At 73.4% G+C, this 56,164-nt stretch carries 55 protein-coding genes and 1 riboswitch; of the genes, 23 read left to right on the top strand and 32 right to left on the bottom strand.

Features of this window, described 5'->3' with window-relative positions:
- Positions 1-54 precede the first annotated feature (54 nt).
- Positions 55-702 carry a trimeric intracellular cation channel family protein gene (locus ABZS58_RS37535; protein ID WP_354788166.1) on the top strand — a complete coding sequence of 216 codons (648 nt, stop codon included), beginning with the start codon at positions 55-57 and terminating at the stop codon, positions 700-702.
- A 5-nt stretch (positions 703-707) separates the two neighbouring features.
- Here the strand turns inward: ABZS58_RS37535 and ABZS58_RS37530 are convergent, their stop codons facing one another.
- Genes ABZS58_RS37530 through ABZS58_RS37510 form a run of 5 tightly spaced genes read right to left on the bottom strand, consistent with a single transcriptional unit; the run spans position 708 to position 3,991 of the window.
- Positions 708-1,076: a VOC family protein gene (locus ABZS58_RS37530; RefSeq protein WP_354788165.1), complete on the bottom strand. Its 369-nt coding sequence runs from the start codon at positions 1,074-1,076 to the stop codon at positions 708-710.
- Positions 1,073-1,261 carry a hypothetical protein gene (locus tag ABZS58_RS37525; RefSeq protein ID WP_354788164.1) on the bottom strand — a complete coding sequence of 63 codons (189 nt, stop codon included), beginning with the start codon at positions 1,259-1,261 and terminating at the stop codon, positions 1,073-1,075. Before ABZS58_RS37525 ends, ABZS58_RS37530 begins: the two co-directional genes overlap by 4 nt.
- A 51-nt stretch (positions 1,262-1,312) precedes the next feature.
- On the bottom strand, positions 1,313-2,263 hold the full coding sequence (locus ABZS58_RS37520) for a hypothetical protein (protein ID WP_354788163.1): 951 nt from the start codon (positions 2,261-2,263) through the stop codon (positions 1,313-1,315).
- Between the two features lie 22 nt (positions 2,264-2,285).
- Complete coding sequence (locus tag ABZS58_RS37515; RefSeq protein WP_354788162.1) at positions 2,286-3,086, bottom strand: metallophosphoesterase; 801 nt, start codon at positions 3,084-3,086, stop codon at positions 2,286-2,288.
- Positions 3,087-3,091: 5 nt separating this feature from the next.
- Positions 3,092-3,991: a diacylglycerol kinase family protein gene (locus tag ABZS58_RS37510; RefSeq protein WP_354788161.1), complete on the bottom strand. Its 900-nt coding sequence runs from the start codon at positions 3,989-3,991 to the stop codon at positions 3,092-3,094.
- A 193-nt stretch (positions 3,992-4,184) separates the two neighbouring features.
- Between ABZS58_RS37510 and ABZS58_RS37505 the strand changes: the two genes are divergently transcribed.
- From ABZS58_RS37505 to ABZS58_RS37495, 3 genes are read left to right on the top strand one after another with little or no spacing between them, the layout of a single operon-like run.
- Positions 4,185-4,307: a hypothetical protein gene (locus ABZS58_RS37505; protein ID WP_354788159.1), complete on the top strand. Its 123-nt coding sequence runs from the start codon at positions 4,185-4,187 to the stop codon at positions 4,305-4,307.
- Between the two features lie 34 nt (positions 4,308-4,341).
- The gene (locus ABZS58_RS37500) at positions 4,342-6,102 is read left to right on the top strand and encodes a glycoside hydrolase family 76 protein (RefSeq protein ID WP_354788157.1); all 1,761 of its coding nucleotides are present in this window, start codon (positions 4,342-4,344) and stop codon (positions 6,100-6,102) included.
- The gene (locus ABZS58_RS37495) at positions 6,099-6,230 is read left to right on the top strand and encodes a hypothetical protein (protein WP_354788156.1); all 132 of its coding nucleotides are present in this window, start codon (positions 6,099-6,101) and stop codon (positions 6,228-6,230) included. Before ABZS58_RS37500 ends, ABZS58_RS37495 begins: the two co-directional genes overlap by 4 nt.
- Here ABZS58_RS37495 and ABZS58_RS37490 read toward each other — a convergent pair.
- Positions 6,227-6,745, bottom strand: a complete 519-nt coding sequence (locus ABZS58_RS37490; RefSeq protein ID WP_354788155.1) for a hypothetical protein — start codon at positions 6,743-6,745, stop codon at positions 6,227-6,229. The two genes, ABZS58_RS37495 and ABZS58_RS37490, sit on opposite strands and share 4 nt — an antisense overlap.
- A gap of 23 nt (positions 6,746-6,768) precedes the next feature.
- Between ABZS58_RS37490 and ABZS58_RS37485 the strand changes: the two genes are divergently transcribed.
- A complete protein-coding gene (locus ABZS58_RS37485) occupies positions 6,769-7,278 on the top strand; it encodes a diadenosine tetraphosphate hydrolase (protein ID WP_354788153.1) in 510 nt (169 codons plus the stop codon).
- Between the two features lie 45 nt (positions 7,279-7,323).
- On the opposite strand, the gene ABZS58_RS37480 is transcribed toward ABZS58_RS37485, so the two are convergent.
- A complete protein-coding gene (locus ABZS58_RS37480; RefSeq protein WP_354788151.1) occupies positions 7,324-7,701 on the bottom strand; it encodes an SgcJ/EcaC family oxidoreductase in 378 nt (125 codons plus the stop codon).
- 150 nt (positions 7,702-7,851) lie between these two features.
- Here ABZS58_RS37480 and ABZS58_RS37475 point away from each other — a divergent pair, with 150 nt between their 5' ends.
- Positions 7,852-9,408, top strand: a complete 1,557-nt coding sequence (locus tag ABZS58_RS37475; protein ID WP_354788150.1) for a diguanylate cyclase — start codon at positions 7,852-7,854, stop codon at positions 9,406-9,408.
- Entirely contained in the window at positions 9,389-9,604 is a 216-nt protein-coding gene (locus ABZS58_RS37470) for a hypothetical protein (protein ID WP_354788149.1), read from the top strand. Before ABZS58_RS37475 ends, ABZS58_RS37470 begins: the two co-directional genes overlap by 20 nt.
- 32 nt (positions 9,605-9,636) lie before the next feature.
- Here ABZS58_RS37470 and ABZS58_RS37465 read toward each other — a convergent pair whose 3' ends face one another.
- Positions 9,637-10,347, bottom strand: a complete 711-nt coding sequence (locus ABZS58_RS37465) for an HD domain-containing protein (protein WP_354788148.1) — start codon at positions 10,345-10,347, stop codon at positions 9,637-9,639.
- A gap of 86 nt (positions 10,348-10,433) precedes the next feature.
- Between ABZS58_RS37465 and ABZS58_RS37460 the strand changes: the two genes are divergently transcribed.
- Both ABZS58_RS37460 and ABZS58_RS37455 read left to right on the top strand, forming a co-directional pair.
- The gene (locus tag ABZS58_RS37460) at positions 10,434-11,375 is read left to right on the top strand and encodes a zinc-binding dehydrogenase (protein WP_354788222.1); all 942 of its coding nucleotides are present in this window, start codon (positions 10,434-10,436) and stop codon (positions 11,373-11,375) included.
- A 237-nt stretch (positions 11,376-11,612) separates the two neighbouring features.
- Entirely contained in the window at positions 11,613-13,859 is a 2,247-nt protein-coding gene (locus ABZS58_RS37455) for an Hsp70 family protein (RefSeq protein ID WP_354788147.1), read from the top strand.
- Positions 13,860-14,075: 216 nt separating this feature from the next.
- Here ABZS58_RS37455 and ABZS58_RS37450 read toward each other — a convergent pair whose 3' ends face one another.
- From ABZS58_RS37450 to ABZS58_RS37440, 3 genes are all read right to left on the bottom strand, one after another.
- Complete coding sequence (locus tag ABZS58_RS37450; protein ID WP_354788146.1) at positions 14,076-14,978, bottom strand: hypothetical protein; 903 nt, start codon at positions 14,976-14,978, stop codon at positions 14,076-14,078.
- 207 nt (positions 14,979-15,185) lie between these two features.
- Positions 15,186-15,563 carry a VOC family protein gene (locus ABZS58_RS37445; RefSeq protein WP_354788145.1) on the bottom strand — a complete coding sequence of 126 codons (378 nt, stop codon included), beginning with the start codon at positions 15,561-15,563 and terminating at the stop codon, positions 15,186-15,188.
- Between the two features lie 4 nt (positions 15,564-15,567).
- Positions 15,568-16,476, bottom strand: coding sequence for a hypothetical protein (locus ABZS58_RS37440; RefSeq protein WP_354788144.1), 909 nt, complete (start codon positions 16,474-16,476; stop codon positions 15,568-15,570).
- Between the two features lie 213 nt (positions 16,477-16,689).
- Between ABZS58_RS37440 and ABZS58_RS37435 the strand changes: the two genes are divergently transcribed.
- A complete protein-coding gene (locus ABZS58_RS37435) occupies positions 16,690-18,879 on the top strand; it encodes a discoidin domain-containing protein (protein WP_354788142.1) in 2,190 nt (729 codons plus the stop codon).
- 212 nt (positions 18,880-19,091) lie between these two features.
- The gene (locus tag ABZS58_RS37430; protein WP_354788141.1) at positions 19,092-19,244 is read left to right on the top strand and encodes a hypothetical protein; all 153 of its coding nucleotides are present in this window, start codon (positions 19,092-19,094) and stop codon (positions 19,242-19,244) included.
- Between the two features lie 42 nt (positions 19,245-19,286).
- Here the strand turns inward: ABZS58_RS37430 and ABZS58_RS37425 are convergent, their stop codons facing one another.
- The 5 genes from ABZS58_RS37425 to ABZS58_RS37405 all read right to left on the bottom strand — a co-directional run bounded on the left by ABZS58_RS37425 (position 19,287) and on the right by ABZS58_RS37405 (position 27,319).
- Positions 19,287-20,069, bottom strand: coding sequence for a hypothetical protein (locus ABZS58_RS37425; RefSeq protein WP_354788139.1), 783 nt, complete (start codon positions 20,067-20,069; stop codon positions 19,287-19,289).
- Positions 20,070-20,168: 99 nt separating this feature from the next.
- The gene (locus tag ABZS58_RS37420; RefSeq protein ID WP_354788137.1) at positions 20,169-22,172 is read right to left on the bottom strand and encodes an MMPL family transporter; all 2,004 of its coding nucleotides are present in this window, start codon (positions 22,170-22,172) and stop codon (positions 20,169-20,171) included.
- A gap of 83 nt (positions 22,173-22,255) precedes the next feature.
- Complete coding sequence (locus tag ABZS58_RS37415; protein ID WP_354788135.1) at positions 22,256-23,020, bottom strand: aminotransferase class IV; 765 nt, start codon at positions 23,018-23,020, stop codon at positions 22,256-22,258.
- Positions 22,971-24,494, bottom strand: coding sequence for a chemotaxis protein CheW (locus ABZS58_RS37410; RefSeq protein WP_354788134.1), 1,524 nt, complete (start codon positions 24,492-24,494; stop codon positions 22,971-22,973). Before ABZS58_RS37410 ends, ABZS58_RS37415 begins: the two co-directional genes overlap by 50 nt.
- A complete protein-coding gene (locus ABZS58_RS37405) occupies positions 24,491-27,319 on the bottom strand; it encodes a PAS domain-containing methyl-accepting chemotaxis protein (RefSeq protein WP_354788132.1) in 2,829 nt (942 codons plus the stop codon). The genes ABZS58_RS37410 and ABZS58_RS37405 overlap by 4 nt, the downstream gene beginning before the upstream one ends.
- Positions 27,320-27,451: 132 nt before the next feature.
- On the opposite strand from ABZS58_RS37405, the gene ABZS58_RS37400 reads away from it, so the two are divergent.
- The 7 genes from ABZS58_RS37400 (at position 27,452) to ABZS58_RS37370 (ending at position 35,811) form a co-directional block, all read left to right on the top strand.
- Positions 27,452-28,525 (top strand): histidine kinase, encoded by a 1,074-nt coding sequence (locus tag ABZS58_RS37400; protein WP_354788130.1) that lies wholly within the window; start codon positions 27,452-27,454, stop codon positions 28,523-28,525.
- 9 nt (positions 28,526-28,534) lie between these two features.
- A complete protein-coding gene (locus ABZS58_RS37395; protein WP_354788129.1) occupies positions 28,535-29,191 on the top strand; it encodes a response regulator transcription factor in 657 nt (218 codons plus the stop codon).
- A gap of 55 nt (positions 29,192-29,246) precedes the next feature.
- Entirely contained in the window at positions 29,247-30,035 is a 789-nt protein-coding gene (locus ABZS58_RS37390) for a HEAT repeat domain-containing protein (RefSeq protein WP_354788127.1), read from the top strand.
- 57 nt (positions 30,036-30,092) lie between these two features.
- On the top strand, positions 30,093-31,304 hold the full coding sequence (locus ABZS58_RS37385; RefSeq protein ID WP_354788125.1) for an MFS transporter: 1,212 nt from the start codon (positions 30,093-30,095) through the stop codon (positions 31,302-31,304).
- A 32-nt stretch (positions 31,305-31,336) separates the two neighbouring features.
- On the top strand, positions 31,337-32,011 hold the full coding sequence (locus ABZS58_RS37380; protein ID WP_354788123.1) for a hypothetical protein: 675 nt from the start codon (positions 31,337-31,339) through the stop codon (positions 32,009-32,011).
- Between the two features lie 96 nt (positions 32,012-32,107).
- On the top strand, positions 32,108-34,051 hold the full coding sequence (locus ABZS58_RS37375) for a tetratricopeptide repeat protein (protein ID WP_354788121.1): 1,944 nt from the start codon (positions 32,108-32,110) through the stop codon (positions 34,049-34,051).
- Positions 34,052-34,263: 212 nt separating this feature from the next.
- Entirely contained in the window at positions 34,264-35,811 is a 1,548-nt protein-coding gene (locus ABZS58_RS37370) for a hypothetical protein (RefSeq protein ID WP_354788120.1), read from the top strand.
- A gap of 90 nt (positions 35,812-35,901) precedes the next feature.
- Here ABZS58_RS37370 and ABZS58_RS37365 read toward each other — a convergent pair whose 3' ends face one another.
- Both ABZS58_RS37365 and ABZS58_RS37360 read right to left on the bottom strand, forming a co-directional pair.
- Positions 35,902-37,125, bottom strand: a complete 1,224-nt coding sequence (locus ABZS58_RS37365; protein ID WP_354788119.1) for a hypothetical protein — start codon at positions 37,123-37,125, stop codon at positions 35,902-35,904.
- 281 nt (positions 37,126-37,406) lie between these two features.
- Positions 37,407-38,588 (bottom strand): hypothetical protein, encoded by a 1,182-nt coding sequence (locus ABZS58_RS37360; protein WP_354788117.1) that lies wholly within the window; start codon positions 38,586-38,588, stop codon positions 37,407-37,409.
- 175 nt (positions 38,589-38,763) lie between these two features.
- Here ABZS58_RS37360 and ABZS58_RS37355 point away from each other — a divergent pair, with 175 nt between their 5' ends.
- Complete coding sequence (locus ABZS58_RS37355) at positions 38,764-39,738, top strand: aminoglycoside phosphotransferase (RefSeq protein WP_354788115.1); 975 nt, start codon at positions 38,764-38,766, stop codon at positions 39,736-39,738.
- A gap of 10 nt (positions 39,739-39,748) precedes the next feature.
- A complete protein-coding gene (locus tag ABZS58_RS37350) occupies positions 39,749-40,612 on the top strand; it encodes a hypothetical protein (protein ID WP_354788114.1) in 864 nt (287 codons plus the stop codon).
- On the opposite strand, the gene ABZS58_RS37345 is transcribed toward ABZS58_RS37350, so the two are convergent.
- The gene (locus tag ABZS58_RS37345) at positions 40,603-41,229 is read right to left on the bottom strand and encodes a hypothetical protein (RefSeq protein WP_354788113.1); all 627 of its coding nucleotides are present in this window, start codon (positions 41,227-41,229) and stop codon (positions 40,603-40,605) included. The two genes, ABZS58_RS37350 and ABZS58_RS37345, sit on opposite strands and share 10 nt — an antisense overlap.
- Positions 41,226-41,714 carry a VOC family protein gene (locus ABZS58_RS37340; RefSeq protein ID WP_354788111.1) on the bottom strand — a complete coding sequence of 163 codons (489 nt, stop codon included), beginning with the start codon at positions 41,712-41,714 and terminating at the stop codon, positions 41,226-41,228. Before ABZS58_RS37340 ends, ABZS58_RS37345 begins: the two co-directional genes overlap by 4 nt.
- 71 nt (positions 41,715-41,785) lie before the next feature.
- Between ABZS58_RS37340 and ABZS58_RS37335 the strand changes: the two genes are divergently transcribed.
- Positions 41,786-42,277, top strand: a complete 492-nt coding sequence (locus ABZS58_RS37335) for a MarR family transcriptional regulator (RefSeq protein WP_354788110.1) — start codon at positions 41,786-41,788, stop codon at positions 42,275-42,277.
- Between the two features lie 36 nt (positions 42,278-42,313).
- Here the strand turns inward: ABZS58_RS37335 and ABZS58_RS37330 are convergent, their stop codons facing one another.
- Entirely contained in the window at positions 42,314-43,285 is a 972-nt protein-coding gene (locus tag ABZS58_RS37330; RefSeq protein WP_354788109.1) for an aminoglycoside phosphotransferase family protein, read from the bottom strand.
- Between the two features lie 97 nt (positions 43,286-43,382).
- On the opposite strand from ABZS58_RS37330, the gene ABZS58_RS37325 reads away from it, so the two are divergent.
- Positions 43,383-43,640, top strand: coding sequence for a hypothetical protein (locus ABZS58_RS37325; RefSeq protein WP_354788107.1), 258 nt, complete (start codon positions 43,383-43,385; stop codon positions 43,638-43,640).
- Here ABZS58_RS37325 and ABZS58_RS37320 read toward each other — a convergent pair.
- The 11 genes from ABZS58_RS37320 to ABZS58_RS37270 form a co-directional block, all read right to left on the bottom strand.
- A complete protein-coding gene (locus ABZS58_RS37320; RefSeq protein WP_354788106.1) occupies positions 43,598-44,605 on the bottom strand; it encodes a hypothetical protein in 1,008 nt (335 codons plus the stop codon). The genes ABZS58_RS37325 and ABZS58_RS37320 overlap by 43 nt on opposite strands.
- Before the next feature lie 77 nt (positions 44,606-44,682).
- The gene (locus ABZS58_RS37315; RefSeq protein WP_354788105.1) at positions 44,683-45,486 is read right to left on the bottom strand and encodes an ECF transporter S component; all 804 of its coding nucleotides are present in this window, start codon (positions 45,484-45,486) and stop codon (positions 44,683-44,685) included.
- Entirely contained in the window at positions 45,483-47,084 is a 1,602-nt protein-coding gene (locus ABZS58_RS37310) for an ATP-binding cassette domain-containing protein (protein ID WP_354788103.1), read from the bottom strand. The genes ABZS58_RS37315 and ABZS58_RS37310 overlap by 4 nt, the downstream gene beginning before the upstream one ends.
- Positions 47,081-48,181: a CbiQ family ECF transporter T component gene (locus tag ABZS58_RS37305; protein ID WP_354788101.1), complete on the bottom strand. Its 1,101-nt coding sequence runs from the start codon at positions 48,179-48,181 to the stop codon at positions 47,081-47,083. Before ABZS58_RS37305 ends, ABZS58_RS37310 begins: the two co-directional genes overlap by 4 nt.
- 5 nt (positions 48,182-48,186) lie before the next feature.
- The gene (locus tag ABZS58_RS37300; RefSeq protein ID WP_354788099.1) at positions 48,187-49,116 is read right to left on the bottom strand and encodes a hypothetical protein; all 930 of its coding nucleotides are present in this window, start codon (positions 49,114-49,116) and stop codon (positions 48,187-48,189) included.
- Complete coding sequence (locus ABZS58_RS37295; protein WP_354788098.1) at positions 49,113-50,459, bottom strand: cell wall anchor protein; 1,347 nt, start codon at positions 50,457-50,459, stop codon at positions 49,113-49,115. Before ABZS58_RS37295 ends, ABZS58_RS37300 begins: the two co-directional genes overlap by 4 nt.
- Before the next feature lie 62 nt (positions 50,460-50,521).
- The gene (locus tag ABZS58_RS37290; protein WP_354788220.1) at positions 50,522-51,019 is read right to left on the bottom strand and encodes a hypothetical protein; all 498 of its coding nucleotides are present in this window, start codon (positions 51,017-51,019) and stop codon (positions 50,522-50,524) included.
- Positions 51,020-51,243: 224 nt separating this feature from the next.
- Entirely contained in the window at positions 51,244-52,287 is a 1,044-nt protein-coding gene (locus tag ABZS58_RS37285) for a prenyltransferase/squalene oxidase repeat-containing protein (RefSeq protein ID WP_354788097.1), read from the bottom strand.
- Positions 52,288-52,375: 88 nt separating this feature from the next.
- Positions 52,376-52,525: riboswitch (cobalamin riboswitch) on the bottom strand.
- A 119-nt stretch (positions 52,526-52,644) separates the two neighbouring features.
- On the bottom strand, positions 52,645-53,127 hold the full coding sequence (locus ABZS58_RS37280) for a hypothetical protein (RefSeq protein WP_354788095.1): 483 nt from the start codon (positions 53,125-53,127) through the stop codon (positions 52,645-52,647).
- 23 nt (positions 53,128-53,150) lie between these two features.
- Complete coding sequence (locus ABZS58_RS37275; RefSeq protein WP_354788093.1) at positions 53,151-54,662, bottom strand: GGDEF domain-containing protein; 1,512 nt, start codon at positions 54,660-54,662, stop codon at positions 53,151-53,153.
- Between the two features lie 159 nt (positions 54,663-54,821).
- Positions 54,822-55,241, bottom strand: a complete 420-nt coding sequence (locus ABZS58_RS37270; RefSeq protein ID WP_354788092.1) for an alpha/beta fold hydrolase — start codon at positions 55,239-55,241, stop codon at positions 54,822-54,824.
- Between the two features lie 285 nt (positions 55,242-55,526).
- On the opposite strand from ABZS58_RS37270, the gene ABZS58_RS37265 reads away from it, so the two are divergent.
- Positions 55,527-56,033, top strand: coding sequence for a DUF1269 domain-containing protein (locus ABZS58_RS37265; RefSeq protein WP_354788091.1), 507 nt, complete (start codon positions 55,527-55,529; stop codon positions 56,031-56,033).
- Positions 56,034-56,164 lie beyond the last annotated feature (131 nt).

Raw genomic sequence — 56,164 nt, 5'->3', positions numbered from 1 at the left:
GCCTGCTGCCGGCCCGTGCCGCGTACGACGGCCGGACCGGCGACACTGGCTGGCATGTCGGCAGGTGCGGTCGTCGGTGTCCTCGAGCTCGTCGGGCTCTACGTGTTCGCGACGTCGGGCGCGCTGATGGCCATCCACAAAGGGTTCGACGTCGTCGGCATCGTGGTCCTGGCGATGCTGACGGCGCTCGGCGGCGGCATCCTGCGGGACGTGATCATCGGCGACACGCCACCGGCGGCGTTCGCGAACGTCACCTACCTGGCGATCCCGCTGGCGGCCGCGGGCGTGACGTTCTTCGTCCACCCGCTCGCGCGGCGGCTGTCGTTCACGGTGCTCGTCTTCGACGCCGCGGGCCTCAGCCTGTTCTGCGTCACCGGCACGCTGAAGGCGTTCGAGTACGACCTGGGGCCGATCCAGGCGGTGCTGCTCGGCATCACGACCGCGGTCGGCGGCGGGGTGCTGCGCGACATCACCGCCCGGGAGACCCCGGCGCTGGTGAAGGCCGACACGCACCTGTACGCGATCCCCGCCGCGACGGGCGCCGTCATCGTCGCCGCCGCCCACGAGGCGGGCCTGCCGATGCCGGGGATCGCGGCCGGCGCCGCGGTGTTCGTCTTCGTCTTCCGCCTCGTCGCCATGCTGCGCCGGTGGACCGCACCCCGCGCCTGGCAACGCGGTCCGGCGGCGGCGGGGGAGCGGTGAGCCCCTCAGACCTCCTGGACGGACCGCGACAGGACGCAGAACTCGTTGCCCTCCGGGTCGGCGAGCACCGTCCAGGTCACGTCGTCGCCCTGACCGACGTCGGCCCGCGTGGCGCCGAGCGCGAGGAGCCGGGCGACCTCCTCCCCGGCGGTGCTGCCGTCGGCGCGCAGGTCCAGGTGCAGGCGGTTCTTCACGGTCTTGCGCTCCGGCACCGACACGATGTCGATGCACGGCCAGCCCTTGTCGGCGGGGCCGATGCTGGTGACCTCCGCGTCCTGCTCCAGGACGCTCCAGCCGAGCACCGCCGTCCAGAAGGCCGCGACCTTGTCCCGGTCCAGCGCGTCAATGGCGATCACCGCGATACGACTCGTCATGCCCGCAGTTCTACCCGCCGCGCGCCCTGACCGACACCGCGCCGGACGCTGCCGACGACGGCGACGCAGCTGACGACCCCGGCCGCCAGGGTGCCCGCCGCAGGCGGCCGCACGGGTTGCGCGAGCTGCGGCAGCGCCGCCGGGGCGATGCCGGCCAGGACCGGGCCGAAGATCCGCTGCCGCATGGTGCCGCCGCTGCCCGATCAGCGGCCCGCCCGCGACCTGAACGGGGCGCCTCAGACGACCGTGAGCGTGACGGGGAGCTCGCCGCCGCCGCCGAGCTGGGCGGCGAGGGCGCGGGCCCGCTGCTCGGTGAACTGGCCGGTGACCTGGACGTCGCCGGTGATGGCGCCGACGACCTGCGGTGCGGAGATGACGGTGTTGTCCAGGACGATGGCGAGCCGCTCCTGCGCGTCGGACAGCTGCTTCGACAGGTCGGTGAACTTCGCCTGCGCGTCGGGGCGGAACGCCGCGGTGACGACCCACTGGCCCTGGTCGGAGCGGCCCGCCGTCGCCGAGGCGATGTCGGCGCCGGTGATCGCCGCCGGGTCGAGCAGCATCTTCACCGGGCCCTCGCAGGCGACGACCGGCCCGCCCGCGACGTCCGCGGGACGGCCGGCGAGCTGCTCGCAGCGGATCTCCGGGATCAGCAGCCGCATCCGCGCCGGGAGGGTCGCGACGTCCTGCGGCGGCAGCCCGGCGAACGCGGCCCGCACGGCCGGGGGCAGCGCCTGCGCCTGCTGCTCGGTGGTGACGGCGGCCGCGGCGGTGTAGGCGTCGCCGAGCGACGCGGCGACCGCCGGGGTCGACGTCGGCGCGGGCAGCGTGGTGGTGGCGGCGCCGGACCCGTCGGCGGTGGCGGCGACCCGGCGCAGGTGCAGCCGGCCGGGCGCGGTCAGCGCCTTCAGCTGCTCGGCCGAGGTGCGGTGGGCGGTGAGCACGAGCCTGCGGTCGCCGTCGCGGGTCACCGACGGGTCGTCGAGCTTCGCGGCCTTCATCCGGGCGAGCAGCAGCGCCCGGGTGACCTCGAGGTCGCGGTCGCCGTCGCCGGCCGCGGTCACCGTCAGGGTGACCCGCGGCCCGTCGGCGGCCCGCGACACCACCAGCACGATCCCGGTGACGAGGAGGGCGAACACCGCCGCTACCGCCGCGACCAGCACGAGCACCTGCCGTCCCCGCAACGCCATGCGGACACTCTACGGGCGTCGATCAATCGGTGGGGTGCGCGACCCATTCGTGGTCGTCGCGGCGGTACGCCGTGCGATTGGCGGCGTCGAAGCGGTCGCCGTCCCAGCGCCGGATGGTGACGGTGAGCCGGTCGCCGGTGGCCTCGATGAGGTTGTAGCTGTTGGGCTCGCCCTTGAGCCGGTCGGAGAACGCGGTGCCGGACTGCGCCACGACGAGGCCGTCGACGACGCCGCTGTAGGCGAGGTGGATGTGCCCGCCGAGCAGCAGGTCCGCGCGCCGCCGCAGGTGCCGCAGCGCCGGGCCGGACCGGCCGACGAGCCCGCGGGCGCGGCCCGCCGCGGTCAGCAGGAACGGGTGGTGCGCGACGAGCACCCGCAGGTCACCGGCGGGTGCGGCGCCGAACGCGGTCGCGGCGGCGGCCAGCTGCCGGGCGTCGATCCGGCCCCGTGACCAGTCGTGGTGCGGGCCCCAGCGCCGGGCGGTGTTGACGCCGACGGCGACGAGCCCACCGGTCGTGTGGGTGACGGCGCCGCGCGGGTCGGTGCCGAGGTGCCGCCGCCACGGCCGCCACGGCCGGGTGAACCGCGACCAGAAGCGCCAGCCGGGCAGGTCATGGTTGCCGGGCACGACGACCGCCGGGGTGGGCAGCTCGTCGAGGAACGCGCGGACGGCCTGGAACTCCGCCTCGCGCGCCGTCTGCGTCAGGTCGCCGCACACCGCGACGAGCGTCGGCGCGGCGTCGCGCAGCTCGGCCAGCAGCGCCGCCGCGACCGCCGGGACGTCGCGGCCGAAGTGCAGGTCGGAGATCTGCGCGATCCGCACGGCCGTCACAGTGCCGCTCCCGGCGCGAGCACCGCGAGTGCCCGCGGCCGGATCCCGTAGCGCAGCGGCATGGTCAGCTGGGCGATCTCACCGTCACTCATCACACTCATCATTGCCAGCGAGGGCGATTCCATGCGCACGGTTTCGCCGGTGTACGTGCGGACCCGCCCGTCGCGCTGCCAGCTGCCGCGGATCAGTCCGGCGGCGACGGCCAGGAGATCCCAGACGGTCCGGTCGTGGGTGACGTACACGGCGAGGATGCCGGCGTCGAGGCGTGCCCTGCCGGGCATCGGTGCCGGGCCGGCCGAGAGAGGGTTGCACGACACCACGACCGCCCTGGTCCGCGCGTGGTGCACGGTCCCGTCGACGTCGATCGTGAGCTTCAGCCGGGGGTACCGCCGCAGCAGCCGGACGACGCGTCCCGGCAGCCGCAACGTCTCGGCCGCGGGGCGCCCCCGGGCGTGCTCGCGGAGCCGGCCGAGGTGCGGCATCATCGCCAGGGCCGAGCTGCACAGGAACGGCACGTCGTTGACCGTCGCCACGTCGATCCGCGTGACGGGCGCCGCGAGCAGCGCCGCCACGGCGGGTTCCAGACCGTCGGGCACGCCCAGGTCGCGGGCGAGGACGTTCATCGTGCCGGCGGGGATGACGCCGAGCGGCACGTCGCTGCCCAGCATGCGCTCGGCGACCGACCGGACGGTGCCGTCACCGCCGGCGACGAACAGCGCGTCCGGCCCCGCCCGCAGCAGCTCCCGCACATCGGCCGCGAGAGTGTGCGGGTCGAACGGCCGGACGTCGGCGGTGACGCCCGCCCGGCCGAACATCCCGGCGAGCCGCTCCCGCGGCGACCCGGCGTCCAGGAACACGCCGGACCGCGCGTTGTAGACGACGGCGACCCGGTCCACGCTCAGCGCACCAGGGCGAGGGACATCGATCGACGCATGGCCGGAATGGTACGAATCCGGCGCGCACGCGGGGGATACGGCGGATGGCCGTCGGCTTTCGTGAATATTTATAAGGACTGTTGACAGTTAGCGTTCGGAAATGTTTGCTGATGTCGAATCCGTCCGGCCCTTCAACCGCCATGGGGAGCCCAGCGTGACATCGATGCCACACGCGTCCCGCAGGGACGTTCTCCGTCCCGCCGCACTCGCCGGCACCGTCCGCGTCGACGGCCGGCCCTACGTGTTCATGGGCCCGCCGAGCGGCGGCTGGCGCTGACCACCACCGACGTGAGAGTGCTGAGGTGAACATCATGCGACGTGTCCTGGTTACCCTGCTGCTGCTCGGGTTCGTCGTCCTGCCCGGGCAGGCGGCGCACGCCGCGGCCGCGATCTGCGCGCTGTACTGCGACACCCGTGACCCGTCCCTCGCCCGGCAGGAGACGTTCCCCGTCCCGGCGGTGACCGTCAACGGCCGGCGGCTCGTCCTGCACGTGTCCGATGTGGACAACATGGCCTGGGGCAGCATCGACGCCGGGGTCCTCGGCGACTCGGTGTGGCTGGACCGCTCGTTCGACGGCGGCGCCACGTGGGAAGGGCTGCTGGGCAAGGCGTCCATCCCGGGAACGTGGACCGGCACCCGCACGCTCATGTACAACGTGGCCGATCCGTCGAACCACCGGCGGGGGCTGATCCGCGCCTGCGGCGACGCCCGCGGGGTCGCCTGCACCGGCTGGAGCCATCTGCCGTTGTGCTCGCCGGCGTGCGACGGGGCTGCCGGCGGTACCGACGCCGAAGCCGTCAGAACGACGAGCCTCAACGGCCGGACGTTCGCGCTGCACCTGGACGCGGCCGGCATGGCGTGGGGCACCGTGTCGGGCGGGCAGGCCGGCGACGAGGTGTGGCTGGACCGTTCCTGGGACGCCGGCGCGACCTGGCCCGGCGGCTCGTTGCTCGGGCGCACCACGACGGCGCGCACCGCCGCATACAACACCCTCGACCCCGCGTCCTATCTGTACGGTGGCGCGGTCCGGGCCTGCGGACGGGCCGGATCCGTCACCTGCACCGCGTGGGCGCGCCCGTCCGCCAACCGCGCCGCGGCCATGGCTGACGCCCTCATGTACTCCTACGACCCGAACACCGCGTGGTGGCCGTCGAGCTGGTGGAACTCCGCGGTCGCGCTGCGCACCGTCATCGACTACACCCGGCGCACCGGCGACAACCGCTACCTGTGGACGGTCCGGCGGACGTTCGACGTCAACCGGGTCGCGTTCCCGGCCGGCGCCCGCTCCTCCGACCCGATCGACGGGCACTTCATCAGCCGCTCGATCGACGACAGCGCCTGGTGGGGGCTGACGTGGATCGCCGCCTACGACCTGACCGGTGACCGCGCGTACCTCGACGAGGCGGTCACCGTCGCCGGCTACGTCAACGGGTTCTACGACACGTCCACGTGCGGCGGCGGCGTGTGGTGGGACCGGGAACGCACGTACAAGAACGCCGTCACGATCGGCCTGTTCCTGCGGCTCACCGCGGCCCTGCACAACCGCCTTGCCGGCGACGCGGCCGGCGACACGGTCTGGCTGCAGCGGGCCGTGACGGGATGGAACTGGTTCACCGCCAGCGGCATGATCAACAGCTCGGGCCTGGTCAACGACGGGCTCACCGGCGGCTGCGCCAACAACGGCCAGACGGTGTGGTCCTACAACCAGGGACTGGCGATCGGCGCGGCGATGGAGCTGTACCGCGCCACCGGCCAAACGTCCTATCTGGACCGTGCCCGGCAGCTCGGCACGGCGGCGCTCGCTTCGCCGCTGGTCCGCTCCGGTGTGCTCACCGAGTCGTGCGACGTGCCACCGTCCACATGCGACGACAACGGCAAACAGTTCAAGGGGATCTTCATCGGGTACCTGGCGGAGGCGGGCACCCAGTTCCAGTCCTTCCGCACCGCGCAGTCGAACTCGGTGTGGGCCACGCGGGACAGCCTCAACCGGGTCGGCAGCCGGTGGGCGGCGCTCTCCGCCGCCGATTGGCGGACCCAGGCGAGCGGACTGTCGGCGGTCCTGGCCGGGTGATCAACTCCTGGAGCGCCGTGCAGCGGCTCGCGTCCGGCCACGGGTACGCGGGCCCGATCGACGGCGTGATGGGCCCCAACTCCTGGCGCGGCTTCGCCCGCTTCCTCAACCAGGACGCCCGGGACTAGGGGGTGACGCGGACGGCTCCCGGCAGGTCGCCGGTGTCCGCCCAGCGGTACGCGGTCGTGAGGCCGCGCGGGTCCAGGTGCAGGGCGTTGAGGATCAGGCGGTGCTGAAACTCCGCATAGACGGGTCCGGAGCCGTCGAACTCGCCGCGCAACGCCCTGCCCAGCCGCGTCGCGTCGACCTCACCCGTGCCGAACGGGACGAGCCGGGCCGCGTCGTCCGGGGCGGGACGGTCGGAGCGGTACCGGTGCACGAACCGGCCCTCCTGATAGGCCTCCAGCTGCAGCCAGTCGGAGTCCTCGACCACATTGGCCAGGGTCGCCCAGCCGGTCCCGGCGCCGATCCGCTCGGCCAGATCGCCCGGGTCGGCGAAGTCGAGCGCGCCCTCCCGCGGGATGACCGCCGTCCGGTTCGCCGCGGCGGGCAGCGCGATCGCGTCGACGCCGGCCGCGGTCAGCGCGCCGCAGACCGGCTCGAGCGCGGCCGCCACGAGCAGCGTCTGGTAGCTCGTCCCCATGCGCTGACGGTACCGTGGCGGCCATGGACGACTGGCGCAAAGACCGTATCCGGTCGGCCCTGGAAGGCCGCAACCCGACCGTGCTGGCGCGGCTGGCGTCGGGGTTCGTGGTCATGGGCGACACCCAGTTCCTGCCGGGCTACTGTGTCCTGCTCACCGACGACCCCTCCGCGGACCGCCTCGCCGACCTGCCCCGGGGCCGGCGCCTGCAGTTCCTCGCCGACCTGGACCTCGTCGGCGAGGCGGTGCAGACCGTGTGCGAGCGCCGCGACCCGCAGTTCCGCCGGGTCAACTACATGGTGCTCGGCAACCTCGACCCGGTCCTGCACGGCCACGTCCACCCTCGCTACGAATGGGAGCCGCCGGAGCTGCAGCACGGCCCCGTCACCCACTACCCGATGGCGGAGCGGATGGCGGTGCCGCTCGGACCCGAACACGACACGCTGCGGGCCGACCTGGCCGCCGAGATCGTCCGGCTCAGCACCGAGTATGACGAGCTCGCCCGGGCGCCCGAGGACTTCCCCGGGCTGTGACCGTCGGCAGGCCCAGCCGACCGGGGCTGTGACCCGCCGGCGCCTTCAGCCGACCACCGGCGTGTTCTGGCAGGCGGTCAGCAGCCAGCGGCCGTCCTCCCGCGCCATCACGTAGACGGGGCTGCCCTCGGCGGCCCCGTCCGGCGACACCGTCGTCTGCCTGACCCGCACCGCCGCCACGTCGGGCCGGATGAAGAGCACGTCGAGCATCTCGTACGTGACCGTGGTGCCCCGCATCGCGCCCGGCAGCACCTTCCCCGTGAACGCCGCGATCTCGTCCCGGCCGGTCAACCGCTTCCCGTGCCCGGTCGTCCAGACCGCGTCGTGCCGGAACAACGCGACGAACTCGTCCACCGCCTCCCGCTGCTGCGCGTCCTGCACTTTGCCGACAACTTCCCGCAACGCTTCGATCGTCGTGTCCATGCCGCACACCTTCAGACCTCAACCGCACTGCAAGTCAACCCCCGCCGCGCCGGCGACCGACGTGCCGCGGCGTTCCGGCTCAGGTCCGCCGGACCGGATCCGATAGGAGCCCTGAGAGCTGCCTGATCCGGTGCGATCGGAGTGTCCGGGGTGACGAGATCGGCCGCAGGGAACGACTCGGCCGGCGGCCCGGTGCCGCCACGGACCCGGCGCCTGCTGATCGCGGCCTGCCTGCTCTTCGCGGCGCTGACGGCGTTCCGCCTCGCCGACCTGTTCAACACCAGGGCCGCCGGCATCTCCTTGTGCACATTGGAGGCCGTCGCCCTCGCCTACCACCTCCGCGTGGCGACCAACCGGCGGCTGCCGAGCGCGGTGCGCCGCCCGTTCCGGTTCACCAGCGCGGCGCTCGCGCTGCTCATCATCGCCGGCGTCGGGTTCTCGATCGCGTTCACCACCGGCGACAAGAGCTGGGGCCCGGCGACCGTCCTCGCCGTGGTGCCCCGCACCCTGGTCGTGCCGGTGCTGCTCATGGGGCTGCTGTCGTTCGCCACCGAACCGATGGACCGCAGGGCACGCTGGAAACTCACGATGGACGTCACCACCGTCCTCGGCGCCGGCGTGATGCTGATGTGGTACCTGGTGCTCGGCCCGGCACTGCAGAGCGGCGACCTGCTCAACCCGCTCGGGCTCGGCGCGGTGGTCTTCGCCGTCGGCGACGTCGTGCTGCTCGTCGGCGTCGGCGCGGTGCTGCTCATCGACCTCAACGGCTTCAAACAGGTCAACGACTCCTACGGGCACGAGGTCGGCGACCAGCTGCTCGTCGCGTTCGCGGACGTGCTGCGGCGGGCCTGCCGCGGCACCGACACGCCCGCCCGCCTCGGCGGGGACGAATTCGCCGTCGTCCTTCCCGGCACCCGGGACGGCACCGGCGTCGCGGAGCGGATCCTGGACGCCTGCGTGCCACGGCTCAACCTGGCCGGGCACACCCTGCAACTGCGGGCCAGCATCGGCATCGCGGTCGCCCAGCGCGGCCCGTCCGGTGCCACCGACGACCTCGACGCGAGCGAACTGCTGCACCGCGCCGATCTCGCGATGTACGCGGCCAAACGCCGCGGCACGCCGAGCTGGGTGCGCTACTCGGCCGAGGCCATGGACGCCGCACCGGCCGCGGCGCCCGCCGACGACCTGGCCGCGGCGGTGAAGGACGGGCAGCTGCGCCTGCGGTACCAGCCGATCGTCGACCCCGGCACCGGCGACCTCGTGGCCGTCGAACCGGTCGTCCAGTGGCAGCATCCGACCAGGGGGCTGCTCGGCCCGGACGACTTCGTCGCCGGCCGCGACGCCGACGTCGGCGCCTGGGTGCTGCGGGAGGCGAGCCGGCAGGTCGGCCGGTGGCAGGCGGACCTGCCCGCCGGGCGGACGCTGCACCTGAGCGTCACCCTGCCGGCGACGGAGCCGGCCCGCCCGGCACTCGCCGACGATGTGCTGCGGGAGCTCGACCGGACCGGGTTCGACCCGCGGAACCTGATCCTCGGGATCGCTCCCGCCGGCGACCCGTCCGCCGCTGCCCAGCTGGAACGGCTGCGGGCCCGCGGGGTACGCGTCGCGCCACCCGTCGCGGGGCCACTGCCCGCCGGCGACGTCGAGGCGCTGCTGCGTCGTTCCGCCACCGAGCTGCCGTCGGATCTTGCCGGGCGGCCGTCCTGAGCACGACCGCGGAACCCTGCGCGCGCTGGTCGCCGTCCGGGTCGTGGACCGGGTCGGTGACGGCCGCGACGAGCGGATCGTCACGCTGTCCTCGGGTGCCGTCACCGGAGGGTACGACACGGACTTCCGGGTGACCGGGCGCCCGGCGCGCACGTTCGCGCAGTGGGCGCACGAGCACGCCGCCGACTTCAGCTGACGACCGGCGTGTCCTGGCAGGCGGTCAGCAGGTCAGGCGGGATCGAGAATGGCGGCGAAGCGCTCCTCGGCGAGGTCGAGCTGGCGGAAGATGTGCTGCTTCACCAGGCGGGACAGCGGGGTGTCGGGGCGGGCGACGAGCTCGCGCAGGACCGGCACCAGCGGCCGGTACTTCGCGGCCGACGAGGCGACCTTCGGCCCGGTGGTGTGGATGACGCCGACCCCGTTGTCGGTGAAGTCGGAGACCTTCAGCACCCGTGCCCACGGCTCGCGTTCGAGGCTGTCGCGGACGTGCTGCCGGTACTGCGTGTGCTTGTCGACGTCCGGGTCGTAGACCGGGTTGGTGACGGCCGCGACGAGCTGCGCGGTGCGCGTACCGAAGCGGGCGGCGAGGACCGCGAGCGCCGCCTCGGCCGTGGCGCCCGGGACGCCGGCCAGCTCGTCGGGGTGGTCCTCGACGGTGTCGTGCAGGACCGCCGCGACGATCACGTCGACGTCGCTGACCTCGTAGTGGTGCATGACGCGGATCGCGACCCGCAGCAGATGGTTGACGTACGGCTCCCGCACCCGCCGGTCGTCCTTGTGCAACCGCGTGGCCAGCTCCAGCGCGTCGACGAGCCGCTGTCGTTCGGCCGGGTCGAACCGCTGGATCTCCAGCCGGTACCGCTCCCGCAGCCCGTCTTCCCCGTAGACCTCGGTGATGGCGTGCATCGGCATCGTCGCCAGATAGGCCGGATACTCCATCGTCAATTCATATCGGATCACGGCAACATCGCGGCAACGGGATCCTTGACCTCAACCGCGGTTGAGGTTGCAGGCTGATCCGCGTGATGCGAGCTGTGTGGTGGCGTGCGGTCGGTCCTCCGTCGGTGCTGGAGCTGGGGGAGGCCGACGAGCCGGTCCCCGGGCCGGACGAGGTGCTGATCCGGGTGGAGGCCGCCGGGATCACGTTCATCGAGACGCAGACCAGGGCCGGCCGGGCCCCGAGGGCGGGTGCGGTCCCGCCTGCCATTATTGGCAACGGGGTCGGCGGGACCGTGGCCGCCGTCGGGCCCGGCGGTGACCCGGAGCTGGTCGGCAGGCGGGTCGTGGCGAGCCTGAACGGCACCGGCGGGTATGCCGAGCTGGCCGTCGCCGCGGTCCGCAACGCGATCCCGATCCCGGACGGGGTGTCGACGCCGGCCGCGACGGCGCTCATCGCCGACGGGCGGACCGCGCTGGGCCTGCACGAGCTCGGCGCGCCGCAGCCCGGGGAGGCGGTGCTGGTCCTGGCCGCCGCCGGTGGGCTCGGCAGCCTCCTCGTCCAGCTCGCCCTGCACGCCGGCGCACGCGTCGTCGGGGCGGCGTCGGGAGAGCGGAAGCTCGCGCTGATCAGGGACCTCGGCGCCGAGGCCGTCGACTACACCACGCCCGGTTGGAGCAACCCGGTCAGGGGTTTCGACGTGGTGTACGACGGTGTCGGCGGCACCCCCGGCGGCGAAGCGCTCAAGGCGACCAGGCCCGGCGGCCGGTACGTCGTCCACGGCGCCGCGGGCGGCCCGCCGACGCAGACCGGCGAGGGCGTGACCGGCTTCGGCTTCCCGGAGCTGCTGCGCATCGGCCAGCGCGCACCCGAGCTGGCGGTCCGCGCCCTGCAGGCCGCCGCGGAGGGCACGCTGCGTCCGGTCATCGGCCAGACATTCCCCTTGTCCCGGGCCGCCGACGCCCACGCCGCCATCGAATCCCGCCAGACCCTCGGCAAGACGCTGCTCACTGTGGAGCAGGCGGCATGATGCCTGTGTGACGATCTGGGACGAGCTGACCTGGCTGAGCGGCCCCGATCTCGACAGTCGGACGATCATGCTCATGACCACCGACCACTGGGACCGGCTGGCCGATCGGTTCGGCACCGCCAAGTGAACCTCAGAAGGACGTGCCGGTGCGGGTGACCCTTGCGGCGCTGGGATGGGGCGTCGTGCCGGCGTACCAACCGTGAGACAAGGGGCCTGTCGGACATTTAGCCTGAAAGCGTGGGAGGCTATCAGCTGAGTGTCGACTTCGGCACCTCGAGCACCGTCGCTGTGCTCGCGGGGCCGGACGGCGAGCACCATCCGCTCGTGTTCGACGGCGAGGAGTTCCTGCCGTCCGCGGCGTGTCTGGACAACGCGCCGCACCTGCTCGTGGGCCGCGACGCGCTCGTGCTGGGTCAGACGTTCCCGGACCGGCTCGCCGCGTACCCGAAACGCTGCGTCGACAGCGGCGCCGTCGTGCTCGGCGGCGTCGAGTGCCCGGTCGGCGACCTGTACGCGGCCGTCCTCGGGCGGGTCGCCGCCGAGGCCCGGCGGGTCGCGGGTGAGCCGATGACCAGCGTGACGCTCACCCACCCGGCCTGCTGGGACCGCCGCCAGCAGGCGACGCTGACCCGCGCCGCGGCGAAGGTCGGCCTCGGCCACACGAAGCTTCTCGCCGAGCCCGTCGCGGCCGCGCTGCACGCCGTGGACTCCGGCAGTATCGATGTTCCCGGCGGTGGCTGCCTCATCGTGTACGACCTGGGCGCCGGCACCTTCGACGCCGCCGTCGTCCGCCGCTCGGGCGCGACCTTCGACGTCCTCGCGCAGCGCGAACTCCCCGATGTCGGCGGCCTGGAGCTGGACGCGGCCGTCGTCACCCACCTCGGCTCGGTCATCGCCGACGACAGCATCCGCTGGGAGCGCCTGACACTGCCGCAGACCACCGGCGACTGGCGCGCGGGCCGCCGTCTGTTCGACGAGGTCCGGGCCGCCAAGGAACTCCTCTCCGTGGCCGAGTCCACCACGGTCCAGGTGCCACTGTTCGAGGAATCGGTGCTGCTGCACCGCACCGACCTGGAGGCGATCGCCCGCCCACTCCTCGACCGCACCGTCGAGGCGACGGTCGCCACGATCGTGGAGGCGGGCGTGACGCCCGCCGACGTCGCGGGCGTGCTGCTGATCGGCGGCTCGTCGAGGATCCCCCTCGTCGCGAAGCTGTTGCGTGACCGCCTCGGCCTGGAGCCGACCCTGGTGCGCCGGCCGAAGCTCGCGGTCGCCGACGGCTGCCTGCCCGTCCGTCCCCGCGCGAACGCCCGCCGCCCCCGACAGGCCACGGCAAGCGCCCCTGCCGCGGATCCGGCCGGTGTACGGCCAGACGCAGCCCCACCCTTCCAACCCACAGCGTTCTCCGCCGCAACGGAAACCCCGCCGTCGACGGTCGCCGCCGCCGATTCCGTCGCGGCTCCGGAGCCGGCAGCCACCCCGAAAGCGGCAGCTGCCCCGCAGACGACCGGTGCCCGGCAAAAGGCAGGCACCCAGCAGACGACCGGCGCTTGGCAGACGACGGGCGCCCGGCAAGCGAACGATGCCCGGCAAGCGAACGATGCCCGGCAAGCGAACGATGCCTGGCAAACAGCGGGCGGCCCAACGGCCGCTCTGGGTCCCCAGGCGACGGCGCGTGCGGAGACCGCGGGCACTGCTCAGACTCCGAATGCCTCCCAGTCCTCGCACGCCTCCCACAACACAGCAGCCGCCCAGTACACGGGCGCCCCTCGGAACGCGGGCGGCCCGCACGCGCCGGGCAGCTCGCACCCGGCAACCGGCTCGCACCCGGCAACCGGCCCGCACCCGGCGAACGGTCCGCATCCCGCCGCCGCGCACCCGGCGAACGGTCCGCATCCGGCCACGGCGGGAACGGTGGGCGGTGCGGTGCCTCCTGGGCCATGGGCCGGGATGCCGTTCGTCGAGCCGATCGACGTCCCCATGCCGTCGCACCCGGCGTCGCTGTTGGACCGTTTCCGCCTCAGCGGGCGGCGCCGTGGCACACCGGCGGGACCCGGTGTCACCGCAGGGACCACTTCCACCGAGGGCTTCGCGGCCGAGCGGAGGGGGCGCACGGGGGCTCACGAGGCGAGACCGGCAACCAGGAGCACCAGGGCGAAGGCCGCCCGGGTCGCGAAGGTCGCCGCCGGCACGCTCACCGGGGCGGCGGTGGCCATCGCCACTGGGGTCTGGGTCGGGTTCGTGGTGGCGCCGTCGGAGTCGCTCACCACGATCCAGGTCGGCCAGTGCGTCCGCCAGGACGGTGCGCAGGCTCGCCGGGTCGACTGCGCCGAGCCCGATGCCTACACCGTCACGGCAAGGGTCTTCCCGGCCGGATCGTGCCCGGACCCGGCTCAGCCCTATGCGATGCAGGAACAGACGCAGCTGTGCCTCGCCCCCGCCGCCGGCAGACCCGCCGGGCCGGTCCGCCGCTACGGTCCCTGACCCCCGCCCTGCCGCCCCGCGGCACGCCACGACCGCGCACCGGCCCGCTTACCGGCCCGACCACCCGCGCGCGCCGAGGCGCCGGCGGAGCCGGGAGCCACTGCCGCTCGTGCACCGCCGCGAGACCGCCGGCCTCGAATCTCGATCCCCGTCATGCCCGAGACGCTACCGCCGGGGTGCGACACTTTTTCCGATGCAGCCGGGCCGAGCGGTGGGTCAGCCGCGGTGGCCGCTGAGCTCCGTGATGCGGCGCAGGAGCAGGCCTTCGCGCAGCGCCCACGGGCAGACGTCGACGTGGTCGATGTCGAGGGCCTCCATCGTCGCTGCGGCGATGACGGCGCCGGCGAGGAGCTGACGGGAGCGGCTGGCGGCGACGCCGGGCAGGGCGGCGCGCTCCTCGGGGCGCATCTCCGTCAGGCGGGGGATCCACTGGTGAAGGCTGTCGAGGGTGAGCCTGCCGTCGGCGCCGGCGACGCGGGCGAGCTGCTTGAACGTCTTCGACGTCGCGACGTTGCGGGCGCCGTCGGGCACGAGGGACGCGTGCGGCCGGACCGAGCGCAGCACATGCTTGTGCACGGCCTCGACGTCGCGGCGGCGGGCGGGGTGGCAGGGGAGCATGGTGCGGGTGATGCGGGCCGCGCCGAGCGGCAGGGAGACGGCGGTGTCGGGCAGCTCGCCGGTGCCGGCCGCGATCTCGGCGGTGGCGCCGCCGATGTCGAGCAGGAGGACCGGCCCCGCGGACCAGCCGAGCCAGCGGTGCACGGCGAGAAATGTGACGCGGGCCTCGTCCTCACCGCTGAGGGAGCGCAGCTCGATGCCGGCGGCCTCGCGGACCCGGGCGCGGATCTCCGCGACGTTGGTCGCGTCGCGGATCGTCGCCGTGGCGAGGGGGATCAGGTCGGTGACGGCGTGCCGGCGGGACGCGTCGACGGTCTCGGTGACGGCGGTCACGAGACGGTCGACCGCGTCGTCCGACAGGGCGCCGTCCGCACCGACGGAGTCGGCGAGCAGCGTGGGGGCCTTGAGCCGGAACACCGACTGCGGTGCGCCTCCCGGGCGTGCGTCCACGATGTGCAGATGTGCGGCATTGGACCCCACGTCAAGCACAGCCAGTCGCATCCGCACTCCTCCCCGCGATGATCTGCCACCCGGTGGCGTCGCGCTACCCCGACAGTCTCCCACCGAAACATCACAGGTTCGGCACCGCGAACGGTCAGATCGGCGGCACAGGACGAATGACACTAGAATTCGATCGTCCGGTGTGGACGGGTTCCGGCGCCGACCCGCCGCCGTTCACACCGGATCCCGGGCGACTGTCCATTGTGGTCAGATCGGGACGTGCCCGAGGTCGACGACGCAGAAGCGGTTGCCGTCCGGGTCGGCGAGCACCACGAAGTCAGGGTCGGCGGGGTAGCTGTCCCAGTCGACGCGTGACGCACCCAGCGACACCAGTCGATCCGTTTCCGCGTGCATCGCGGCGAGGTCGGCGACGTGCAGGTCCAGGTGGATCCGTGGGTGGTCCTGCGGTGGCGTCTCGTTGCGCTGCAGCGCGATCGGCGTGCCGGTGCCGTCGACGGGCACGAGGATCGTCGCGGCGCCGCCGAAGCCGGTCCCGTGCGTGCGGTAGCCCAGCGCCTCCTGCCAGAACCGGACGGCGCGTGGTACATCAGCGACACCCAGGACGATCGCACCGACGGTCAGCACGGGATCACTTCGGGGCCTCGAACACGAGCATGGCGTCGGCGGGCGGGTCGCCGTAGATGGAGCGGACGGTGGGCTCGTCGAAGCGGGACTCGTCGGCGACGTTGACGAAGTCGCGGATCGCGGTGCCCGAGCAGTACGTGTCGGCGAGCGGTGCGCCCCGGCCGGCGATGACGTCGGGGACGTGCACGGTGCGGAAGTCGACGCTGTAGCGGGCCAGGCCCGACGTGTTCGGGGTGGATCGGTGCAGGTGGGCGCCGGAGAACAGCAGGACCTGGCCGGGGGCGGGCAGCACGACCAGTTCGTTGGGCGGGTTGTGCGTGGAAGCGCCGGGGCGGACCTGGGCCTCCTGCTTGACGGAGGCGGCGGTGGTGAGCCGGCCGACGTTGTTGCGGTAGTAGTCGAAGTCGCCGGAGTTGTTGTCGACGGGCGCGTTGAAGCGGTCCAGGTCGAAGGACATCGCGTTGGTGTCGCGGGCCGGGAAGATCGGCAGCCACCAGTTGAGCTGCTGGTTCGGCGCTGAATACCACACGTCGCGGTGCCACGGGAAGGCGAACGCGACGCCGGTGGTCAGGTGCCCGACGGGGAACGAGGTGCGGGGCTTCGGCACGTCGAAGTGGGTCTCCTCGGCGGTGAAGCCGGCCTCCTCGATGATGTTGCGGACCAGCTTCTTGGACCGCTCGTCGTGGATGAACCGCGGCTTCCACGGGCCGAGCAGCGCGGCCATCGCGGCCGGCGCGAAGTGCTCATGGGCGTGCTCGGGGTCGTGCGGCGCGAAGAGTTCGGTCAGTTGCTGCCGGGCGTGGTCGACGAACTTCGCCACGGACGGCAGCTTCGTCATCACCAGAAGGTGACCGTCATACAGGCGTTGACGGAGCACCTCGGGCGATGCCTGCAGGTCGACGTGAACGGCCATCGCTGTTCCTCCCCGGAGACGCATTCGCAGGTCAGCGTAGGCATCCGCCATGGACCGCGACACCCGGGTCCCCATCGCGTCAGGTTTCCGACTGAAACGCCGGCCGGATGATCGAGTTTGGCAAATGGATGGCAAGCGATTGCCGCCATCGCGACGAGGTCATTACCGTCCGAGGCACATGTCCCCACCCCGCCAAATGAGGGAGATGCTCCAATGCCCCATGCCCGAAACAGGGTGACAAGAGCCCTGCTCAGCACCGTGCTCATGCTCGGCGGCACGGTCGCCGTCCTGGGCGCCACCACCGCTCCCGCGCACGCCGCCTGCGGCACGACGAACGTCGCGCTCAACAAGCCGGCCACCTCCTCGTCCAACGAGAACGGCAGCCTGACGCCCGCCAAGGCCGTCGACGGCAACGTCAACACCCGCTGGTCGAGCGCCTTCAGCGACCCGCAGTGGCTGCAGGTCGACCTCGGCGCCGCGACCGACGTCTGCCAGGTCGTCATCACCTGGCAGACGTCCTACGCCAAGGCGTTCAGCGTCGAGGTGTCGCCGACCGCCGCGGCCGGCAGCTGGACCTCGATCTACTCCACCACCACGAGCACCGGTGGCACCCAGACGCTCAACGTCAGCGGCACCGGCCGGTACCTGCGCGTGTACGGCACGCAGCGGGCGAACAACTACGGGTACTCCATCAAGGAGCTCGCCGTCTACAGCGGTGCCCCCGTCGAGCCGCCGGTGTGCACGACTCCGCCGACGTCCCAGGCGCTGCCGCCCACGTTCATCGTGTTCGACCCGTCGATGTCGGCGGCCAGCATCCAGAGCCAGGTCGACACGGTCTTCGCGTCTCAGGAGTCCAACCAGTTCGGCCTGCAGCGCTACGTGCTGGCGTTCAAGCCCGGCACGTACAGCGGCATCAACGTCAACACGGGGTTCTACACCTCGGTGATCGGCCTCGGGCGCAGCCCCGACGACGTGGTCATCAACGGTGACGTGACCGTGGACGCCGGCTGGTTCGGCGGCAACGCGACGCAGAACTTCTGGCGCTCGATCGAGAACCTGTCGATCGTGCCGAGCAACGCCAACGGCGGCGACCGGTGGGCGGTCGCCCAGGCCGCGCCGATGCGGCGGGTCCACATCCGCGGCAAGCTCAACCTGGCCCCGAACGGCTACGGCTGGGCGAGCGGCGGCTACATCGCCGACAGCAAGATCGACGGCAGCGTCGGACCGTATTCGCAGCAGCAGTGGTACACGCGGGACAGCTCCATCGGCAGCTGGGTCAACGGCGTGTGGAACATGGTGTTCTCCGGCGTGCAGGGTGCCCCGGCGAACAGCTTCCCGAGCCCGCCCTACACCGTCGTGCCCAACACGCCGGTGATCCGGGAGAAGCCTTACCTGTACCTGGACGGCAGCACCTACCGCGTGTTCGTGCCGAACCTGCGCACCAACGCGGTGGGCACCACCTGGTCCGGCGGCGCCACGCCCGGCTCGTCGATCCCGCTGTCGGACTTCTTCGTCGCCGCGCCCGGCGTCGGCGCCGGCACCATCAACGCCGCCCTCGCCTGCGGCAAGCACGTCTTCTTCTCGCCGGGTGTGTACCACCTGAACCAGACGCTCAACGTGACCAACCCCAACACCGTGATCCTGGGTGAGGGGTACCCGACGCTGATCCCGGACAACGGGGTCAACGCGATGAGCGTCGCCGACGTCGACGGCGTCAAGATCGCCGGAGTGCTCTTCGACGCCGGCACGGTCAACTCCGACGCGCTGCTCACGATCGGGCAGGCCGGGGCGTCCGCGAGCCACGCCGCCAACCCGACGACCGTGCAGGACGTGTTCTTCCGCATCGGCGGCGCAGGACCCGGCAAGGCCACCAACAGCCTGGTCGTCAACTCCAGCGACACGATCATCGACCACATCTGGGCGTGGCGCGCCGACCACGGCGCAGGCGTCGGCTGGACGGTCAACACCGCCGACACCGGGCTGATCGTCAACGGCAACAACGTCTCCGCCTACGGCCTGTTCGTCGAGCACTACCAGAAGGACGAGGTGATCTGGAACGGTCAGGGCGGCCGGACGATCTTCTTCCAGAACGAGCTGCCCTATGACCCGCCGAGCCAGGCGGCCTGGCGCACCGGCGCGCGGGGTTACGCGGCCTACAAGGTGGCGGACACGGTGACGACCCACGAGGCGTGGGGGATGGGCAGCTACTGCAACTTCACCGCGGACCCGTCGATCGTCGCCGAGCACGGCTTCGAGTCGCCGGTCACCGCGGGCGTGAAGTTCCACGACCTGCTCACCGTCTCCCTCGGCGGCAAGGGCACGATCGCGCACGTCATCAACACCACGGGCGGCCCGGCGCAGGGCACCAACACGGTTCCCGTGTATCTGGTCAGCTTCCCGTGAAAGTTTCTTGTTAACAACGTTTGACAATCGAGCTCCATCGAAGTTGAATGCTGTGAGAGCGCTCTCAGCAGGCTTGCCCGGGTCGGCCGCCACCGGCCCGGGCAGGCTCCCTGGCGGCCTCGATCAGCACCGCTGACAGGGCCCGTCCGGCATGGGAGCGCCGGACGGGCCCATGCGTGTGCATCGACAGCCGTACAGTTCCGGGCACGCTGGTGGCGGCGGTGGGCGTGCCCGCCGAACGCGAGTGCGTCGTGATGATCCGGACCCCCGCCGGCGTGACGCAGCCGGTCAGCTTCGACCGCATCCAGCTGACGCCGGGCGAGGCGGGCTGCGGCACCAGCCTCTACACCAACCCGCCCCGATAACGCCCGGCGGCCGGGACGGCCACCGGGCGGCGGGGCGGGCGCTTACCGGTCGCCGATGCGGTCGACGAGCCACTGCCCGAGTTCGTGGGTGATGGCCGTGTGCGGGGTGTTCGTGCCGGAGGTGTGGAAGTCGTCGAGGTCGGCCTCGTTCGGGTCGAGCTGGTCGACGCTGCTGTACAGGTCGGACTGCTCGTCGATGTCGCGGATCGACACGGCGCTGACGGTGGGGACGAAGCACACCGTCGGGTGCCGCAGGTCGATCGTGGCACCCTTCGCCCGCAGTGCGTCGGCGAGGATCTCGAACGAGTCGAGGGTGCCGCCGGGGGCGCTGTCCAGCTCCGGCAGGTCCTTCGTGGTGATGGTCTTCTCCGCGGCGGGGAATCTGCGCTTCAGTTCCGCCACCGTTGCGTTGCCGCCGGCCTGGGTGATGAACGTGGTGCCGGGGAAGATCTTGTCGACCGTGAGGGCGACGTCGCCCGGCGGGATCTTCAGGCCCGAGCTGTCGCCGGCGCCGTTGGCCAGGGCGAGGGTCCGGGGGCGCCGCGGCCAGCCGCCGACGCGCTCCAGCTCGGCCTTGAACGCCGTGCGTTCCGGAGCCTCGCCGATCGCGCCGGTCTTCGGGTCGTAGTGCCGCCACAGCATCTGCCGGGCCGCCGGGCTGTTCATCTGCTTCGCGAAGTCGTTGGTGAAGCCCGGCAGCGACGGGATGAATTGTGAGAACGCCTGCAGGCCCAGCGGGATGACGGCGCCGCGGTGCGGGGTGTCGTAGGAGAAGGAGCCGGGTCCGGAGATCAGGGGGATTGCAACCGACCGGACCCGGCTCAAGCATCTCGCAACCACGCCGCCCGGACACGGCACCACCGCCGCCACGACCGCGCGGGTCACCGCCACCGCGCGGCGGCGCCGACCTGCGCGCCATGACGACTATGAGACCAGCGCCGGCGCCGGCTCCGCGACGGGCTTGGCGGATGGGACGCGGCCCGGCCACCACGCGGCCCGGCCCAGCAGGGTCATCGTCGCGGGCACGAACAGCATCCGGACCACGGTGGCGTCCAGGACGATCGCGACGACCAGGCCGAGGCCGATCTCCCGGATCGGCGCGAACCCGCCGAGCAGGAACCCGGCGAACACCACCACGAGCAGCAGCGCCGCGGAGGTGACGATCCGGCCGGTCTGCTGCAGGCCGACCGCGACCGACCGGCGGGAGTCCGCGCCGGTGAGCCGGTGCTCGCGGATGCGGGCGAGCAGGAACACCTCGTAGTCGACGGACAGGCCGAACGCGATCGCCGCGACGAGGACCGGCACCGTCAGGTCGATCATGCCGAGGTCGCCGCGCTCCTGGAAGACGAGCGTGACCGCGCCCAGCGCCGCGCCGATGCTCAGGACGCTGGTGACGACGGCCTTCAGGGGCAGCAGCACCGAGCGGGTGAACGCGGCGAGCAGCGCGATCGTCGCGGCCACCACCACGAGCGCGGCGATCGGCCCGTAGTCGGCGAGCATGCCCCGGTAGTCGACGAGCCGGGCCGCGTCGCCGGTGACGAGGACCTCGAACGGCGCCGCCACGGCACGGACCGCGTTCACCGTCGCGCGCCCCTGCTCGGTCTCCGGCCGGTGGACGGGCGTCGCTCGTACCATGGCCACCGCCGCGGAAACGGGCTCGACCCGCACCGCGGACACGCCCGGAACGGCGCGGACCCGGTCGGCGAACTGCAGGGTCGCGGTGTCGGTGGCGGATGCGCGGACCACGGCGATGATGTCGTCCGGCCCGATGAGCTCCGGGAAGTGGGCGGCGAACTGGTCGTACTGCTGCCGGGTCTGCGTGGAGGCCGGCAGCGCCCGCGCGTCGCTGTTGCCGAGGCGCATGTCGAGCGCGGGGACGGCGAGGGCGAGCAGCGCCGCGCCGGTCAGGACGGTGGTGAGCAGGGGGCGGCGCTGCACCGCGGCCGCCAGCCTGCCGAAGACCCCGTCGCCGGTGCGGGCGGCGGCGGGCCTGACCCGCTTGCCGACGAGGGCGAGGACCGCCGGCAGCAGCGTGAGGACGGCGAACATGTTGACCAGGACGACGCCGGTGCCGGCGAGACCCATCGACCGCAGGAACGCGTCGGGGAAGACGGCCAGCCCGAGCAGGCTCGCCGCGACGGTGAGCCCGGTGACCGCGATCGTCCGCCCGGCCTTGTCGACGGCGGCGGCGAGCGCGGCGGCCACGTCGCCGGTGCCGGCCCGTTCGGTGCGGAAGCGGCTGATCAGCAGCAGCCCGTAGTCGACGGCGAGGCCGACGCTGAGCATGGTGGCGACCTGGATCGCGTAGACGGAGACGTCGGTGGCGAAGCTCAGCGCGTAGAGCAGGCCGAACGTGCCGCCGATCCCGGCGACCGCGACCAGCAGCGGCATCGCCCCGGCGAGGAGCCCGCCGAACACGATCACGAGCAGCACCAGCACGACCGGCAGTGTGAAGAGCTCGGCTCTTTGCACGTCGGACTGCGCCTGCGTGGCGAACTCGGCGTCGGTGAGCGGGCCGCCGGTCACGGTCACCTGCTTGCTGTCGACGGCCCGCAGCCGCGTCGCGACCTTCTCGGCGGTCGCGGCGTCCTTGACCGCGACCTGCAGCAGGACCGCGCTGCCGTCGGCGGCGGGCATCGGCTCGCCGACGTCGCTGACCCCGGCGATGCCGCGCACGTCGGTGAGTGCGGCGGTCAGGTCGACCCCGCCGGTCGCGACGACGGTCAGCTGCGCCGGCCGCGGCCCGGCGGCGTCCTTGCGCAGCTCAAGGGCCCGCTCGGTCTCCGACCCGGGCACGGTCGCGACCTGCGCGGTGAGCTTCATGAACACCCCGCCGCCGACGCCGAACCCGACGCCGACGACGGCGACCCAGAACACGATGACCATCACGGGCCGGCGCAACGCCAGCGCTGTCAACATTCGGAACATGCCGTCGATGCTTGTCGTCGCGCGCCGCCGGCACCTCCCCGCGGCGAGGGGTCTTCGGCCTCCCTCTCACGGGGGAGGGACCGTCAGAGCTCGTCCCACGGGACGGCGCCGAGCGCGCCGGTGACCGTCGACATCAGGTCGGGGTCGACGGGGAAGGTGTGCTCGTCGATGGCCGAGACGGCGACGACGCCGATGGAGTTGGTGACGAAGGCGGCGCGGAACAGCGGCAGGTCGGCGAGGGTGATCCTGGCGCGGCGGGACGGCAGGAGCGGCTCGATCAGCTGCATCGCGATGCCGGGCAGGGCGGGCGCGTCGGGCCAGACGACGTGGGCGCCGTCGTGGAAGGCGATGTTGTGCACCGCGGCCTCGGTGATCTCGCCGTCCGGGGCGGTGAGCAGCGCGTCGTCGAAGCCGTGCTCGACGGCGGCGCGGCCCCAGTAGATCTGGCCGAAGCCGCCGAGGTGCTTGATGTGCGCGAGGGGCCGCTGGTACGGCACCGACATCAGCCGCAGCGGCGTCGGCGACGGGTACACCGGCGGACGGACGGCGACGAGCACCGACAGCGGACCGTCCGGCGTGGGACGCAGGACGTTGACCCGCACGGCGGCGTCGGGCACGTCGCGGACGGCGTGCCGCAGCAGCGACCGGGCGTGCGACGGCTCCAGCGGCGTGTCGAACAGGGCCAGCGACTGCGCCGCCAGGCGGCTCAGGTGCAGGTCGAGGCCCTGCACGCGGCCCGAGCGGACCTGCATCGCGGTCAGGTGGCCGTAGTTGACCAGCGCCGGGTGGTAGAGCTCCTCAGGCGTCGGCGAATGCCCGTCGATCTCCAGCCGGATCAGACCGCTCATGATCGGTCACCATAGTCCGCACGACCTGCTCCAGGTCGATGCGGGGCAGCATCCGGCCACCGATCTTCACCAGGGGGCTGCCGGCCAGGGAGACGGGCGCGTCCGGGTCGGCGTCGGCGCGGCGCTCCTCCCACACGGACTCCTCGATCGCGCGCAGCTGCGGCACGATGAAGCCGACGCGGGTGCCGCGGACCTCGATGAGCAGGACCCGCGCGGTCGCCTCGTCGATCTCGGCGTGCCGGCCGAGCAGGCCGGTGAGGCAGATCAGCGGCACCGACGCGCGCTGGTGGGTGAAGACGCCGCGCAGCGGGCCGCCGTCCATGAGCGGGATGACGTCGGCGGGGAACGGCACGATCTCGGTGATCTGGGTCAGCGGGGTGGCGACGTCGACGCCGGCGTCGTACGTGAGGAACTTCCGCACACTGGTCTCGATGGCACGGCCGTCGAAGCGGGGGTCCGACGCGTCGGACCGTGCGGCGACACGGGTCACGGGTGGCGCGCCGCCGACGGGCGTGCCGAGCGCCGCGATCGTGCCGAGGCCCTCGTCCGCGCGCAGTGCCGCGCCGTCGAGGACCAGGTAGGAGCCGCCGGCCTGGCCGGGCAGGATCCCGACGGCGTGCCCGGAGGAGGGCAGCCCGAACTCCGGCATCGGCAGCACGTCCGCGTCCGGGACGGCGACGATGCTGACGACCTCGGTGACGGCGAACGCGAGCAGGCCACGCTCGTAGGAGAGGGAGACACCACGCTTCACGTCGACGGGGCTGAGCGCGCCGAGCCCGAGGACGGCGAGCGTGTCGACGGTCGGCACGAACCGGTCGCCGAGCACGACGACGCCGTGGATCGTGGGGCCGTCCAGCGGGGAGGACTTGAGGATCAGCTCCGGGACCACGGAGTGGATGTGCGACACGTCGACGGCGAGGCCGATCCCGCCGCAGCGCAGCAGCATCATCATGCGCCGGCCGCCGGCGGAGGTCCCGGCAGAGGTCCCTGCGTCGGCCGCCTGCGCCTGGGCGACGGCGCCGCTCGGCCCGCCGGTGTCCTCGGCGAGGACCATGCCGGGGGTGTGCTTGACGGCGGCGCAGTCCAGGACGCTGACGACGGCGCTGTCGTCGGGGCGTTCGAACGTGCGGCTGAACAGCGGCAGGTCCGTGTTGACGCTGATCTCCAGGTGCGCATCGTCCTCGATGAACACCACACCCCGCACGGCGTGCGCGAGCAGCCCGAACACCGACCCGTCGTAGGTGACGACCACGACGACCTCTGCGTCGGCGGCGTCGCGGCGGTCCAGCAGCAGCCGCAGGTCCAGCACCGGAATCACCTGGTGACGCAGGTTGACCGCACCCACGAGACCGGGCGCGACCGCGAGGAGCGGGTCGAACGCGGCCGGGCACGGGATCACCTCCCGCAGCTCCGACAGCGGCAGCGCCACCTGCACGTCGGCGACGGTGAACACCCCGTACAAGGTCCCGGTCATACTACCGGCGCACCGGACGTGGGCGTGGCGCCGATGAGGTCACCGATCAGCGTGTTGACGGTCCGCGACGCCTCCTGCTGCTGGCGGGTCGAGGTGACGATCTGGTGGATCGACTCGGCGGTCTTGCCGACGCTGCGCAGGATCTCCTCGAACGCGTCCTGCGCCCGCTGCGCCACCTGCGAGCCCTGGTTGATCCGGGTCGCCGACTCCACGATGAGCCGGCTGATCTCCCGGGCCGAGTCGGAGGAGCGTTCGGCGAGCTTGCGGACTTCACCGGCGACGACGGAGAACCCGACGCCGTGCTCACCGGCGCGGGCCGCCTCGATCGAGGCGTTGAACGCGAGCAGGTTGGTCTGCGACGCGATCTCCCCGATGACCTGCACGATCGCGGCGATCTGGTCGGAGGAGCGCTCCATCAGGTCGATGGCCTCGATCGACTTGCGCAGCTCCTCGAAGCCCCGCTGCGCGTTGGACTGGGTCTCCCCGGCGAGTTCGCTGGCGTGCCCGGCGTTGCCGACGATCTGCGCGATCGACGTCGACAGCTCGTCGATCGCGCTGCTCATCTCCTTGGTCTTCGTGGTGAGCCGGTGCTCCAGGGCGATCTGTTCGGTGATGTCCTGCGCGTACTTGACGACCTTCACCGGCTCGCCCTTGAGGTCGAAGATCGGGTTGTACGTCGCCTGCAGGTACACGTCGCGGCCGTACTTGCCGATGCGGTGGAACCGGCCGGTGAGGAACTCGCCGCGGCTCAGCCGCAGCCAGAAGTCCCGGTAGTCCTGCGAGGTGATGTAGTCCTGGGTGCAGAACATGCTGTGGTGCTGCCCGATGATCTCGCGCAGTGTGAAGCCCATGGTCCGCAGGAAGTTGTCGTTGGCGGTCAGGACGTTGCCCTCGAGGTCGAACTCGATGACGGCCTGGGCCCGGTTGATCGCGGTGACCTTGCCCTCGAACTCGGCGTTGCGCAGCCGCGTCGCCGTCACGTCCGCCGCGAACTTCACGATCTTGTACGGGCGGCCCTCCAGGTCGAGGATCGGGTTGTAGGACGCCTGGATCCAGATCTCCCGGCCGTCCTTCGAGATCCGCTTGTATGCGCCGGTGTCGTACTCGCCGCGCTGCAGCCGCGTCCAGAAGTCCTGGTAGTGGTCCGAGGTGGCGTCGACGGGGTCGACGAAGAGCCGGTGGTGCTTGCCGCGGACCTCGTCCAGGCTGTAGCCGAACAGGTCCAGGAAGTTGCGGTTGGCGTCCAGGACGTTGCCCTTGGGGTCGAACTCGATGACCGCCTGGGCCCGGTTGATCGCCGCGACCTTGCCCTCGAACTCCGCGTTGCGCAACTTCACGTCGGTGACGTCGGTGGCGTACTTGACGATCTTGTACGGGCGGCCCTCGAGGTCGAAGATCGGGTTGTACGTCGCCTGGAGCCACACCTCCTTGCCGGCCTTGCCGAGCCGCTTGTATTCGCCGGCCTCGAACTCGCCGCGGGCCAGTTTCGCCCAGAATGCCCGGTATTCCTCGCTTGCCGCGTAGATCGGGTCGACGAACATCCGGTGGTGCTTGCCGCGCAGCTCCTCGACGTTCGTGTAACCGGTCAGCTGCAGGAAGTTACGGTTCGCGTCGACGATGATCCCGTCGAGGTCGAACTCGATGACCGCCTGCGCCCGGTCGATCGCGGTGACCTTGCCCTCGTACTCGGCGTTGCGCTGCTTGGTCTCGGTGATGTCGGTGGCGTACTTGACGACCTTGTACGGGCGGCCTTCCAGGTCGAAGATCGGGTTGTACGTCGCCTGCAGCCACACCTCCCGGCCGTTCTTGCCGATCCGCTTGAACTCCCCGGCCTCGTAGTGGCCCTTGGTGAGCTTCTGCCAGAAGTTCTTGTAGGCGGTGCTGCGCGCCTCGTCCTCGGTGACCAGCTTCTTGTGGTGCTGCCCGATCAGCTCGTCGGCCTCGTAGCCGGTCGCGTCCAGGAAGTTCTTGTTCACCTGCCGGATCGTGCCGTCCAGCTCGAACTCGATGACCGCCTGCGCCCGGCTGATCGCGGCGACCTTGCCCTCGTACTCGACCGTGCGCAGCTTCTGCTCCGTCACGTCCATCGCGTACTTGACGATCTTGTACGGGCGACCCTCCAGGTCGAAGATCGGGTTGTAGCTCGCCCGCAGCCACACCTCCCGGCCGCCGCGCCCGATCCGCTTGAACTCCCCGCTGGTGGCCTCGCCCCGGCCCAGCCGGGCCCACAGGTCGGTGTACTCGGAGCTCTCCGCGTACGTCTCGTCGACGAACATCCGGTGGTGCTTGCCGACGACGTCACCGAGCGAGTAGCCGGTCAGCTGCAGGAAGTTCTCGTTCGCGCCGAGGATCTCGCCGGTGAGGTCGAACTCGATGACCGCCTGCGCCCGGTCGACCGCCGCGTACTTGCCGCGCAGCTCGGCGAGCAGGCGCCGGTCGTTGGTGATGTCGTACGCGGTGAGCAGGATCGCGTCGGGCTCCCGGCCCGCGCCGCGCACCGGACCGCAGTTGAGCCGCAGCCACCGCTGCCGCCCGCCGCTGTCGACGATCGACGTCACCTGCTCCAGGAACTGCCCGACCCGGGCGCTGTCCATGAGCTGGTCCACGATCTGCGACTGCAGGTGCCAGACCTCCTCCAGCCGTTTGCCGATCAGCTCGTCGAACGGCACGTCGATGGTGTCCAGCACCCGGTCGTTCACCGAGATGACGGTGCCGTTCTTGGCGTTGAGCACGACGATCATGCGCTCCTGCACCAGCAGGCTCAGCGATGCCTCCGCCATGGCGGGCGTGTGACTGTCGTTGACCAGGCCGATCGGCTCGGGCACGGTTGCTCCTCGGGTGCAGCTGCGGCGCAAGCATGACTCACCGTGATCTTCGGCCGTTCGGCTGATGACCTGACGAAAAAACCCGTCTTACGACCGAGGTGCCCGTTCGCCGCTGCGGCCAGAATGGCTGCCATGCGCTTCCAGCCGGTCGACATCGTGATCACGGTGGTGGTCACCGCCGCCACCGTGTATCCCGCGATGGTCTGGGGCTCGTGGGTCGACGTCGCGCTGGGAGCGCTCGCCTCCGTGCCGCTGCTGTGGCGCCGGCAGGCACCGGTCCTCGTCGCGCTGCTCTGCGGGATCGGCACCACCTGGCTGTCGGTGCAGGAGCGATTGTTCGACCAGCCGTATGGCCAGCTCGTCGCCACCTACACCTGGGCCGAGCTCGCCTCGCCCGGCTGGCGGCTCTTCGCCGCGCTCGGCACCGCCGTCGGCGTCCTCGTCTCCCTCATCGTGCCGCAGGAGAGCCCGCCGTCCATCGGCTACGTCGGCATGATGTTCGTGACCGCGTATGCGCTCGGCACCGGCGTGCGCGCCCGCCGCGACCGGATCGCCTACCTGGAGGAGCGGACCCGCCGGCTCACCGAGGAGCAGGCCGCCGCCGCGGGTGCCGAGCGGGCCAGGATCGCCCGCGACATGCACGACGTCCTCGCCCACTCCGTCGGCCTGATGGTCGTGCAGGCCGAGGGCGGCGCCTCCGTCGTGCGCTCCGACGCCGCCCGGGCCGAGGCCGCGTTCGACGCGATCGCCGACACCGGCCGGGAGGCGCTCGTGCAGCTGCGGCACGCCCTCGGCGTCCTGCGCGACCAGCGGCCGGAGCCACCCGGCCTCGACGCGGTCGCGTCGCTGGTCGAGCGCGCCCGCCGGACCGGCCTGGACGTCACCCTCACCCGTGACGCCGTCCCGCCCGTGCCCGCCGACGTCGGCGCGACCGCGTTCCGGGTGGTGCAGGAGGCGCTGACCAACGCCGTCAAGCACGCCGGTGCCCGTCATGTGGCTGTGGTACTGGCAGCGGAAGGCCCGTCCCTGCGGGTCCGGATCCGCGACGACGGGCGCGGAGGCGGTTCCGCCGTCCCCGGCCATGTCCCTGGTCATGGGCTGGCGGGGATGGCGGAGCGGGTCGCTGCCGTCGGCGGCACGCTGCGCACCGGCGCTCCGCCGCACGGGCCGGGGTTCGAGGTCTCCGCCCTGCTGCCGGCCGGGTAGGTTGCCGTCGTGCTGAACGTGGTGGTCGCCGACGACCAGGCCCTCGTCCGTGACGGCCTGTGCATGATCCTTTCCTCCCAGCCGGACATCACCGTCGTCGCCGAGGCCGCCGACGGCGTCGAGGCCGTCGCCGCTGCCCGTGCCCACCACCCCGACGTCGTCCTCATGGACGTGCGCATGCCCAACCTCGACGGCATCGGCGCCACCCGCGAGATCAGCGCCTGCTCACCCGGCACACGCGTCCTCGTCCTCACCACGTTCGACCTCGACGAGTATGTCTACGACGCGCTGCGCGCAGGCGCCTCCGGGTTCCTGCTCAAGGACATGCACCGCACGGAGCTCGTCGCGGCGGTGCGGACCGTCGCGGCGGGGGAGTCCCTGCTCGCGCCGACCGTCACCCGCAGGCTCATCGCCGACGTGCTGCGCAACCGGAGTGTCGAGACGCAGCCGGTCCAGCTGGCCGCCCTCACCCCGCGCGAGCTGGACACCCTGCGCCAGGTCGCCCGGGGGCTGTCCAACGCGGAGATCGCCGCGGCGCTGTTCGTCACCGAGCACACCGTCAAGACCCACGTGTCCAGCGTCCTGACCAAGCTCGGCCTCCGCGACCGGGTCCAGGCCGTCGTCGCCGCCTACGAGTCAGGCCTGGTCCGGCCCTCCCAGCTGTAGGGTGTCGCCGCGGCCGCGGCCGGGCGCGCGACGGGACCTGTGTACCGTTTGGCCGGTGGACCTGCGCACCGGCACCCTCGAAGACCGTGAAGAGCTGCTGTATGAGCTGCTCGACCGGGCCGCTGACGACCCCTCCGCCGCCGCCGAGGTCCGTGCCGTCGTCCGCGACTACGAGCAGCATCACCGGTCGCTGTACACCAGAGCGCTGAACCGCGCGGACGTCTTCGTCGACGGGTCGCTGCGCGGGCCGCTGCTCGCCGCGCTCCAGGACACCCGCTATAACTGCCAGGCGTGGGCGGCGATGGGGTGCTCGGCCGGCGGCTTCACCGAGGCGGTGCCGACGCTGCTGGACCTCCTCGACGACCACGACTGGAACGTGCGCGGGGAAGCGGTCCGCGCCCTCGGCCGGCTCGGCGACGCCGCCGTCGTGCCGGCGCTCGTCCCGCTGCTGGGCGACCCGCAGGAGTTCACCCGGCAGCAGGCCGCCGACGCGCTCGGCGAGATCGGCGGCCCGGCAGCGCTCGCCGCGTTGTGGCAGGAGCTGGAGCACCGGCGGTTTCCCCGGATCGGGTACGTCGCCAGCAACCTCGCCCGGTTCGCCCCCGAGGTGCTGCCGCAGCTGTCCGCCGCGGCCGGGAGCGCTGACCCCAACGTGCGGTACTGGGCGGTGGTCGCGCTGGGGTCCACCGGCGACTCGCAGGCCGTCCCGCTGCTCGAACGGCTGATGGCGACCGACCACGCCGCCACCGTCTTCGACGGCCGGGTCGACGTCGCCGCGAAGAAGGCGCTGCGCACGTTGCGCCGCATCCAGGCCGCGATCGCGGCCCGTTCCGCCGGCAGCTGATTCCGCTGCGGGTGAACCGCACTTGATCGATGGCCGGTCGCGCGGTCGGGTGGGGCGATGAGCATCGCAGCCCGATCCTCGCCGTACTGGCCCGTCGTCAGCCATCCGAGGCTCCGCCGGATCCTGCCCGGACTCGTCGTGTCCGCACTCGGGGACGGCATGTCACTCGTCGCCATCACGTGGCTCGCGCTGCAGCTCGCCCCGGCGGAGCACCGCGGCACGGGGGTCGCCGTCGCCGTCGCGGCGTACTCGCTGCCCAGCGCAGCCGGCGGGGTCCTCTTCGGCCGGTTCCTGCGGCACCGCGGCGGCGCGCAGCTCGCCGGGTGGAACGCGATCCTGCGCGCCTGCGCACTCGGCGCGGTCGCGCTCACCGCCGCGCTCGGCGGTCTCGGCCCGGGCCTGTACGTGGCGCTCCTGGCCGTCTCGTCGCTGCTGGCCGCCTGGGGGTCGGCCGGTCATTACACGCTCATCGCGGAGCTGCTGCCGCCGGTACACCACCTGCCGGCCAACGCCGTGATGAACACGATCGCCAACAGCGCCACCATCGCCGGCCCGCCGCTCGCCGGGCTGCTCATCGCCTGGACCAACCCCGCGACGGTCATCGCGATCGACGCCGCCAGCTTCGCGGTGCTCGCCCTCACCTACCGCCTCGCCGTCCCGCCGCTCCCCGCTGCCCCACCGGGCGACGAGCCGTCGGCCGGCGCCGGGTTCGCCGCGATCCGCCGCGACCGGACCCTCTTCGGGCTGCTACTCCTGTCGTTCGCGTTCTTCTTCCTGTTCGGCCCGTTCTACGTCGCGATGCCGGTCCACGTCGCGACGGACCTGCACGGCTCGGCCGCCGTCCTCGGCGCCTACTACACGGCGTTCGGCGTCGGTGCGGTCCTCGGCGGCCTCGCCACCGGCTACCTGCGGCGGCTGTCGCTGTGGCCGACGACGACCGGCATCGTCATCGCCTTCGGCGCCGCGATGGTCCCGCTCGGCCTCGACGTGCCGGTCGCGGTGGCCGTGGCCAGCTTCGCCCTCGCCGGGGCGATCTGGGCGCCGTACATGTCGACGTCGATGGCCCTGTTCCAGCGCACGACGCCCGCGGCCGACCTGCCACAGGTCCTCGCCGCGAACGGGTCGGTGCTCGTGGTGGCGGTGCCGCTCGGCACGATGCTCGGCGGTCCCCTCGTGGCCCTGGCCGGTGCGCGCTCGACACTGCTGCTGTGCGCCCTGGCGACCGTCGCCCTCGGCGTCGTCGCGGCGCTGCTCGTGCTTCGCCGCTGATTCTTGTCGTACCCATGTGGTGGTATCGGGGCATGGATGCGGTGGCGGTGCGGCACGACTCCGGCTCGCACACGGAGTTCCGGCTCGTGGAGGTGGTCGACGCGCTCGCCCCCGCCGCCGGCAGGGCGGGGTTCGTCTTCGCCGACGGCCACTGGGCGAAGCGGTTCCCGGCGGACACGCCGCACCTGGACCGCGCCTGGGAGAATTTCGTCCTGCTGATCGTGCCGCTGCTGCGCCAGACCGCCGGCCTCGACCCGGTGCCGTGGGCCGCGACCCTCGCCGAGGTCTGCCGCCGCCTCACCCCCGCCGGGGTGGACTGGTGGCTGACCGGCAGCGCCGCCCTCGCCGCCCGCGGGCTGCCCGTCACCCCGGGCGACCTGGACCTGGTCATCTCGGACGCCGACTCGCACCGCGTCGGCGACCTGTTCCTCGACGGTCTGGTCGAGCCCGTCGTGCCGGCCGACTGGTTCTGCGCCTGGTGGGGCCGCGCGATGCTGGGCGCCCGCGTGGAGTGGGTCGGCGGCGTCGGCCCCGCCGCGGACCAGCCCGAGCCGACCGACTTCGGCCTGCTCGCGGCGTCCCGCCTGGAGACCGTCCGGTGGCAGGACTGGGACCTCCGCGTGCCGCCACTCGCCCTGCAGCGGGCGGTCAGCGCCCGGCGCGGCCTGCACGACCGCGTCCACCTGATCGACGCCGCCGCAGGCTGACAGGCAGGAGCGCGACCGGGGCGGGTCCGGGAGCTCGACGCAACGGACCTTCGTCGTGCCCCCGGCCATGTGACGGGTCCGTGGGAGACTGCCGCGGTGTCCGTGGCCGACCTCACCGCCAGACTGACGGCGGCGATCGCGAGCTTCGAGCGCGGTGACCGGCAGGCCGTCCTCGACGGTGAGGTGTGGGACGCCGCCGCGGAGCTGCAGCGCCTGGCGGCGGCGGACGGTGGCCTGGTGGAGCGGCTCCGCGCGTGCCGCTACCGCTACGCCGCCGAGCTGCTGCGGGCGACGGTGGACGCCGACGACGCGGCGGGTCTGACGCTCGCCATCGACCTGCTGGAGATCGCCGTCCACGAGGCGCCCGACGCCGCCGACCTCGCGGCGCGGTGGTCGAATCTCGGCGCCGGGCTGCAGCTGCGGTTCAAGCGGGCAGGTCGCATCGAGGACCTGGACCGGGCCGTCGAGGCCGGGTTCGCCGCGGTCGCCGCGACGCCTGCCGACGATCTGCGCCTGGCGGCCCGGCGGTCCAACCTGAGCGCGGCGCTGCAGAACCGGTTCAAGCGCACCGGCGACCGGGCCGACCTCGACGACGCCGTCGACCTCGGCAGCCAGGCGGTCGGCATCACCCCGGCAGGATCCCCGCACCTGGGCTCCATGCTGGCCACCCTAGGCGCGGCACTGCAGCTGCGGCACGAGTGTGCCGGTGCCCTCGCCGACCTCGACCGGGCGATCGCCGTGGGTCACCGGGCGGTCGAGGCGTCGCCGCCGGCCGGCGCCAGGCGCGCCGGCCGGTTGTCCAGCCTCGGCGCCGCGCTGGTGACGAGGTTCCACCACCTGGGCGTGCCGGCGGACCTGGACCGGGCCGTCGACCTGGGCCGGCAGGCCGTCGACGCGACCCCCGCCGGCCATCCCGACCTCGGCGCGATGCTGTCCAACCTGGGCAACACACTGCAGACCCGGTCCGAGTCCTTCGGCTCGTCGACCGATCTGCGCCAGGCGGTCGACGCCGCCCGGCTGGCGGTGGAGCAGTGCGGGACGGGCGATCCCCGGCTGGCTGTCCGGCTGTCGAACTTCGGCGGCGTCCTGCGGGCGTGGCTGCGGCGGGTCGGTGCCGTGACCGGGCCGCCGGACGGCGCCACCGGTCTTCGCCGGCCGGTCCTGCCAGGTGCCCCCTTCGCGGTCGACCCCATCGCGGGGGTCGACGTCACCGCGAGGGTGGTGCGCATCGCGGCGCCGGAGCATCCGCAGTGGCCGATGTTCCTGTCCAGTCACAGCAACGCCCTCGCCGACCGGTTCGAGCGTGGCGGTGCCGTCGAGGACCTCCACCAGTCGGTGACGTTCGCGCGGTATGCCCTCGCCGCCACCCTGGCAGGCCATCCGCATCACCCCAGGTACCTGTCGAACCTGGGACTGCGGCTGCAGGCCCGGTTCGCGGGCACGGCCGATCCCGCCGATGTCGCGGAGGCGGTCAGGCTCGCCTGGGCCGCGGTGACCGGGACGCCGCCGGAGCATCCCGCGCGGGCCGGCCGGCTGATCGGTCTCGGCGCCGCGCTGCACGCGCGGTTCGCGGCCGCCGGCGCCGTCGCCGACCTGGACGGTGCGCTGTCGGCCTGGGAGGATGCGGTCGCGGCGGTCTCGGCGCCGGTCGACGTCCGGCTCGACGCGGCGCGACGGCTCGCGGAGGCCGCGGCCCGGGCCGGCCGGACCGAGGAGTCGGCGGACGCCGCCGCCGCGGCGGCCGGGCTGCTGCCGATGCTGGCGTGGCGGGGTATCAGCCGCGGCGACCAGTATTTCCTGCTCAGTCGCGAGGCCGCCGCGGTCGGCCGCGATGCCGGCGCGTCCGCGCTGGCCGCGGACCGGTCCGGTCGCGCGGTCGAGCTGTTGGAGCAGGGCCGGGGAGTGCTCTGGACGCAGCTGCTGGACAGCCGCACCGACCTCGGTGCGCTGCGGCGGTCGCGTCCCGCGCTGGCCGCGGCGCTGGCGGCCTGCCGGATCCGGCTGGATCGGCCCTCCGAGGACGGCGCGGCCGGCGGATGACCGGCCGGTCACGACGACGGCAGGGCGCGGCATCGCGAGGCCGCCGGTCCGTCAGAGAGACGGTGCAGGTTCCGGAGCGGTGCTGACCGCCTGGCACAAGGTGGATCGACGATGCCCGTCAGTGCAGAGCGGTTCGCCCGCGGCGTCGAGCGCCGGCCGGCGCCGGCCCGGGGCGCGTGGGTCCTGGACAGCACCATCACGGTGCCGGCGGCATGAGCGCGGCGGGGCAGCTGTATTCGCTGCGCGGGGCCGTCCGCCTGGCGCGTTTCCGCCTGCTGCACCACCGGCCCAGCCTCGACAAGGCGATCAGCCATCTCGAGCGCTCCGTCGCCCAGCTGCCCGCGGACCATCCGGACCGCCCGCTGGTCCTCGGCGCGCTCAGCAACGGGCTGTTGTGGCGCTACGAGCTCGCCGCCGACGCCGCCGACCTTGACCGGGCCGTCGCACTGCTGCGTGCGGCGGGCAGCGACCCGGTCATCCTGGGTGATCTGGCCGCAGCGCTGCGGTCGCGGTTCGTCCGGTACGGCGACGACGCCGACCTCGACGAGGCGATCGACGTCGCCACGGCGGCGATCGAGCACACTGCGGACCCTGCCGCTGACCCTGCTGCTGACCCTGCTGCGGGCCCTGCGTCGGCTGTGACGAACCGGGCGCTGGCGCTGCTGGCCCGCTACGAACGCACCGCGTCGCTCGAGGACCTGCTCGCCGCGCTGCGTGACGCCCGCAGGCCGGCGCGTGGGGTGCTCCACCGGGGGCTGCGGCTGGCGGCACTCGTGGGTGCGCTGGGTTCCCGGTATCAGTTCACCGACGACCCGGTGGACCTGGCCGACGCCATCGCCGCAGGGCGGGAGGTGCTCGCGACGCTGTCCCGGTTCGACCCGCACCGCGCGCACTACGCGGGCGAGCTCAGCATCGTCCTGCGCCTCAGCGACGACCCGGCCGTGCGCGCCGAGGCGGTCGACGCCGCCGAGGCCGCGCAGGGGGACGCCACGCACGTCGATCACGCGAACCGGCTGAGCGCCCTGTCGATGGCGTTGCTGATGCGGCATCTGGACACCGGCGCACTGCCCGACCTGGAGCGGGCCCGCGACCTGGCCGAGGAGGCGGTCGCGGCGGGCGTGGACGGCAACCGCCCGTTGCTGCTGCAGCGGGCCGGTCTGCTGGCCCGGCGGTATTTCGACGTCACCGGCGACCCGGCCGCGCTTCGGCGCGCCGAAGCGGCCTGCCGGGAGTCGCTGTCGGCACTGACCGCCGACGACCCCCGCCGGGCCGGGCTAGTCTACCACCTGGCCGAAACCCTGCGGCGTGACCCCGGCAGCGCACCGCGGTATGCCGCGTCCCGGGCGCTGCTGTCCGAACTGCTGCGCCGCCCGGGGCCTGTCGTCTCGACGCACAGCGTCCTGCGTGCGGCGGCCCGGCTCGGTGAGCTGAGCGCCGATGCCGGCGACACCGGCGACGCCATGCTGGGGTACCGCACCGCGGTCGGCCTGCTGCCGACGGCGGCGTGGCCGGGGCTGCGCCGCACGGTCCGGGAGTCCCGCCTGGCCGAAGCACCCCGGGCGACGGATGCGGCCGCCCAGGCGATCCAGGCCGGCGACCGGCGACTGGCGACGGCCCTGCTGGAGTCCGGGCGCTCGGTGCTCTGGGCGCAGCATCTTGACCTGCACACCGATCTGACGGGTCTCCGCGCCGCCGCACCTGAACTGGCCGGCCGCCTGAACGAGCTGCGGGTCTGGCTGGACCGCACCGGCCCGGAGTGATGACGGCGACGACTCCGGTGGGTCGCGCGGGCGGTGCGGGCCGTCAGGCGCCGGTCCGGTGCCGGCGTCCACCACCCGGCCGTCAGGCACTCAGGCGCCGCAGGTGCCGGGACGCGCGCCGGGACCGCACAGGAGCAACGGCTCGTGCCCGTCCGCGGCGACCTTCAGCCTGCCACCGGCGCTGTGACGCACGGAAAGGCGCGTGCCTTCGGGGTAATCGGCAGGTCTGGTGGTGGAGATGATCGTCGCCGTGACGCCGTCCGGTGTGACGTCGAGCCGGAGGGTGGCGTGGCCCTCGCACCGCATGTCGCTGCACACGCCGCCGTAGGTCCGCCAGTCGAGGGTGCCGGTCCGGTCGGCGGCGATGACCAGCAGGGCGGCGTGGGCGCTCCACTCTCCGACGTAGGTTGCGGCATCGGGCGCGGAGGGCTGCGCCGTCGCGGGCGCGTGCACCGCCGCGGGGGCCCCGGCGAACCAGGTCAGCAGTTGCGGCGAGCCGTCGACCGGCTGGGCGATCAGCACGGCCCGGCGACCGGTGACCGCGAGGTCCATGAGCGACCCGGCGGTGTCGAAGCCGTTGTCGCGGACGGGCATCCGGGTCCATGCGGCGCCGTCGGCCGAGTACCACACCATGCCGGTAGGCTCCTCGCCCTCGTCCGGGACGGTGTTGCCGATCGCGACGTAGCCGCTGCCCCAGCGCTGGACCGCCGTGATCCGGCGCTGCGCGGCCGGGACCACGCCGGCGTCGGGGAGACGGCCGGGGTCCACTGTGGCCGGACGCCAGGTGCCGTCCCGGCGGTACCACGCCCGATGTTCCCCGCTCTGCGGGTCGTAACTGAACAGGACCGTGGTCGATCCGTTGCCGTTCAGAAACCCTGCGCCGCTGAACTCGCTCAGGCCGGCCGTGATGTCCTGCCAGCGGATGCCGTCCCCGGACTCGAACAGCGTCGCGCCGCTGTCGTCGGACATGCTCAGCAGAAAGCCCGTCGAGGTTGCCTCCACGTCCCCGCTGACCGTCACGCTCCCGTCGCCATTCGCGAGCCGGGTCATGGGGTCGAACGAGCGGCCGTCGGCGGATCGCCAGATGTACAAGCCGGAATATCTCGGCGGGGTGAAGTTGTCGCGGCCGACGACGATCACGCCGCGCGGGCCGGCCGTGATGGTGGCGCCGATGTCCGAGGGGTTTCGTCCGGCCAGGTCGCCGAGCCGCAGCGGGATCGCCGTCCACCGACGTCCGTCCTCGGTGCGCCAGACCGTCAGACCTTGCGATCCCCATCCCAGGACGTAGCCGGCCGCGCCGTGCCCGGCCACCATCCGGCCACAACACGTCACGGGGCGCATTCCGGTCTCTGGCAGCGTCGCGCGCCAGTCACGGCCCTCCGTCGAGGTGAAGAGGCGCTGCTCGCGGAGAGCGGCAGCGGCGATCAGCAGCCCGCCGTCCCAGCCGGCCTCCTGCTGGTCCTGGGTCGGCCACAGTGCCTCGCCGGCCGGTCCGCGGCTCCACTTCGGAGGCTCGAACGCCGCCGTCGACGGTGCGGTGGGTGTGGCGGCCGGCTCCGGCTCGGCGGTGCAGGCGGTCGTGAGCAGCAGGCCGCTCAGCAGGACGGCCGCCAGACCGATGCGTTGATGTCGAAGCAGAACGTGCGCGCGGCCGTGGTCGCCGTGAAGCGGAAGGGCGCTTTGCCTGCCTCGGGCAGGATCAGCGTTCCCTCGTCCGCACCGGATGTCCACTGCAGCAGCAGCCGCCACTCGATGTCTCCTGTCGTGACGTCGGGCGTGATCAGGAACTGTTCCGGTTCGACCTCGTCGACCCGGTACGGGAACGTCGCCGTGCCGGCCTCCGGCGTGATCCGTGGTGCCGCGGCGTCGAGGTCGAGGCGGTACTTCCTGGGCGGGACGACACCCTGGCAGCCGAACGGCAGGTGCACGCCCGTCAACGCCGGTGACCGGTGCAGCACCTCGACGGTCATCGACTGGAGCACCACGGACCGGCCGGTCAGGCCCTGCACGGTCACCGTCACCTCGCCGCCGCCACTGAGGACCGCCTTTGCCGGGGGCCGGTGCGGGTCGAAGGGGACCGGCGTGTCGCCCGGATCGGGCACGACCCAGCCCGAGCGGCAGCCGACCGCCCTGGCCGAGGTCACCGCTGCGAGTGGCGCTCCGCCGTCCGGTGTGCCCGCGGACCGTGCCGCCGCCGGACCGGACGACCCGGTCGCGCCCGAGCTCCGGCCGGACAGCCCGATGCCGAGCGCGGCGGCAATGACGACACCGACGGCGGAGCTGACGATCACCAGGGTTCGCAGCGACCGAAGGCCGAGACCGGAGACGATGTCGATCGCCCGGCGTTCGGCCGATCCCGGAGTCAGCGCCAGCAGCTTCGGGTGCCGGCTGAGACCGGACTCCAGCTCCGTCAGGCCGATCCAGTCGATCCGGGCGGTCGTGAGCGGCGCCAGGTCGTGCTCGAACCAGCGGATCTCCGCCGGTGTCAGGTCACGGGGAACGACGAGGGTCCATCGCAGCATCCCGGCCTGATGGCGGACGGCGTTGCGCAGCGAGTCGCCGATGTTGCGCTTCTGCCCGGGCGTGAGCAGGTCGCGGAAACTCTTGATCTCAAAGACGCGGAGCCCGCCGTCGACGGGCTGCCGCACGTCGGCGCCGTCGTCGCCGCCGCTGCCGTTGACGCGCTGCGACCCTGGGTGGTCCGCGATGATCCATGCCGCGACGAGGCGCTCGATCTGGTCCGCCGAAAGCTCATGCCACGGCACCGGACTGGCCACGTGCGTCCACCGTCCCACCCATCGACGATCGTTGGCCCGCAGCATACCCAGCCGGCCGCCGGGCGAGGCCGACGGCGCCAGGTGCGCGACGACCGGCGCGGTCGATCGTCGGGTTTGCCGGTCGGGTGGTGGATCGGGCAGCATGGCGGGCCGGACAACGACGGGGGAGCGGACGATGCGGGCATTTCTGCGGCCGGACGATCTGCGCGGACTGGTGGCAGCGCACTTCGGGGGTGACCGGCGGCTCGTCGAGCTGGAGCGGGTCACCGGCGGCACGAAGAAGGGTGTCTACCGGCTCGGCCTCGACGACGGCACCACCGTCGTCCTCTACGTATGGGCGGCGGGTGAGAACTACTGGCCGCCGGCGCCGGCGGCCGTGCCGGACGACCCGTTCACCGACGCGTCGGGTGCGGAGCTCTTCGCCGCCGCGCACGCCGCCCTGACCGAGGCCGGGGTCGGGGTGCCGGAGCTGCTGGCGCTCGACCGGTCCTGCCGCCACGTCGACGCCGATGTCGCGCTCGTCGGGGACGTCGGTCCGGTGCGGCTGGAGAGGCTGCTGCAGGAGGACCCGGCCGCGGCAGCCGCGCCGCTCGCCGCGCTCGGCGACGCGTTGCAACGCATGCACACGACGCGCAACGCGGCCTACGGCAAGGTGGTCGCCGCCGGCACGGCAGCAGGACAACGACCGGCGGAGGACGTCATCGTCGCCCGCGCGCTGGGGCATCTCGGCGCCGCCGCCGCGCTCGACGGGCGGCTCGCAGACCGGCACGACCGCATCGCCGGGCACGTGCGGCAGCTCCGTGACGCGGTCCGGCCGCGGACGTCGTTCGGGCTGATCCACGGCGAACTCGGGCCGGATCACGTGGCCGTCACGCCCGGCGGCGCTGCCGTCCTCATCGACATCGAGGGTCTCACATATTTCGACGTCGAGTGGGAGCACGCGTTCCTGCAGCTGCGCTTCGGCGACTTCTACCCGGCGCTGCGGCCCGTGGAGCTGGACCAGGACCGGTTGGAGCTGTACCGCTACGCTCAGGTGCTGTCGCTCGTCGAGGGCCCGCTGCGGATCGCCGGCACCGACTTCCCCGACCGGGACTGGATGCTGGACCTGGCGGAGCGCAACATCGTCAAGGCCCTCGCCGCGGTCCAGTAGCGTGGCGCCCATGGACGACTGCCTGCGGCTGGCCCTGCTGGAGTGCGACTTCTCCTCGCCGGTGCTCGCGTTCGCGCGGCTGCGCCCGGCCGAGCGGCAGGCCCGCTACGGCGAGCTGCGGGACGTCACCGTCGCGGCCGACGTCGACGGGGCGCGCTGGACCGGAGGCGCCGTGCTGCGTGGCGCCGTCCCCGACGGCACCGACGCGACGATCCGCAGCCTGGATGGCATCGCGGCGTTTCCTGAGCTGCGCGTCCTGGATCTTCCCGAGGCGGCCGTCGAGGATCTCGTCCCGCTCACGGGCCTGCCCGCCCTGGCGTTGCTGAGCCTGGGCGTCACGGCCTCGGCGGACCTGGGACCGCTGCTGTCCTGTGCCGGGCTCACCCGCGTCGACATCAGCTGCGGCGATGGGGTGCCGGTCGCCGCGCAGCGCGACGTGCTGGTCGCGCTCGCGGACCGCGGCGTGCACGTGGACCAGCTGCTGCCGGCCGCGGACGGGGCGCCGTTCGCCGACCCGGTCCTCAAGCTCGCCGTCCTCGACCTGCTCGGCGTGCCGCTGCCGACCGCGGAGCCGTTCGACGAGTATCACCTGGACGACGGCAACCTCGCTCGCGTCCTCGGCGTCGCGCTGACCCAGGAGCAGCTCGACAGCGTCGAGCACCTGCACTGGGCGGGTGGCGGCTACACCGTCCAGCACGTCGTCTGGCCGCAGTGGGACGGCGAGACCGGCGAGTTCGACATCCGCTCGCTGCGGGGCATCGAGGCGCTGCGCAACCTGCGGCGGCTCGAGATCGCCCCGCTGGACCTGATCCCGGCGGACGAGATCGCGGCCCTGCACGCCCGGGGCGTCGAGGTCTCCGACCTCTACGGCTGAGTGTCGGTCAGGGACGGCAGCCAGTCCGACATGGCCGCCAGTGCCGGGGCGGCGATGGTGTGGCCGACCGGGTCCCGGCGGGCGACGGTGACGGCGCCGGACTCGCCGGTCAGGTAGTCCCAGGTGCGCTCCTGCAGATCGCGCGGGATCACGGTGTCGCGCTCGCCCTGTGCGACGAACACGGGCACCCCGGCGAGGCGGGCCGGGGTGGTCGGCACGCCGGCGTCGAACGGCAGGGTGCCGTAGAGGATCGCGGCGCCGGCGAAGCGCCGCGGGTCGTCGAGCAGCAGACCGCCGGCGAACGCGGCGCCGCCGCTGAAGCCGACCAGCACGACCGGCCGGCCGGGCGGTGCGACGAGGCCGAGCCAGCCGTGGATCCAGCCCATGCTCATGCGCAGCGACCCGGCGACCGGCCGGCCGATGCCGCGGTTGACGAACCAGGCGTAGCCGGGGCCCTCCGGGATCGGCGCGCGGACCGCCGCGTATTCGGGCCCGACCGGCAGGTGCTCGGCGAGCGTGAGGATCTCACCCTCGTGCGAGCCTCGGCCGTGCAGCAGCACCACCAGTGGCGACGCGGGGTCGGTGCTGCCGGCGGTGGCGACGACGGGCGAGATCACCGGGCGGTCCCGACGCCGGTCCAGCGGCGGACCTCGGCGGCCAGGTCGAGGCGGTCGACGGGGGCGGCGGTCTCGTACTCACCCCAGGCGCTCCGCGGGAGCATCCACATGATCTCGAACTCGTTGCCGTCGGGGTCGGTGCCGTAGACACTCTTCGTCGCGCCGTGGCTGGACTCGCCGGTGTAGGCGTCGGCATCGACCAGGGTCAGGCGGGCCTGCTCCAGCTCGTCGATCGTGTCGACCTGCCAGGCCAGGTGATACAGCCCGATCCCGCCGGGGCGCTTCGGGGGCGCCTGCGCGCCGACGCCGAACAGGCCCAGGTCGTGGTGGTTGCCGGAGCGCGGCAGGCGCAGGAACGCCGCGTTGGCCCGGGGCTCGCGGGCGACGACCGCCATGCCGAACACGTCCGTGTAGAAGCGCTCGGCGCGCTCGAGGTCGGCGACGAACAGCACGGCGTGGTTCAGGCGAACGGGTCCGATGCTCATGACGGCTCCTCCTGCCAGAAACTTCAACGTTGAATGAATCATACGCTTCAAGCTTGAACTACAGTGGTCATGTGACGAACCCCGCAGCGCGCTGGCTCACCGCCGGGCAACGGCAGGCCTGGCTGGGCACGGTCCGGCTGCTCACCGTGCTCCCGGCGGCCCTCGACGCCCAGCTGGACAAGGACGCCGGGCTCACCTTCTTCGAGTATCACGTGCTGTCCATGCTGTCGGAACGCCCCGACCGGTCCCTGCGCATGAGCCGGCTCGCCCAGCTCACCAGCGCCTCGCCGTCCCGGCTGTCCAACGTCGCCAAGCGCCTCGAAGCGCGGGGGCTGCTGCGGCGCGAGCCCGACCCCGGCGACGGCCGCGCCATCCGCGCCGTGCTCACCGACGAGGGCCTGCGCACTGTCGTCGAGGCCGCGCCGGCGCACGTCGGCGCCGTGCGCGACCTCGTCATCGACGCGCTCACCGACGACGAGCTCCGCGACCTGCACGCCGCGCAGGAGCGAATCCTCGCCCGGCTCGACCCGGCGGCCACCACCCGCCCCGAATGGTTCACCTGACGGCGCAGGTCACAGCCGGCCGGGCCGTCAGCGTCATCACCACCCCTTCGAATCCCGGGCTGCCGCGGTGGATCCGGTAGGAGGCGCTGCCTCGAGCGCGTCCAGCCGCGCGCTGAGGTCACGCAGGTAGGCGGCCGCGTCGTCGTACGTCGCGCGGTGCGCGAAGTGCCGGGCGTCGTTGGCCATCCAGAGGTGGTAGTGCAGCTCGTACACGCGCCGCGCCGCCTCGGGAGGGCTGCCGCCGTATCCGTCGAGGAACGCGGCGGGCGGCGCGCCGATCGCCTTCATCCGCCCGAGAAACATCCGCACGACGTCGTAGTGCGGGTCGCCGACGGCGGCGAACTCCCAGTCCAGCCACGTGGCCGTCGTCCCGTCCACGAGCACGTTCCACGGGTGCGCGTCGGCGTGCAGGACCGTCACGGGCCGCCGATCCAGCCACGGCGTCAGGCCCCGAACGACCGCGACCGCGCGGCGCAGCTGCACGGCCAGCTCCGGCCGGTGCGGTGCCAGCCGCTCGGCCTGCAGCTCGACCTGCGCGGCGATGTGGCCGCCCCACCCGCCGGCGAACGGCCGCACGCCGCCGTCGACCACGACCCCCGGGGTCCACAGTGGAGCGACTCGGGTGTCGTGGACCGCCCGCAACGCCCGCCCGGCGGCCTGCCACGCGTCGTCGCGGTCGCTCAGGTCGCCGAGCGGGCGCCCGGGCGCCCAGGTCAGCAGCAGCGCCGCGCCCTCCTCGGCCCGGACCCGCGCGAGCGGCCGCGGCACCGGTGCCCCGGCGTCCGCCAGCCGGCCCAGCAGCCACGCCTCCTTCGCGAACCGGTCGACCGGCTCCACGTCGTCGAACGGCCAGCCGAACACCCGGGCCACCACCCGGTCACCGCCCCGGGTCCGGACCAGCCAGTGCCGGTTGAGCTCGCCCGGCCCGCCCATCGGCGTCGCCGCGCCGTCGGCCTCGAGCCCCGCCTGGTCGAGCAGCCGCCCGATCAGCACCCCGTCCGTCGTCACCGTCGCCATCGTAGGCGCGCCGGGTCCTGGTCGTCGTCCGGCGATAGATTGGCCGCATGCGGCTCACCGAGGACGGCCACGCCCGCGTCGACCTTCCGTGAACGTCGACCCGGTCGTCGTGGCCGTGCTGGCCGCGTTCCAGATGCTGGACGACGCGAGCGAGGACCAGGTCGACCCGCGCTTCGCCGTCCGGGCGCAGCAGGCCATCGGCGCATATCTCGACGAGCTGTCCAGCGAGGACGTCGCCGAGTTCCGCCGGATCCTGTCGCGCATCGCCGGCGAGCGCGCCGAGACTGATCCCGTCATCGCCCGCTACGCACGGATGCTCGCCGCGGGGCTCGCGTCGGGTGGGTGACGGGCTGACAGGCGGCGCAGTTCGGTGGTGAGGACGGCGAGCAGGAGCAGGTCGAGGACGAGGCCGACGGTGGCGTCGAACTGCAGGACCGTGAACTTGAAGGCCTGGCCGGTGAGCAGGTCGACCAGCAGCGACGCGTACAGCAGCCGCAGGGCACGCAGGCGGTGGCGGCGCAGCAGGGGCAGCGCGCGGGCGGCGAGGACGGCGGCGACCACGGCCGTGGCGACCATGGCGAGGCTCGCACCGATCTCGCGGTCGCCGTGCAGGCCGCCGGTGACCCATTCGCCGATGGCGCCGGCGATCGGTGGGACCGGCAGCAGGCACACGACGAAGACCGCCGCCAGGACCACGCGGCGGGTCACGAGGGCGCGGCCGCGGGCGGCGAGGCGGCGGCGGTGCGGATGCCACGGGTCGGGGCGCTCCGGGATGGTGGCGATGAGCGTGGCGATGGCCCGGTCGACGTCGTGATCGGAGCCGGCGACGAGGTCCTCGGCCGCCGCGCGCTCGGCGCCGGTCAGGCCGCGCGGCAGGCCGTCGAGCGCCCGGCGCAGCGCGTCCGCGGACCGGTCCGCGGGGGTGGAGGGGCCGCGCAGGCGGGTCGCGAGGACGACGAGCGCGGCGAACGTCAGGTAGATGATGCCGGCGGCGGGTGCGTAGAAGTAGTTCGTGTGCTCGGTGATGAACTTGCCGACCTCGTCGATGAACAGGCCGAGGCCCGCCCCGCCGAGGACCGCCGCGCCGAGCCGGGCGTGGCGTCCCAGGTAGGCCAGGGCGACGGTGAGCCCGGCGGCGAGCAGCAGCCCGCCCCACAGGACGTGCGCGATGTGCAGCCCGCCACCGCCGAGCTTCGGGTAGCCGGTGGCCTGCAGGAACCACCGGGTGAGCAGCACGGTCACGATGCCGGACACCGCGACGACCGTCAGGTTCGCGCGGGAGCTGCCGGACCGGGACCACGCTGGTGACATGCGAGCAGCTTCCCCGGCCGGGCCCCCGGCCCGCATCGGGCGGACCCCTGAAAGCGCCCCTGATCACGCTGTCCGGCTCATGACCGGTCGGTGAAGGTCGCGGGTGCTTCGAACGCGGCGCGGCGGGACGCGCGGCGCAGGGCGGTCAGCACGGCGGTGCCGAGGACGGCGACCGCGGCGGCGTTGGTGACGGCGCGGCCGGTGTCCCAGCCCAGCGCCGACGTGGTGGCGGTGAACAGGGCGAAGCGGTGCAGGTTGTCCAGCAGTGGCGCGCCGGGCAGGTAGGACAGCTGGGTGTCGGCGGCGGGGCTGAAGGGCCAGAACCACATGTTCATGCAGAAGCCGTAGGCGTAGGCGCTGATCGCGGCGTAGCCGGCGAGCAGGGCGATCTCGGCGCGGCCGGTGACCCGGCGGGGGAGCAGGCCGGCGCCGAGGCCGACCCAGGACGCGGCCAGCATCTGGAACGGCAGCCACGGGCCGACGCCGGCGGTGAGCAGCGCGGACGCGAACAGCGACGTGGAGCCGAGCAGGAACCCGAAGCCGGGGCCGAAGACGCGGCCGGCGAGGACGAGCAGGAAGAAGACGGTCTCGATGCCGGCCGTGCCGGCGCCGAGCGGGCGGAGCGCGGCGTTGACGGCGGACAGCACGCCGAGCATCGCGACGGCCTTGGTGTCCAGGCCGCCGCCGGTGAGCTCGGCGACCATGACGCCGACGAGGACCGGCAGGAGGACGACGAAGATGAGGGGTGCCTCGGCGGTACGAGCGATCGCCTCCGGCTGGGCGGGGACGAACAGCGGCCAGAAGAACGCGGCGAGCCCGGCGGCGGAGGCGAGGACGAGGACGGCGGCGGCCCGGGGCCGGACCCGCACGGGGTGGCTCACGACAGCGCCTCGGCGACGTCGGCGGCGGTGAGCCACGGCTGCGGATGCAGGACCTTGGCGACCTGCGGGGCAAACGTGGGCGACGCGACGACGATGTCGGCGGTGGGGCCGTCGGCGACGATCTCGCCCTGGGCCATGACGACGACGCGGTCGGCGAGGGCGGCGACGAGCTCGACGTCGTGGGTGGCCACGACGATCGCGGTGCCGCGGCGGGCGAGGTCCCGCACGATGCCGGTAAAGCGGTGCTTGGCGGTGTAGTCGAGGCCGCGGGTGGGCTCGTCGAGCAGCAGCACCGGCGGCGCCGCGGTGAGCTGGACGGCGAGGACGAGCGCGAGCCGCTGCCCTTCGGACAGGTCGCGGGGGTGCCGGTCGCCGGGGATGCCGGGGGCGAGACCGTCCAGCAGGGCGCGGCAGCGACCGGCGGAAGCGGCGGCCTCGCGGTCGGCGGCGGCGCACTCCGCCTCGACGGTGTCGAGGTACAGCAGGTCGGCCGGGGTCTGCGGGACGAGACCGACACGACGCCGGGCGTCGGCCGGCTTGAGCGCCGCCGGGTCCGCACCGCCGGCGGTGACCGTGCCGCGCTGGCGGGGGCCGGCGCCCTGCAGGGCCCACAGCAGCGAGGACTTGCCGGAGCCGTTGCGGCCCATGAGCGCGACGACCGTGCCCGCGTGCAGGTCCAGGTCGACGCCGGTGACCGCCACGTGCCGCCCGTAGCGCACGACGACATCGGTGGCGCGCAGTCCGACGGTACCGTCGCCGCCGTGGTCACGGGTCGGTGGTTCGTGGCCGGCGAGACGGTCGCGCAACGGGCCGGCGCGGCGGCGGGCGTCACGGACCGAGAGCGGCGGCGGGCTCCAGCCCGCGATGCGGCCGAGCTCGACGATCGGCGGGGCGATCGCCGCCGTCGCGAGGATGTCGGCGGGCGGGCCGTCGACGACGGTGCCGTCACCGGCGAGGTACAGCAGCCGGTCGGCGGCGTGCGCGACACGTTCGAGGCGGTGCTCGGCGACGAGGACGGTGATGCCGAGGTCGTGGACGAGCCGCGTGATCGCGGCGAGGACGTCCTCGGCGGCGGTCGGGTCGAGGGCGGAGGTCGGCTCGTCGAGGACGACGACGCGGGGGTGGGCGGTCAGGACGGCGCCGATCGCGACGCGCTGCTGCTGGCCGCCGGACAGGGTGCGCAGCGGCCGGTGCCGCAGGTCGGCGATGCCGAGCAGGTCGAGGGTCTCCTCGACGCGCTTGCGCATGACGGGCGCGGGGACGGCGAGCTGCTCCAGGCCGTAGGCGAGCTCCTCCTCGACGGTGTCGGTGACGAAGCCGTGCAGTGGGTCCTGGCCGACGTACCCGACGACGTCGGCGAGCTCGCGCGGCGGGTGGGTGCGGGTGTCCCGGCCGTCGACGGTGACCCGGCCCGCGAGGGTGCCGCCGGTGAAGTGCGGCACGAGACCGTTGACGGCGCGCAGCAGCGTCGACTTGCCGGTGCCGGTGTGCCCGGCGACGAGGCAGAGCTCGCCCTCGCCGACGGTCAGGGTGACGTCGCGGATCGCCGGGGCGCCGGCGCCTGCGTAGGTGACGGACACCCGGTCGAACTCGATCATGCGGCAACCTCGGCGGGTACTGGGGCGAACGCGGGCGGCGGTGGGGTCAGCCAGCCGGGCGCGGCCGCGACGACGACGGCGAGCGCGGGCAGGACGCCGAGCTGCGGCCAGGTGAGCGGGCTCAGCGACGGGTACAGGTCGGCAGGGTCGACGGCGGCGGTGGCGAACAGCAGCGCCCCGGCGCCGGCGCCGCACAGGGCGGTGAGCGTCTCCGGCAGCCGCCACGGGTCGGGCCGGTAGCGGCTGCGCCGGACCCGCCGCCCGCCGTACAGCAGGCCCGCGGCGGCCGCGACCCCGCCGCCGGCGAGGACGGGGAGCCCGAGGGCGCGGGGCGTGGTCGCGTCGAGGAGGCCGTAGACGCCGACGCAGACACCGAGCAGCCCGCCGACGACGAGCGCGCCGCCGGCGAGGCGGACCGGTCGCGGGGTCGTGCCGGCGCGGGCGTAGCCGCGGGAGTCCATGGCGGCGGCGAGGGTGAGCGAACGGTCGAGGGCGTCGGCGAGGACGGGCAGCAGGATCGCCCGCAGCGCGTGCACGCCTTTGCCCGCACCACCGCGCAACCGGCGGGCCCGCCGCACCCGCAGGACGCTCTCGGCGAGCTGCGGGGCGACGGACAGCGCGACGATGACGGCGGTGCCGGCCTCGTACAGGGCCGCGGGGACGAGCTTGAGGAGGCGTTTCGGGTTGGCGAGGGCGTTGGCGGCGCCGAGGCAGATGAGCATCGCGGCGAGCCGGATCCCGTCGTAGAGGCCGCTGAGCAGTTCCTCGGCGGCGACCGGGCCGAACAGCCGGATGCCCGCCGCCCACGCCGGCAGCGGCACCTCCGGCAGGGTGAACAGCACGTGGACGCCGCCCCCGCCGCCGAACACGACCCGGAACAGCAGCCGGCTCGCGACGATCAGCCCGCCGAGCATCAGATACAGCCGGAACGCCAGTGCCCACGGTGCGTCGCCGCGGCGGCGGGCGACGACGGCCCCGGCCGCGGCGACGATCAGGGCGAGGACGATCGGGTTGGTGGTGCGGCTGGCGGCGGTGGCCAGCCCGAGCGCCCACAGCCACCACGCCCCCGGATGCACCGCCCGTGGCAGTGTGCCCATCGTGGTCAGGTGTCCTCGCCCGTGCGGCGGCGCCAAGCGGTGTAGCCGCCGACCGCTGCCAGCAGCGCGAGGACCGCGGCTCCGGCGATGGTACCGACGGGCACGCCGGACGCCGATCCCGTGGCTTCCACGTCAGGGGGCGCGGTGTCGCCCGCGTCCGGCTGGACCGACATCGAAGGAGGCGCTGTGCTTCCGGGCGATGCCGACGTGTCCACAGAGGACGGTGCCGGACCGGCGGAGGGCGTGCCGGTGGCGGGACCTCCGCCGGTGGTCGCCGCGGTCGTCGGCGCCGGACGGGGCTGGCCCGGCTGGGCCGGCTGGCTGGTGGCGGGCGGCGGGGGTGGGGCCGGGCGGCTCGGTGCGGCGCCGGGGACCGGCCAGTTGCCCTCGGTGCGGTTCTTGGCGAACGACCAGCCGTCGAAGCTGCCCTGCGGCGGTGTGCGGTTCTTGACGCCCATCTGGCTGTAGGCCCAGGCGCCGCCGTTCGGGGCGTGCCAGTACGACCAGTACGCGGTCGCGGGTGGCGTGTCGACGCACGGTTCCGTCGCCGGGGCCGGTTTGCCGCTGATCCGGCAGATGAACGCGAGCCCCCACCGGTTGGTGCCGGCGACCGTGAACCCTGCGTCCTGCAACGCGGTCAGCCCGCTGGCCTGTGCGCCCGGCGCGCAGCGGACGACGACACCGCCGCCGAGCTCGTGGAAGTCGACGACGACCGTGACGCCGGTGGCGTCGGGGCAGTACCCGGTGGTCCCGGCGGCCCGCGCCGGTGCGGGCAGCGCGAGCCCGGCGACCGCCGCGAGGAGCACGGCCGCCCCGGCGCGGACGACCCGGCCGGCCGCAGCACGTGCGGTCCGGCCGGCCGTGGCGTGGGCGGTTCGGCCGGCCGTGGTGTGGGCGGCCCGGTCGGCTGCGGCGTGGGCGGTCCGGCCGGTCATGGTGTGCGGCGTCGTCGCGCCGCGAGGACCAGCGCCATGCCGAGGCCGATGAGGGCGACGGCGACCGCGGCCATCTGGACGATCGGCTGCCCGGTTCTCGGCAGGTTCCCGCCGGTGGCCGTCGTCGCACCGGTCGACGCGGACGCGGACGGTGACGTGGAGGCCGACGCCGACGCACTCGCGGATGCCGACGCCGAGACGGACGGCGACGGCGGGACCGACACCGACGGCGACGCCGACGGGGACCCGGCGGGGGTCGTGCCGATCTCGCCGAGCGGGACCTGGGCGAGGGCGAGGAGCGCCTGGGCGGTGGCGCGGCGCCACTGGTCGCGCAGCATGTCGTCGATCGCGCCGGCGGCGAACGCGTCGGCCGAGTAGGCGACGGCGCCCTTGTCGGCGCCGCCGGACAGCTGCAGCTTCGCGACCCAGGCGGCGGCCCTGCCGGCCTCGGCGGTGGCGCCGGCGGCGGCGAGAGCCTGCCCGGCGAGGCCGGTGCTGTTGCTGTTGGCGACGGCGGGCAGGTTCGGGTCCGGCCGCTGCGGTCCGTTGACGAACGACCCGTCCGCGCCCTGCCTGGCCTTCAGCCACGCGGTGCCCTGCGCGGCCGCGGCCAGGGCCCCGGGTGACGAGCCGGTGGCGAGCAGTGCCTGCACGGCCATCGCGGTCGAGTCGACGTCGGGGGCGTCGTCGTCGGCGCAGGCCGCGCCGGTCGGGTCCGGGTTGAGGCGGAAGCCGCCCGCCTGGCACTGCTGCCGGATCAGGTAGGCGACGACGTCCACCGGTGCGCCACCGGTGCGGGCCAGACCGAGCACGGCCAGGGACTGGTCGAAGGTGTTGCTGGCGTCGCCGCCGTAGACCTCGGGTGTGGTGTCGCGGACCCTGCCCTTGTGCGGGCCGTCCGTCGCGATCAGGCCGCGGGTCATGGCGTCGAGGTCGAGGCCGCCGAAGTGTCTCGGGTCGCGGCCGGCGGCGGTGGCGGCGAGGAGCAGCTTCGCCGTGGAGCCGGCGTCGGTGATCCGGTCGTCGTCGCCGTCCTCGTCGTAGTCGATCTCGTAGTAGCTGAACGTCGCGGCGTTCGCGGCGACCTTGTCGGCGACGGCGGCGGCGGTGGCCGGGGCGACGCCGGTCGCCCGCAGGGCGAGGAGCGCGTCGACGGTCAGGCCGATGTCGGGCATCCCGAAGTTGGTCAGCACCCCGTCCTCGAACTGGGTGGTGAGCCACGTGGCGGCGTCCCGGCCGGCGGTCTGCTGCGCGGGGCTGGGGGCGGCGACGGCGCTCGCCGCGATCACGCCGCCGATGACGGCGGCGGCGAGGGCGACGGCGGCGCTGCGGTGCGGGCGCATGAGGGGCCTTTCGATGCTGACGGAGGCGGTGCCGTGGGGCACCGCCTCCGGGGCCGGGTGGCTCAGGGGGCGGTGATCGACGGTGCCTGACCGGAGCCGAAGCGCCAGCCCTCGACGGTGCCGATCGCCGGGTTGAACGAGGAGGCGCCGAGGCTGCTGTACGTCCAGGCGCCGCCGGGCGTGGCGTGCCAGTACGACCAGTACGCCGACGCGGGCGGGGTGTTGACGCACGGGTCGGTCGCCGCCGTCGGCTGGCCGTTGATCCGGCACACGAACGCCAGCCCCCAGCGCTGCGTGCCGGTGACGGTGAACCCGGCGCCGGTCAGCGCGGCCAGCCCGGTCGGCGGGTCACCGAGCTTGCAGCCGACCACGACCCCACCGCCGAGCGGGCCGAAGTCGACCACGACGCTCACCCCGGCGCCGGGCGCGCAGGCGGCCGCGTGCGCGGCTTGCGGCGCGGGATCGGCGAGGACGAACGTCGCGGTGACGGCGAGCGCGGCGAACACGGCGGACAGCAGCCGGCGCATGATTCCTCCACTGTGGATGGTGTTCACGGGCATGCTGGAACTGGTGTTCAGGGGCACGCCGGCGGTGTTGAGGGGCACGCGGGGAGTGGTGTTCACGGGCATGCCGGAACTGGTGTTCAGAGGCACGCCAGGAGTGTTCAGGCGCGCGCCGGATCTGGTGTTCACGGGCATGCCAGGTCTGGTGTTCACGGGCACGCCAGGAGCGGTGTTCAGGCGCACGTGGGGAGTGGCGTTCACGGGCATGCCAGGTGTGGCGTTCACGGGCATGCCAGGATCGGTGCGGCGGCGCGGGATCCGCTCGCGGTGAGCGTCGCCAGGCCGGAGCCGGTCAGTCCGGGCACCGCCTGCGCGGTCGAACGGACCGCGGTCGCCGGGTCGAACCCGCCGGGAGCGTAGGCGATGGCGCCCCGGTCCGCGCCGCAGCGGATCTGGAGGCTCAGCAGGAAGCCGCGGGCCTTCAGCCAGGCGATCGGCCGTCCCGCGACGGCCAGGGCCTGTGCCGCGAGACCGGTGCTGTTGGCGTTCGCCGTACCGGCGGAATCGGCGAACGAACCGTCGGCGGCCTGCGCCGAGACCAGCCAGGCGACCCCCGGCGCCGCGTCGGTGGGACGGCCGACGGCGAGCAGCGCCTGCACGGCGAACGCGGTCGCGTCGACGTCGCTGACGCAGGTCGGCTGGTCGTAGTAGAGCGGGTAGCCGCCGTCGGCGCAGCGGGTGCCGGCGAGGTACGCGCCGCCGGACGCGGGTGCCCCGGCCGGGGTGCGGCCCAGGGCGAGGAGCGAGAACGCCTGGGTGAGCTGGTTGCTGTAGTCGCCGAACGCCGACCGGTCGGAGAAGCGGCCCGACGGGGCCTGCAGCCCGCGCAGCCGGGCGATCAGGTCGACGCCGCCGAACGCGGCAGGGTTGCCACCGCGGACCTGCACGGCGAGGGCGAGCTTGGCGGTCGCGCCCGCGTACGCCTCGGTGCCGTCGCCGATGTAGCCGGTGAGGATCTCCGGCCGGGCCAGCCATCCGGTCGCCTTGGCGGCGTTCGTGCCGGCGACCTTCGCGGCGGCGGACGCCAGGATCGCGTCGATGGTCAGGCCCTGGTCGGGGTAGGCGACGCCGTCGAAGACGACCTCGAAGCGTTCGCCGTCGACGAGCTGGCGGGCCAGCCACCCCGCGGCGGCGTCGGGCCGGTTGACGGTGGGCGGTGCCGCATTGGCCGGCGTGACGGCCGTGGCGGTCAGGACGCTGGACAGGGCGAGCGCGGTGAGCACCCTTGTGAGGAGGGTGCGGGCGCGGTGCCGGGGGACTGCCATCGGGCGATGCCTCTCCGGCCCTGGCAGTCGGGAGAAACCGGGCATGCCCGGTGGCTCCGACCCGTGGGCCACGACGGGTAGGGAGGTGCTGGAGACGACGCGTGTCGGACAGGTATTCGGACTCGCGGCGAGCAGACATCGCTCACCGCCTACCGTTGCGGGCCAGCGCCGGACTTCGACCGGACTTCCCCCATCAACACACGGCTATGTACTTGTGACCGACAGTCTGTCCCGGCGGAGCGGTGCCGTCAATCCCAGCCGCCGCGCTGTGGCGATGCCGACAGCACGCTGACGGCGGGTGGGACGACGTGTCCGCGCGCTGTCAGCCCGCTGTCAGTGGCGGAGGCGAACGTGCTCTCACCAGTCGAACGGACAGAGGAGCGCACGATGCAGACCTTCAACACCCCCACCCCGATCTCCGCGGTCCTCGACATCCCCGCGGGCCGCGTCCAGTTCATCGCCGGTGACCGGGCCGACACGACCGTTCAGGTCCGGCCCGCCGACGCCGCGAAGAGCCGCGACGTCAAGGTGGCGGAGCAGACCACGGTCGAATACGGCGACGGCGTCCTGCGGATCGCGGTCGGCGCCGGGGTGCGGCACCAGCTGCTCGGCAGCTCGGGCTCCGTCGACGTGACCGTGCAGCTGCCCGCCGGCTCCCAGCTGGACGTGAAGGCGGCCAGCGCCGAGTTCCGGGCCGTCGGCCGCTTCGGTGCCATCGTCTTCGACGGGGCGCACGGCGCGGTCAAGGTCGACGAGGCCGACAGCGTCCGCCTCACCGTCCTCGCCGCCGACGTCGTCGTCGGCCGGGTCAACGGCTCGTCGGAGATTCGCACGGGCCACAGCTTCGCAGACGGCCCGTCACGTCACTGCGTCAAGGTCAGGTGGGGTGCTTTGTCCGGTTCGCTGAGGCGCCAGTTGTTCTTGCCGGCGGACTTGACGGCGTACATGGCGGCGTCCGCCCGGCGCAGCAGGTCGGCGATGCCGGTCGGGGCGTGGCTGACGAACGTGACGCCGATGCTCGCGCCGACCCTCGTGGTGTGCGCGCCGATGACCGCCGGCGCCGAGATGGCCCGGACCAGCCGTTCGGCGAGGTCCTGGTCGTCCAGCGGGGCGAGCACGACGAACTCGTCGCCGCCGAGCCGGCAGACGATGCCGTCGTGCGCGACGCTGCCGAGACGGTCGGCGACCTCGCACAGCAACCGGTCGCCGACCTCGTGGCCGAGCGTGTCGTTGACGCCCTTGAAGCCGTCGAGGTCGATGAGCAGCAGCGCCGTGTCGGTGCCCGTCGTGGTGTACCGCTCGATCGCCTCCTCCACGTGCCGGCCGAGGTACGCGCGGTTCGCCAGCCCGGTGAGCTCGTCGTGCCACGCCTGATGCTGGAGCCGCTCGGTCAGCAGCCGGTTCTGCGCGAGCAGCTGCCCGTTCTCCCGCAGCGCGGTGAGCTGCCGCGTCGTGACCATTGCCAGCAGGATGCCGGTGCCGGCCAGGACGCCCCAGCGGCGCCAGTCCAGCCCGGGCCCGACCACGGTCACGAGGAGCCCGAACGCGGCCGCCGAAGCCCCGTAGGGCACGACGCTGAACGGCCGCCGGGCGGCGCCCTGTGGCGGGGTCGTCCCGCTGAGACTCGAGTGGTACTGCAGCAGCGCGCCGGCGAGCGAGCTGAGCTGTGCGAGGAGCAGCAGCGTCGTCGACCCCAGCGACACCGCGCCGGGACGGCCGGGCAGGGTCGTGGCGAACCCGGTCAGCGCGATACAGGCGGCGTAGCACGCCAGGGTCGGCCTGGTGAGCAGGCGCGTGCCGAAGAACGCGACCCGCAGCACGCCGAACCCGGCGACCACCACGACCACCGGCAGCGCGAGGGTCTCCGACAGCGACAGCCAGCCGTGCCCCGGTGACCAGCGGCGGCTGACCGTGAAGTACCAGACGAAGGAGGCGACGCCGACCAGCACGATGCCCGCGTCGAGTCCGATCCGCAGCCGCTCCGACCGGGTGTGCGCGACCGTCGGGTAGCGGAACACGGCGTACATGATGAACAGCCCGGCGACCGGGTAGACGAGCTCCGTGCCGAGCATCGGCACCGCCCGGCCGCTGACCGCCGTCACCAGCAGCGCGGTGAAGTCGACGGCCATGCCCAGCGTGTAGACCAGCATCGCGTAGACCATGCCGGCCCAGAACCGGGCGGTCGGCGGTGGGAGCCCCGGCACGCGGGCCGTGCGGTGGAACATGTAGGTCAGCGCGCCGATCAGCGTCAGGTCGACGAACACGATCGCCGGCTCCGCCGCGTGCGTCGGCAGCACCAGGGCCGCGAGCACGGCCAGGACCGCCGCGACCGCGCCCGCGGGCAGCAGTGCGTCGACACCCCGGGGCCGCCGCATGTCCTGCCTCCTGGTGCCGTCGATCGCCGCCAGCACGTCCCATCGGCACCGCCGCCGGGATCCTTAACGATCGGTTCAGGCGGGCTGCCGGCCGAGCGCCGGCGCGACCTTGTCTACCACGTCGTGCAGGATCTGTTCGTACCCCTCGCGGACGAACTCCTAGGGCAGCTCGAGGCGCAGCTCGTCGACCTCCTGGACGGCGGCGTCCGCGCGCAGGCGCTCGACGATCTCGGCGCTGGTGCCGACTCGGTCCGGGTGCAGCGCGCCGAGCAGGAACGCGGCCGGCACCCCGGCGTCGATGGCCACGACGTCGGCGCGGTCCACCGCGAGGGCGTCGAGCAGTCCGAGCATGTCTTCGGCGCCGGTCGCGGCGTCGAAGCCGTCCGCCGCGCGGGCGCTGTCGCCGAGCCCGCGCAGGTCGGGCGCGATGACCCGGCGCGCCCCGGCCAGCAGTGGCAGGACCGGCCGCCACACCTGCCACGTGTGCGGCCAGCCGTGCATGAGCAGCACCGGCGGCCCGGCACCGCCCGACGTCACGTGCAGCTCGGTGCCGTTGGTCTCGATCCTGCGGTGCTCCATGCCACTCCAAGTGAGTTACCGTGGGTTACCTACTCAATGGTGGAGATCGCCGCATTACGGGACAAGAAGGCACTTCCGCGTCACCAGGTGAGCCCGGGGTGACCGGGGACCTGTTCAGCCCTGCCTGCCCGACCCGGCAGCTGCCTGCGGCGCGGCATGCGGGACGCTGATCGACCGTCACTCGCCACGGGCGAGGTGATCCGGCGTCGGCGTGGCGAACGTTGCAGGTGACATCCGAAGCGGGAGCACGGCTCCAGCAGACCGCACCTTGTGGGAGGAAGCGTCATGAGCGACATCATCGCGATCGAGTACCGCGACATCCCCACGGCGAAGACGGCCCGGGAGAAGATCATCGACCTGCAGCGGCAGGGGCTCATCACCGTGCGCGATGCCGCGGTCGTGGAGGTCAAGGCCGACGGCAAGGTCAAGATGCATCAGGCGGCGTCCGCCACCGGCGTCGGCGCGGCCAGCGGGGCCATGTGGGGCGGCCTCATCGGGCTGTTGTTCTTCGCCCCGTTCCTCGGCATGGCGATCGGTGCGGGCACCGGCGCGCTGGCCGGGAAGTCCACCGACGTCGGCGTGGACGACGCGTTCATGAAGGACCTCGCCGCGACGATGGAGCCCGGCTCGGCGGTGCTGTTCCTCCTCGTCGACCAGATCACCGTCGACAAGGTCGTCCAGGAGATGGCGCAGCACCAGCTCGGCGGGCGCATGCTGCGCAGCTCCCTGAGCCGCGACGCGGAGCAGCGCCTGAACGAGGCCGTGGAGGCTGCCCGCCTCGCACACGTCTGAGGCACGACCGGCACCGGGGCGCGCGGCGACCGCCGCGCGCCCCCGCGTGAAGTGCGCACCCCCCCGGCGTGACGGACCGCGCGGCACGGATCACAGGTGCCGGCGCCAGCGGCCCACGGGGACCACCTCCA

It is taken from the genome of Dactylosporangium sp. NPDC005555 (genome assembly GCF_040605635.1).
In the GTDB taxonomy this organism is placed as follows: Bacteria; Actinomycetota; Actinomycetes; order Mycobacteriales; family Micromonosporaceae; genus Dactylosporangium.
This window is presented reverse-complemented; position numbering and strand designations above follow the sequence as displayed.

Coding starts and splice junctions, on each gene's coding strand:
- ABZS58_RS37535 (WP_354788166.1), top strand. CDS start 55: ATGTCGGCAGGTGCGGTCGTCGGTGTCCTCGAGCTCGTCGGGCTCTAC.
- ABZS58_RS37530 (WP_354788165.1), bottom strand. CDS start 1,076: ATGACGAGTCGTATCGCGGTGATCGCCATTGACGCGCTGGACCGGGAC.
- ABZS58_RS37525 (WP_354788164.1), bottom strand. CDS start 1,261: ATGCGGCAGCGGATCTTCGGCCCGGTCCTGGCCGGCATCGCCCCGGCG.
- ABZS58_RS37520 (WP_354788163.1), bottom strand. CDS start 2,263: ATGGCGTTGCGGGGACGGCAGGTGCTCGTGCTGGTCGCGGCGGTAGCG.
- ABZS58_RS37500 (WP_354788157.1), top strand. CDS start 4,342: ATGCGACGTGTCCTGGTTACCCTGCTGCTGCTCGGGTTCGTCGTCCTG.
- ABZS58_RS37490 (WP_354788155.1), bottom strand. CDS start 6,745: ATGGGGACGAGCTACCAGACGCTGCTCGTGGCGGCCGCGCTCGAGCCG.
- ABZS58_RS37485 (WP_354788153.1), top strand. CDS start 6,769: ATGGACGACTGGCGCAAAGACCGTATCCGGTCGGCCCTGGAAGGCCGC.
- ABZS58_RS37480 (WP_354788151.1), bottom strand. CDS start 7,701: ATGGACACGACGATCGAAGCGTTGCGGGAAGTTGTCGGCAAAGTGCAG.
- ABZS58_RS37465 (WP_354788148.1), bottom strand. CDS start 10,347: ATGGAGTATCCGGCCTATCTGGCGACGATGCCGATGCACGCCATCACC.
- ABZS58_RS37460 (WP_354788222.1), top strand. CDS start 10,434: ATGCGAGCTGTGTGGTGGCGTGCGGTCGGTCCTCCGTCGGTGCTGGAG.
- ABZS58_RS37450 (WP_354788146.1), bottom strand. CDS start 14,978: ATGCGACTGGCTGTGCTTGACGTGGGGTCCAATGCCGCACATCTGCAC.
- ABZS58_RS37440 (WP_354788144.1), bottom strand. CDS start 16,476: ATGGCCGTTCACGTCGACCTGCAGGCATCGCCCGAGGTGCTCCGTCAA.
- ABZS58_RS37435 (WP_354788142.1), top strand. CDS start 16,690: ATGCCCCATGCCCGAAACAGGGTGACAAGAGCCCTGCTCAGCACCGTG.
- ABZS58_RS37420 (WP_354788137.1), bottom strand. CDS start 22,172: ATGTTCCGAATGTTGACAGCGCTGGCGTTGCGCCGGCCCGTGATGGTC.
- ABZS58_RS37415 (WP_354788135.1), bottom strand. CDS start 23,020: ATGAGCGGTCTGATCCGGCTGGAGATCGACGGGCATTCGCCGACGCCT.
- ABZS58_RS37410 (WP_354788134.1), bottom strand. CDS start 24,494: ATGACCGGGACCTTGTACGGGGTGTTCACCGTCGCCGACGTGCAGGTG.
- ABZS58_RS37400 (WP_354788130.1), top strand. CDS start 27,452: ATGCGCTTCCAGCCGGTCGACATCGTGATCACGGTGGTGGTCACCGCC.
- ABZS58_RS37385 (WP_354788125.1), top strand. CDS start 30,093: ATGAGCATCGCAGCCCGATCCTCGCCGTACTGGCCCGTCGTCAGCCAT.
- ABZS58_RS37380 (WP_354788123.1), top strand. CDS start 31,337: ATGGATGCGGTGGCGGTGCGGCACGACTCCGGCTCGCACACGGAGTTC.
- ABZS58_RS37370 (WP_354788120.1), top strand. CDS start 34,264: ATGAGCGCGGCGGGGCAGCTGTATTCGCTGCGCGGGGCCGTCCGCCTG.
- ABZS58_RS37365 (WP_354788119.1), bottom strand. CDS start 37,125: ATGGTGGCCGGGCACGGCGCGGCCGGCTACGTCCTGGGATGGGGATCG.
- ABZS58_RS37355 (WP_354788115.1), top strand. CDS start 38,764: ATGCGGGCATTTCTGCGGCCGGACGATCTGCGCGGACTGGTGGCAGCG.
- ABZS58_RS37350 (WP_354788114.1), top strand. CDS start 39,749: ATGGACGACTGCCTGCGGCTGGCCCTGCTGGAGTGCGACTTCTCCTCG.
- ABZS58_RS37340 (WP_354788111.1), bottom strand. CDS start 41,714: ATGAGCATCGGACCCGTTCGCCTGAACCACGCCGTGCTGTTCGTCGCC.
- ABZS58_RS37320 (WP_354788106.1), bottom strand. CDS start 44,605: ATGTCACCAGCGTGGTCCCGGTCCGGCAGCTCCCGCGCGAACCTGACG.
- ABZS58_RS37310 (WP_354788103.1), bottom strand. CDS start 47,084: ATGATCGAGTTCGACCGGGTGTCCGTCACCTACGCAGGCGCCGGCGCC.
- ABZS58_RS37305 (WP_354788101.1), bottom strand. CDS start 48,181: ATGGGCACACTGCCACGGGCGGTGCATCCGGGGGCGTGGTGGCTGTGG.
- ABZS58_RS37300 (WP_354788099.1), bottom strand. CDS start 49,116: ATGACCGGCCGGACCGCCCACGCCGCAGCCGACCGGGCCGCCCACACC.
- ABZS58_RS37295 (WP_354788098.1), bottom strand. CDS start 50,459: ATGCGCCCGCACCGCAGCGCCGCCGTCGCCCTCGCCGCCGCCGTCATC.
- ABZS58_RS37290 (WP_354788220.1), bottom strand. CDS start 51,019: ATGCCCGTGAACACCATCCACAGTGGAGGAATCATGCGCCGGCTGCTG.
- ABZS58_RS37285 (WP_354788097.1), bottom strand. CDS start 52,287: ATGGCAGTCCCCCGGCACCGCGCCCGCACCCTCCTCACAAGGGTGCTC.
- ABZS58_RS37275 (WP_354788093.1), bottom strand. CDS start 54,662: ATGCGGCGGCCCCGGGGTGTCGACGCACTGCTGCCCGCGGGCGCGGTC.
- ABZS58_RS37270 (WP_354788092.1), bottom strand. CDS start 55,241: ATGGAGCACCGCAGGATCGAGACCAACGGCACCGAGCTGCACGTGACG.
- ABZS58_RS37265 (WP_354788091.1), top strand. CDS start 55,527: ATGAGCGACATCATCGCGATCGAGTACCGCGACATCCCCACGGCGAAG.